The organism is Flavobacterium noncentrifugens, from assembly GCF_900100375.1.
Classification (GTDB): Bacteria; Bacteroidota; Bacteroidia; order Flavobacteriales; family Flavobacteriaceae; genus Flavobacterium; species Flavobacterium noncentrifugens.
Genome location: NZ_FNEZ01000002.1, coordinates 519,044 through 576,714, shown reverse-complemented (window position 1 = coordinate 576,714; position 57,671 = coordinate 519,044). Strand labels below are relative to the sequence as shown.

General features: G+C 40.7%; 53 protein-coding genes (2 of these 53 running past the window's edge). 23 read left to right on the top strand and 30 right to left on the bottom strand.

Translation table 11 applies throughout. The features are described 5' to 3' along the window. A protein-coding gene (locus BLS32_RS07265) for a lipopolysaccharide kinase InaA family protein (protein ID WP_091393440.1) crosses the window boundary here: on the bottom strand, positions 1-174 show its beginning. The gene continues 585 nt to the left of window position 1, outside the view; only the first 174 of its 759 coding nucleotides appear in the window; the start codon lies at positions 172-174; the stop codon falls past the left edge of the window. An 84-nt stretch (positions 175-258) separates the two neighbouring features. On the opposite strand from BLS32_RS07265, the gene BLS32_RS07260 reads away from it, so the two are divergent. The 11 genes from BLS32_RS07260 (at position 259) to BLS32_RS07210 (ending at position 10,402) form a co-directional block, all read left to right on the top strand. Beyond that, complete coding sequence (locus tag BLS32_RS07260) at positions 259-1,053, top strand: glycosyltransferase family 2 protein (protein ID WP_091393437.1); 795 nt, start codon at positions 259-261, stop codon at positions 1,051-1,053. Continuing rightward, positions 1,050-1,985, top strand: coding sequence for a glycosyltransferase family 2 protein (locus BLS32_RS07255; protein ID WP_091393434.1), 936 nt, complete (start codon positions 1,050-1,052; stop codon positions 1,983-1,985). The genes BLS32_RS07260 and BLS32_RS07255 overlap by 4 nt, the downstream gene beginning before the upstream one ends. Before the next feature lie 8 nt (positions 1,986-1,993). After that, positions 1,994-2,941 carry a WaaS/CpsH family glycosyltransferase gene (locus BLS32_RS07250; protein ID WP_091393432.1) on the top strand — a complete coding sequence of 316 codons (948 nt, stop codon included), beginning with the start codon at positions 1,994-1,996 and terminating at the stop codon, positions 2,939-2,941. Positions 2,942-2,961: 20 nt separating this feature from the next. Further along, positions 2,962-3,936: a glycosyltransferase gene (locus tag BLS32_RS07245; RefSeq protein WP_091393429.1), complete on the top strand. Its 975-nt coding sequence runs from the start codon at positions 2,962-2,964 to the stop codon at positions 3,934-3,936. 25 nt (positions 3,937-3,961) lie between these two features. Continuing rightward, positions 3,962-4,726 carry an FkbM family methyltransferase gene (locus tag BLS32_RS07240; RefSeq protein WP_091393426.1) on the top strand — a complete coding sequence of 255 codons (765 nt, stop codon included), beginning with the start codon at positions 3,962-3,964 and terminating at the stop codon, positions 4,724-4,726. A 64-nt stretch (positions 4,727-4,790) separates the two neighbouring features. Next, positions 4,791-5,627, top strand: coding sequence for a glycosyltransferase family 2 protein (locus tag BLS32_RS07235; protein WP_091393424.1), 837 nt, complete (start codon positions 4,791-4,793; stop codon positions 5,625-5,627). Beyond that, on the top strand, positions 5,624-6,772 hold the full coding sequence (locus tag BLS32_RS07230) for a glycosyltransferase family 4 protein (RefSeq protein ID WP_170227548.1): 1,149 nt from the start codon (positions 5,624-5,626) through the stop codon (positions 6,770-6,772). Before BLS32_RS07235 ends, BLS32_RS07230 begins: the two co-directional genes overlap by 4 nt. After that, entirely contained in the window at positions 6,769-7,341 is a 573-nt protein-coding gene (locus BLS32_RS07225) for an L-threonylcarbamoyladenylate synthase (RefSeq protein WP_091393418.1), read from the top strand. The genes BLS32_RS07230 and BLS32_RS07225 overlap by 4 nt, the downstream gene beginning before the upstream one ends. A gap of 20 nt (positions 7,342-7,361) precedes the next feature. Continuing rightward, positions 7,362-8,789, top strand: a complete 1,428-nt coding sequence (locus BLS32_RS07220) for a CCA tRNA nucleotidyltransferase (RefSeq protein ID WP_091393415.1) — start codon at positions 7,362-7,364, stop codon at positions 8,787-8,789. A gap of 187 nt (positions 8,790-8,976) precedes the next feature. After that, entirely contained in the window at positions 8,977-10,026 is a 1,050-nt protein-coding gene (locus BLS32_RS07215; RefSeq protein WP_091393413.1) for a COX15/CtaA family protein, read from the top strand. A 193-nt stretch (positions 10,027-10,219) separates the two neighbouring features. Then, positions 10,220-10,402 (top strand): CsbD family protein, encoded by a 183-nt coding sequence (locus BLS32_RS07210; RefSeq protein ID WP_091393410.1) that lies wholly within the window; start codon positions 10,220-10,222, stop codon positions 10,400-10,402. Positions 10,403-10,455: 53 nt separating this feature from the next. Here BLS32_RS07210 and BLS32_RS07205 read toward each other — a convergent pair whose 3' ends face one another. From BLS32_RS07205 to BLS32_RS07175, 7 genes are all read right to left on the bottom strand, one after another. Then, on the bottom strand, positions 10,456-11,211 hold the full coding sequence (locus tag BLS32_RS07205; RefSeq protein WP_091393407.1) for a LytR/AlgR family response regulator transcription factor: 756 nt from the start codon (positions 11,209-11,211) through the stop codon (positions 10,456-10,458). Positions 11,212-11,244: 33 nt separating this feature from the next. Continuing rightward, positions 11,245-11,562: a 2TM domain-containing protein gene (locus BLS32_RS07200; protein WP_091393405.1), complete on the bottom strand. Its 318-nt coding sequence runs from the start codon at positions 11,560-11,562 to the stop codon at positions 11,245-11,247. 13 nt (positions 11,563-11,575) lie between these two features. Next, positions 11,576-11,908: a 2TM domain-containing protein gene (locus BLS32_RS07195; protein WP_245699356.1), complete on the bottom strand. Its 333-nt coding sequence runs from the start codon at positions 11,906-11,908 to the stop codon at positions 11,576-11,578. After that, positions 11,899-13,242 (bottom strand): 2TM domain-containing protein, encoded by a 1,344-nt coding sequence (locus BLS32_RS07190; protein WP_091393403.1) that lies wholly within the window; start codon positions 13,240-13,242, stop codon positions 11,899-11,901. The genes BLS32_RS07195 and BLS32_RS07190 overlap by 10 nt, the downstream gene beginning before the upstream one ends. A 42-nt stretch (positions 13,243-13,284) precedes the next feature. Continuing rightward, positions 13,285-13,911 (bottom strand): tetratricopeptide repeat protein, encoded by a 627-nt coding sequence (locus BLS32_RS07185; protein ID WP_091393401.1) that lies wholly within the window; start codon positions 13,909-13,911, stop codon positions 13,285-13,287. A gap of 4 nt (positions 13,912-13,915) precedes the next feature. After that, positions 13,916-14,329, bottom strand: coding sequence for a DUF2141 domain-containing protein (locus BLS32_RS07180; protein ID WP_091393399.1), 414 nt, complete (start codon positions 14,327-14,329; stop codon positions 13,916-13,918). A gap of 214 nt (positions 14,330-14,543) precedes the next feature. Continuing rightward, positions 14,544-16,685 carry a TonB-dependent receptor gene (locus BLS32_RS07175; protein ID WP_091393397.1) on the bottom strand — a complete coding sequence of 714 codons (2,142 nt, stop codon included), beginning with the start codon at positions 16,683-16,685 and terminating at the stop codon, positions 14,544-14,546. A gap of 137 nt (positions 16,686-16,822) precedes the next feature. Between BLS32_RS07175 and BLS32_RS07170 the strand changes: the two genes are divergently transcribed. After that, positions 16,823-18,019: a hypothetical protein gene (locus BLS32_RS07170; RefSeq protein WP_139171707.1), complete on the top strand. Its 1,197-nt coding sequence runs from the start codon at positions 16,823-16,825 to the stop codon at positions 18,017-18,019. A gap of 1 nt (position 18,020) precedes the next feature. Here the strand turns inward: BLS32_RS07170 and corA are convergent, their stop codons facing one another. After that, entirely contained in the window at positions 18,021-19,103 is a 1,083-nt protein-coding gene (gene corA, locus BLS32_RS07165) for a magnesium/cobalt transporter CorA (RefSeq protein WP_091394665.1), read from the bottom strand. Between the two features lie 69 nt (positions 19,104-19,172). Here corA and hutI point away from each other — a divergent pair, with 69 nt between their 5' ends. After that, on the top strand, positions 19,173-20,408 hold the full coding sequence (gene hutI / locus BLS32_RS07160) for an imidazolonepropionase (protein ID WP_091393392.1): 1,236 nt from the start codon (positions 19,173-19,175) through the stop codon (positions 20,406-20,408). 139 nt (positions 20,409-20,547) lie between these two features. Here the strand turns inward: hutI and BLS32_RS07155 are convergent, their stop codons facing one another. Next, positions 20,548-21,432 carry a hypothetical protein gene (locus tag BLS32_RS07155; protein ID WP_091393389.1) on the bottom strand — a complete coding sequence of 295 codons (885 nt, stop codon included), beginning with the start codon at positions 21,430-21,432 and terminating at the stop codon, positions 20,548-20,550. 112 nt (positions 21,433-21,544) lie between these two features. Between BLS32_RS07155 and BLS32_RS07150 the strand changes: the two genes are divergently transcribed. Both BLS32_RS07150 and BLS32_RS07145 read left to right on the top strand, forming a co-directional pair. After that, entirely contained in the window at positions 21,545-22,579 is a 1,035-nt protein-coding gene (locus BLS32_RS07150; protein ID WP_091393386.1) for a formimidoylglutamase, read from the top strand. A gap of 101 nt (positions 22,580-22,680) precedes the next feature. Continuing rightward, positions 22,681-23,940 (top strand): DEAD/DEAH box helicase, encoded by a 1,260-nt coding sequence (locus tag BLS32_RS07145; RefSeq protein ID WP_091393383.1) that lies wholly within the window; start codon positions 22,681-22,683, stop codon positions 23,938-23,940. A 92-nt stretch (positions 23,941-24,032) separates the two neighbouring features. On the opposite strand, the gene BLS32_RS07140 is transcribed toward BLS32_RS07145, so the two are convergent. Beyond that, entirely contained in the window at positions 24,033-26,234 is a 2,202-nt protein-coding gene (locus BLS32_RS07140; protein WP_091393380.1) for a tetratricopeptide repeat-containing hybrid sensor histidine kinase/response regulator, read from the bottom strand. A gap of 79 nt (positions 26,235-26,313) precedes the next feature. Beyond that, complete coding sequence (ettA, locus tag BLS32_RS07135; RefSeq protein ID WP_091393378.1) at positions 26,314-28,008, bottom strand: energy-dependent translational throttle protein EttA; 1,695 nt, start codon at positions 28,006-28,008, stop codon at positions 26,314-26,316. 206 nt (positions 28,009-28,214) lie between these two features. Between ettA and BLS32_RS07130 the strand changes: the two genes are divergently transcribed. From BLS32_RS07130 to BLS32_RS07120, 3 genes are read left to right on the top strand one after another with little or no spacing between them, the layout of a single operon-like run. After that, on the top strand, positions 28,215-29,021 hold the full coding sequence (locus tag BLS32_RS07130) for an SDR family oxidoreductase (RefSeq protein ID WP_091393375.1): 807 nt from the start codon (positions 28,215-28,217) through the stop codon (positions 29,019-29,021). 27 nt (positions 29,022-29,048) lie between these two features. Further along, complete coding sequence (locus BLS32_RS07125; RefSeq protein ID WP_091393373.1) at positions 29,049-29,966, top strand: helix-turn-helix domain-containing protein; 918 nt, start codon at positions 29,049-29,051, stop codon at positions 29,964-29,966. 5 nt (positions 29,967-29,971) lie between these two features. Further along, positions 29,972-30,520, top strand: a complete 549-nt coding sequence (locus BLS32_RS07120; RefSeq protein ID WP_091393370.1) for a DNA-3-methyladenine glycosylase I — start codon at positions 29,972-29,974, stop codon at positions 30,518-30,520. A 70-nt stretch (positions 30,521-30,590) separates the two neighbouring features. On the opposite strand, the gene BLS32_RS07115 is transcribed toward BLS32_RS07120, so the two are convergent. The 13 genes from BLS32_RS07115 to BLS32_RS07055 form a co-directional block, all read right to left on the bottom strand. Next, the gene (locus BLS32_RS07115; RefSeq protein ID WP_091393368.1) at positions 30,591-32,003 is read right to left on the bottom strand and encodes a TolC family protein; all 1,413 of its coding nucleotides are present in this window, start codon (positions 32,001-32,003) and stop codon (positions 30,591-30,593) included. A 13-nt stretch (positions 32,004-32,016) separates the two neighbouring features. Then, positions 32,017-35,178, bottom strand: a complete 3,162-nt coding sequence (locus BLS32_RS07110) for an efflux RND transporter permease subunit (protein WP_091393366.1) — start codon at positions 35,176-35,178, stop codon at positions 32,017-32,019. Positions 35,179-35,201: 23 nt separating this feature from the next. Beyond that, positions 35,202-36,335, bottom strand: coding sequence for an efflux RND transporter periplasmic adaptor subunit (locus BLS32_RS07105; protein ID WP_091393364.1), 1,134 nt, complete (start codon positions 36,333-36,335; stop codon positions 35,202-35,204). Positions 36,336-36,558: 223 nt separating this feature from the next. Next, entirely contained in the window at positions 36,559-37,158 is a 600-nt protein-coding gene (locus tag BLS32_RS07100; protein ID WP_091393361.1) for a TetR/AcrR family transcriptional regulator, read from the bottom strand. 105 nt (positions 37,159-37,263) lie between these two features. After that, complete coding sequence (locus BLS32_RS07095; protein ID WP_091394662.1) at positions 37,264-37,440, bottom strand: CAL67264 family membrane protein; 177 nt, start codon at positions 37,438-37,440, stop codon at positions 37,264-37,266. Positions 37,441-37,563: 123 nt separating this feature from the next. Next, complete coding sequence (locus tag BLS32_RS07090) at positions 37,564-39,102, bottom strand: T9SS type A sorting domain-containing protein (RefSeq protein WP_091393358.1); 1,539 nt, start codon at positions 39,100-39,102, stop codon at positions 37,564-37,566. 150 nt (positions 39,103-39,252) lie between these two features. After that, positions 39,253-40,257 (bottom strand): DNA polymerase III subunit delta, encoded by a 1,005-nt coding sequence (gene holA / locus BLS32_RS07085; RefSeq protein WP_091394659.1) that lies wholly within the window; start codon positions 40,255-40,257, stop codon positions 39,253-39,255. Between the two features lie 223 nt (positions 40,258-40,480). Next, positions 40,481-41,233, bottom strand: coding sequence for a hypothetical protein (locus tag BLS32_RS07080; protein ID WP_091393355.1), 753 nt, complete (start codon positions 41,231-41,233; stop codon positions 40,481-40,483). Between the two features lie 159 nt (positions 41,234-41,392). After that, the gene (locus BLS32_RS07075) at positions 41,393-42,724 is read right to left on the bottom strand and encodes a cellulase family glycosylhydrolase (protein ID WP_091393352.1); all 1,332 of its coding nucleotides are present in this window, start codon (positions 42,722-42,724) and stop codon (positions 41,393-41,395) included. Between the two features lie 36 nt (positions 42,725-42,760). Then, positions 42,761-43,522: a hypothetical protein gene (locus tag BLS32_RS07070; protein ID WP_091393349.1), complete on the bottom strand. Its 762-nt coding sequence runs from the start codon at positions 43,520-43,522 to the stop codon at positions 42,761-42,763. Positions 43,523-43,536: 14 nt separating this feature from the next. Continuing rightward, on the bottom strand, positions 43,537-44,421 hold the full coding sequence (locus BLS32_RS07065) for an NHL repeat-containing protein (RefSeq protein WP_091393346.1): 885 nt from the start codon (positions 44,419-44,421) through the stop codon (positions 43,537-43,539). Positions 44,422-44,533: 112 nt separating this feature from the next. Next, the gene (locus tag BLS32_RS07060; protein WP_091393344.1) at positions 44,534-45,274 is read right to left on the bottom strand and encodes a LytR/AlgR family response regulator transcription factor; all 741 of its coding nucleotides are present in this window, start codon (positions 45,272-45,274) and stop codon (positions 44,534-44,536) included. Between the two features lie 3 nt (positions 45,275-45,277). After that, positions 45,278-48,250, bottom strand: coding sequence for a sensor histidine kinase (locus BLS32_RS07055; RefSeq protein ID WP_091393341.1), 2,973 nt, complete (start codon positions 48,248-48,250; stop codon positions 45,278-45,280). A gap of 176 nt (positions 48,251-48,426) precedes the next feature. Between BLS32_RS07055 and BLS32_RS07050 the strand changes: the two genes are divergently transcribed. Further along, entirely contained in the window at positions 48,427-48,621 is a 195-nt protein-coding gene (locus BLS32_RS07050) for a hypothetical protein (protein WP_091393338.1), read from the top strand. A 61-nt stretch (positions 48,622-48,682) separates the two neighbouring features. Here the strand turns inward: BLS32_RS07050 and BLS32_RS07045 are convergent, their stop codons facing one another. Next, the gene (locus tag BLS32_RS07045) at positions 48,683-49,405 is read right to left on the bottom strand and encodes a hypothetical protein (RefSeq protein WP_091393335.1); all 723 of its coding nucleotides are present in this window, start codon (positions 49,403-49,405) and stop codon (positions 48,683-48,685) included. A 16-nt stretch (positions 49,406-49,421) separates the two neighbouring features. Then, positions 49,422-50,138 carry a hypothetical protein gene (locus tag BLS32_RS07040; RefSeq protein WP_091393332.1) on the bottom strand — a complete coding sequence of 239 codons (717 nt, stop codon included), beginning with the start codon at positions 50,136-50,138 and terminating at the stop codon, positions 49,422-49,424. Positions 50,139-50,276: 138 nt separating this feature from the next. Here BLS32_RS07040 and BLS32_RS07035 point away from each other — a divergent pair, with 138 nt between their 5' ends. The 3 genes from BLS32_RS07035 (at position 50,277) to BLS32_RS07025 (ending at position 52,633) form a co-directional block, all read left to right on the top strand. Next, positions 50,277-50,732 carry a type I restriction enzyme HsdR N-terminal domain-containing protein gene (locus BLS32_RS07035; protein ID WP_091393328.1) on the top strand — a complete coding sequence of 152 codons (456 nt, stop codon included), beginning with the start codon at positions 50,277-50,279 and terminating at the stop codon, positions 50,730-50,732. Next, complete coding sequence (locus BLS32_RS07030; RefSeq protein WP_091393325.1) at positions 50,729-51,721, top strand: glycosyltransferase family 2 protein; 993 nt, start codon at positions 50,729-50,731, stop codon at positions 51,719-51,721. Before BLS32_RS07035 ends, BLS32_RS07030 begins: the two co-directional genes overlap by 4 nt. A 75-nt stretch (positions 51,722-51,796) precedes the next feature. After that, on the top strand, positions 51,797-52,633 hold the full coding sequence (locus BLS32_RS07025) for an OmpA/MotB family protein (RefSeq protein ID WP_091393322.1): 837 nt from the start codon (positions 51,797-51,799) through the stop codon (positions 52,631-52,633). A gap of 77 nt (positions 52,634-52,710) precedes the next feature. Here BLS32_RS07025 and BLS32_RS07020 read toward each other — a convergent pair whose 3' ends face one another. From BLS32_RS07020 to BLS32_RS07010, 3 genes are all read right to left on the bottom strand, one after another. Further along, positions 52,711-53,334, bottom strand: a complete 624-nt coding sequence (locus BLS32_RS07020; protein WP_091393320.1) for an L-threonylcarbamoyladenylate synthase — start codon at positions 53,332-53,334, stop codon at positions 52,711-52,713. A 91-nt stretch (positions 53,335-53,425) separates the two neighbouring features. Further along, entirely contained in the window at positions 53,426-55,759 is a 2,334-nt protein-coding gene (locus BLS32_RS07015) for an ATP-dependent helicase (protein ID WP_091393317.1), read from the bottom strand. A gap of 84 nt (positions 55,760-55,843) precedes the next feature. Then, positions 55,844-57,052 carry a carboxypeptidase-like regulatory domain-containing protein gene (locus tag BLS32_RS07010; protein WP_139171704.1) on the bottom strand — a complete coding sequence of 403 codons (1,209 nt, stop codon included), beginning with the start codon at positions 57,050-57,052 and terminating at the stop codon, positions 55,844-55,846. A 126-nt stretch (positions 57,053-57,178) separates the two neighbouring features. Here BLS32_RS07010 and BLS32_RS07005 point away from each other — a divergent pair, with 126 nt between their 5' ends. After that, positions 57,179-57,671: the 5' portion of a DUF7935 family protein gene (locus tag BLS32_RS07005; RefSeq protein WP_091393311.1), read on the top strand. The gene runs 29 nt beyond the window's last position; only the first 493 of its 522 coding nucleotides appear in the window; it begins with the start codon at positions 57,179-57,181; the stop codon falls past the right edge of the window.

Below are 57,671 nucleotides of genomic sequence, written 5' to 3'. Positions count from 1 at the left end.
CAGGTTTGGAACTTTGAACGATTTGATGTTTATTGGCCTTCCGCCAAGTTCAAAAAGCTTGATCTTATTGCGCTTTCCATCACCGAAAAGTATACCCGAAGTATCGAAATTTTCAATAAACCCTGACAAATCAGATTGGTATTTCGTGAACTCGGGATGTATGGTGATAGGCATCAAATAGATTTATGTATCAGCAAAAGTAGGTATTGGTTTTTATTTTTCCAATTTAAGCCCTACTTTTACTCAAATTTTCAACCTATGGGTTTTCACAAATGTTCGTTAGTCGCCTCCACTTACAATTGGCCGCAGGCTTTGGAACTGTTACTTTTAAGTGTTTTAAAGCAAACCCATTTGCCGGATGAAGTGATCATTGCTGATGACGGCTCAGCTGAAGACACTAAAATATTGATTAAAAAATTCCAGGAAACATTCCCCGTGCCATTAATCCACATCTGGCAGGAGGACGACGGAAACCGCAAGTCGGTGATCATGAACAAAGCCATTGCACAAGCGAAATACGATTACATCATTGAGATTGACGGCGACATTATCATAGCCGAAAATTTTATTGAAGACCATTTAAGATTTGCCGAAAAAGGACAATATTTGTATGGTTCAAGGGTTACGATCAAAGCATCGTTCCTATCGGAATTGTGGCAAAAAAAACAAATCCGATTTAACTTATTTTCAAACGGAATCAGCAAAAGAGGCCGAACGCTGCACTTTCCGTTCCTGACAAAATTCATCAAACCAATCAGCCACAGGTCTTCAAAATTCCGCGGCTGCAATGTATCGTTCTGGCGTGCCGATTTTATCAAGATCAACGGTTACAATGAGAATTTTAAAGGCTGGGGCATGGAAGATTCTGAGATGATCCAGCGTTTGCACAATATCGGAATCCTGGCCAAGCGCCTCAAATTCGCCGGAATCGCATTTCACATTTACCACAAAGAGCAGTCGAAAGACCGCGTTCCCGTAAATGTGGAGATCGAAAAGGAAACCACCGAAAAGAAAATCACTTTCACCGAAAAAGGCATCAGCCAATATCTATGAGCGAAGGTAAAAAACATGAAGTTGCGGTTATACTGATCAACTACAATTCGGGTGCGTATACGAAAAGCTGTATTGAGAGCATTCTTGTACATACGTCAAAAACGCTTGATTTTCAGATTGTTGTTATTGACAATGCTTCTGAAGATTCCGATTATCAGGCATTAAAAAGTTATTGTGGGCAACAAGATTTTGCAAACCTGAAACTAATCCGCAACGACATCAATGTAGGCTTTGGTGGAGGAAATATGCTGGGCGTTCATTATACCAATGCCAATTATTTGGCATTTATCAACAACGATTCTTTTTTTACGACCGATTGCCTCAGCATCATCTTAAACGCGATGAAAAGCGATCCGAAATTTGGCATCTGCGGACCATTGGCACACAATGAACACGGAAAATTATTGCCAACGCTCGATCATTTTGCGTCACCGGTCAAAGAAATCTTCGGAAGAAATTTTCTCGAAACCATTAATCCTGTTGTTTATCCAAAACGGAAAAAGCTTTATACAGCCCCGAAACGCGCGCAATTCATCTCCGGAAGCTTCATGATTGTTGCTGCTGCAGACTTCAACGCTGTGGGCGGATTTGACACCAATATTTTTTTATACTATGAAGAGACAGATTTATGCAAGCGATTGGCAAAAATTGATAAATTTGCCTATCTGATTCCGGATGCGAAATTCATTCATTATCACGGAATCAGTACCCCAAAATCGACTGACATTAAAATCGAGCTCAAAATATCGCTATTGTATGTAATCCGGAAGCATTATGGTTTTCTGGCTTATAAATTCATGGTCGTTTATCTTTCAGTACGCTATTTTTTCAGCAGCATTTTCAAGCCGAAATATTGGAAATTATTTTATATCTTGTTACTTGGCGCGCCATTGTCTAAATCACTCAAAACCCGCCAAAGAATTAAAGCGTAACCATTTTAATGAAAATTTTGTTCCTCTGTCCTGATTATTTCGGGATTTACCAGATTATTGAAGAAGGCATCCGAAAAAACACGGGTTGCGAGCTTACGTCGTTAATCTTCAAAGAATACAGGTATAAAAATATTTTTGGGAAAGTCATCAATTTTTTATCGAAGACTTTGCTCAATAAAAACCTCAAGAAAATCTGGGCGAGCAGGGAACGGATGGAACTGATGAAAGGACAAGACGGCCATTTTGATTACATTTTCGTGATTTGCCCCGATTTCATGCAAATCGACGACCTCAAAATCTTAATTGCCAAAGCCGATAAATCGATCGTATATTACTGGGACAGTTTTGCAATCATTCCGAGATACAAAGAAAGTTTTTCGCTTTTTGACAAACATTTTACGTTTGAGCCGAAAGATGCGATCGACTACAATATGAAATTCCTTCCAAACTTTTATTCCCAGACCATCAAAAATTCTGATCTGGACAATGATGTTTTTTACATCGGAACGCTTGATAAAAGATACCCGCTTTTGCTGAAGATTTTAAAAGCTGTTGAAGACCACAACCGATCGGCAAAAGTGTTTCTGCTGACGAAGAAAAAAATGGAAAGCAAATTCCCGGATAAGATCTCGTTTATCAGGGAAGCGATTCCGTTCAGTGAAAGTGAAAAAATTTATGCGAAATCACGGGTTTTGCTCGATGTGCAGAAAACCATTCAGGACGGACTCACTTTCAGGGTTTTTGAAGCGCTCGGACAGCATAAAAAACTCATCACAACCAATGCTGATGTGGTGAATTATGATTTTTATGATCCGCAAAACATCTTTATCTGGAAACCAAATACTACAGAAATTCCGGCTTCTTTCTTCGAATTGCCCTATAAAGAGCTGCCCGAAAATATTTACCAAAAATACAGCCTTGATTCTTGGGTAAATACTATTTTTGACTCCAAGTAAACGATAAAACAAAGATTCAGATGATTAAGAAGATTTCGGTCGCGATGTGCACGTATAACGGAGAACGTTTTCTTGCCGAGCAGATCGACAGCATACTTTCGCAAACTCACGCCGTTGATGAAATCATAGTTTGTGATGACGGTTCAACAGACCGTACGATAGCGATGCTGCGCGAATACGACCAAAAACATCCTGGGTTATTTTTCATCCATCAGAATGAAACGAATTTAAGAAGCGTCAAAAACTTCGAAAAAGCCATTGGTTTATGCACGGGAGATCTTATTTTCCTAGCAGATCAGGATGACAAATGGGCTGTGAATAAAGTAGCAGATTTTACCGAATTTCTTAGTAAAAATCCTGAAATTCAGGTTGTTGTATCAAATGGCTATTGCATGAACGACCAATCGGAAATCATGGAAAAACATACGATTTGGGATGGCCCGAAATTTTTAAGGGAAAAAAACATCGCTTTCAGCTACTACAAACTCATTTCTTACGTATCTAATATTGCGACGGGCGCGACGATGGCCATTAGAAGGGAAATTCTTCCGGAAATCCTCCCTTTTCCGGTTGTTAAAGATTTTCATCATGATGAATGGATTGCAATTGTTTCGTCACGCAAAAATGTTTTTGAAATGCTTGATGACAAATATTTATATTATCGGATCCATGAAAACCAACAGGTAGGCGGCATTTCATTCGACAAAACCGATCGCGTGAAGAATAAGATCCGGAACGTTTTCGATTTTGAAAACCGGGATTTGGGCTATAAATCGTATAAACGAAGGCTGGCTAATCTTGCCGATTCCTATAAAAAGAATAAAAAACTATACGAGAAAGCAGACCGCTACAATGAATATTTTAAAGAAAACCTTGAAAATATAGAAGCGGTTTACAATGAAACTAGGAAACTGATGAAAAAGCAATATTTTTTCACCTCGATTGTCCTGAACATTTCTGATCGGATTTTAGGCAAACGACAACTTCATGGGTAGCAAATGAACTAAAAAACCTTTAATTATGCTTACAAATCTTGTACGTTTCAAATTATTGAAAAAGCATTTTAAGTTCAGGGACGCCTATGCGCTTTTTGCAGGCCTAAAAAACAAAAAGGAAACCATTGTGCTTCCAAAACTAAACCGCAAGATTTACCTGCGTCCAAACAGCAAAGACGCAGAAACGTTTGAAGAAATATTCCTTAGCCATTTATATGACATCCGCTTGCCGATCATTCCGGAAACCATTGTTGATGCAGGTGCCAATGTTGGATTTGCGACTTTATTTTTTAAGATCAAATATCCCGACGCGTCGATTGTAGCGATCGAAATCGAAACCAAAAATGCCGATGCTTTTCGAAAAAACACTACAGGATTCGACAACGTCACACTTCACCAACAGGCGCTTTACAACAAAAAATCATACTTCAGTATTGCCGATCCCTATAAAGCCACGAACAGCTTCCAGATCAGGAAAGCAGATTCGCCTGAAAATTCAGATATCGATTCTGTAACGCTCGATGAAATTATTTCCGAAAAAAAATGGGATACGATCGACATTTTGAAGATTGACATAGAAGGCGCTGAAAAGCAGCTTTTTGAGAAAAATTACGAAAACTGGCTTCCGAAAATAAAAATCATCATGATTGAAACACACGACCGTATGGTTTCTGGCTGTTCATTTACTGTAATGCATACGATCAGCAAATACAATTTCATTTTGTATACAACTACTGAAGGCACCTTAATTTACTACAACTTAGACCTTATTGCCCTGCCTTCATTGTAAATCTTTAAAAAATACGGTTACTTCATTTCTATTTTTATAATTTTACGGCACCAATAAAAAAACTATGCCGACATTTTCTATCGTTGTACCTTGCTACAATCAGGAAGAATACCTGCAGGAATGCCTTGAATCGGTCATTTCGCAATCTTTTTCAGACTGGGAATGCCTTGTTGTAGATGATGGTTCTACCGATCTTTCTGTAGAGATTGCTGCAAAATATTCCGCTAAAGATTCAAGGATCATATATTTCCACCAGCAAAATGCCGGGCTTTCTGCCGCAAGAAACGCCGGAATTCGCAGGGCTTCAGGCACGTATATTTTGCCACTCGATGGTGATGATAAAATCGGAGCCGAATACCTGGAATTGGCACTAAAAGTATTTCAATCAAATCCTGAAACAAAACTGGTGTATTGCAAAGCTTGGTTATTTGGGGAAGTCGATCAATATTGGGCTTTACCCGAATATGATTACCTGAAATTGCTGTTTCAAAACTGTATTTTTTGTTCTTCTATTTACCGAAAAGAGGATTTTATAAAGACAAAAGGTTATGATGAAAATATGAAAATCGGCTACGAAGACTGGGATTTCCTGATACAGCTTTTGAATAAAGAAGACCGCGTTTTTCAAATCGACAGCATCCAGTTTTTCTACAGACAACGCCCAAAATCGATGATCACATTCATTTCTGATGAAGAGAAACACCAGAATGTCATCGGTTACATTTATAAAAAACACCAGCAAAAATATTTTGACGCGATCGGATTTGACAATTCGCTGGAAGGCGTAAAAGCGTTTCACCTCAAGACCGAAAATGTCAATAAATTCGCCCACACTTTCACTTATAAGACTTTTTTCAAAATTGAAAGAGAATGGGATCGCCTGATAAAAAAATTCAAATGAGGCTCAAGAAAATTTTCAGGCTTTTTACGGATGTCCTTCCGAAACTCAATAAAAAAGAGGTTTATTTCATATTCCCGTTTTACCATCTTGGCGGCGCTGAAACCGTACACCGTGATATCATGGAAGTTTTTTTCGACAGGAAAACAGCCTGCATCATTACAAACCAATCGGAGAACGAACTAAATAAGCCTGCCTTTTCGAAAATCACAAAGCTCGTGGAAATCGAAAACATCATTGTCCGCAAAAAGGAGAAAGATGTTGCACTGAAACTAATTGCACGAAAAATCAACCGAAATAAAAATGCCGTGGTTTTTGGCTGCAACTCGCATTTTTTTTATGATTTGATTCCGTTTTTAAATGCCGACATTAAAATCATAGATTTGATTCACGCTTTTTCTTATGAAGAGCTTTATGCCGCTGAAAAATACAGCCTGAATTATGTCAGCCGAATCCAAAACCGGATCATTTTAGGCGAAAATACCTATGCTGATTTTGCAAAATTGTATGAATCCAATGCGATTGACGAGCAATTTTTAAACCGATTGAAAATCATCCGGAATAAAGTAGAAATTCCGTCGGTTTATCCCGAAAAGCCAGCCAATCAGAAATTAAAAATACTTTTTGTTGGCCGAAACGGCTATGAAAAACGACCGGAATTATTCTTTGAAATTGCCCAAAAAACATTCGAACTTGGTTTATCCTGCGAATTTTTTGTCATCGGATTTTCAACAGACCGCACGCTTCCGGCCAATACAACAATTGTCGGTGCGCTTACCAAAACCGAACTCGATCAATATTACCTTCAGAGCGATTTACTTTTGATTACGTCGTCGCGAGAAGGATTTCCAATGGTCGTGCTTGAAGGCATGGGCTTTGGCGTTGTTCCGGTTTGTACTGCTGTAGGCGAAATTCCGTCGTTTATTAACGGGCAGCATTCCAATGGATTCACCATCCCAAATACAGAACCCGAGGCAATCGCAGCTGATTTTATTTCGCAGATCAAAATACTCGAAAGCAACCGGAAACTTCTCGAAGAAACCAGCAAAAATGCTTACAAATCAGTCAAAGAAACTTTTGGAAGCGAAACTTTTAACGAAAAATACCGGGAAACGTTCGGCCGGAAAAACCTAAAAAAGCAATTATGAATCAAGATATCAATACCGAAATCCACAATGCCTTTGAAGTGATTTCAAAAGGCGGAATCATCCTTTATCCAACTGATACCGTTTGGGGAATTGGCTGCGATGCCACAAATCCCGAGGCCGTAGCCAAAATTTACAAGCTGAAGCAACGCGCCGAAACTCAAAGCATGATCGTTTTGATGAATGCCGAAAAAATGATGTACAACGTTTTTAAAGACATTCCAGAAGTCGCGTGGCAGATCCTTGATGTTTCAGAAAAACCGACAACTTTGATCCTTGACAATCCCCGAAATGTAGCACCCAATATCATCGCTCCCGACAAATCTCTAGGAATCAGGCTTGTAAAAGAACCGTTTTGCTTTAAGTTGCTGGAGCGTATGAAAAAGCCGCTAGTTTCAACATCGGCAAATATTTCCGGACAGCCTACGCCAAAAAGTTTTAAAGAAATTAGCCCTGAAATTGTAAAAGGCGTTGACTATGTTGTAAATTTGCAGCACGATAAAATCGCCGGAAAACCTTCGACAATCATAAAGCTTACAAGCGATTCGCAGGTAAAAGTCATCCGGAAATAGTATAAAAAATCTGTTTATCCGTGGCCAAAACCAATTACAAAGAATCGCTCAGCAATAAAATCTTCGAAGTCATTTCACAGGCTTCAGCAGCTATAAATACCGAAAGTTATGTCATTGGCGGCTTCGTCCGTGATTTGCTTTTAAAACGCGATTTCAAGAAAGACATTGATATTGTTGCCGTCGGAAGCGGAATTGAGCTTGCCTTGAAAGTTTCGGAATTGCTTCCAAAAAAGCCAAAAGTACAGGTTTTCAAAAATTACGGCACCGCAATGCTGCGTTTTCAGGACATCGACATCGAATTTGTCGGTGCCCGAAAGGAATCTTACGAATTTACCAGCCGCAATCCGATTGTTGAAAACGGAACACTCGAAGACGACCAGAACCGCCGCGATTTTACGATCAACGCGTTGGCGCTTTCCCTGAATGAAGCCAATTTCGGGGATTTATCCGATCCTTTTAACGGATTGGCAGATCTGGAAAGCAAAACCATCAAAACACCTTTGAATCCTGACATTACCTATTCTGACGATCCTTTGCGGATGATGCGCGGAATCCGTTTTGCAGCGCAATTGGATTTTGAAATAGAAGAACATTCGCTAGGTTCGATCAAACGCAACGCCGAGAGAATCAAGATCATTTCAGGCGAACGAATCGTCGAAGAACTCAATAAAATTTTATCGACCGACAAACCTTCAACCGGATTTTTGTTGTTGTATAAAACCGGATTGCTCGACATCATTTTGCCCGAATTGACTGCGTTAAACAACGTCGAGGAAATTGAAGGCCATACACACAAAAATAATTTCTACCATACATTAGAAGTCGTTGACAACATTTGCCCAAATACAGACGACGTTTGGCTGCGCTGGTCGGCATTGCTGCATGACATTGGAAAAGCGCCAACGAAGCGATTTTATAAAAAACAAGGCTGGACATTTCACGGCCATGAATTCCTTGGCGGAAAAATGGTTAAGAAAATCTTCGAGCGTTTGCACATGCCGCTGAACCAGAAAATGAAATTCGTCCAGAAAATGGTGATGATGAGTTCGCGCCCAATCGTTCTCGCTGAAGATACCGTTACCGATTCTGCAGTACGCCGTTTGGTTTTTGATGCCGGCGAAGATGTCGAAAACCTGATGACGCTTTGCGAAGCCGATATTACCACGAAAAACCCGAACAAATTCAGGAAATACCACGATAACTTTAAAGTCGTAAGACAGAAGATCGTTGAAGTCGAAGAACGCGACCATGTGCGCAATTTCCAGCCACCGATTACCGGCGAGGAAATTATGGAAATCTTTAATTTGCAGCCTTCACGCGAAATTGGGATTTTGAAGGAAGCGATTAAGGAAGCGATTCTTGAAGGCGACATTCCAAACGAGTATCAGGCAGCTTATGATTTTATGATGCTTCGGGCTGGAAAACTTGGACTGATCGTAGCTAAATAGTTGCTCAGTGCCTGAGTCTCGAGTGCCTGAGTTTAGACAAATTGTCGTTATTGCCGAGTTGCCCCTAGCCCCGATTGCAGCGGAAATCCTTTTTGAGTTTGCTGCAGCGCAGCGGAAGCGAACTTGAAAAGATTGCAGCGAAAAGCGGGAAAAAGCTCCTAAAAAATAGTGTAAACAACTACTTGACATGAAAAAATATTTTACTACAATTGCTAAAACCGCCCTGGTTTTAGTCTATTTTGTTATTGTTGCCGGCGCATTGGTGCGAATGACAGGCTCCGGAATGGGATGTCCGGACTGGCCGAAATGCTTTGGTTATTACATTCCGCCAACTGACATTAAAGAACTGACTTGGGCGCCGAACCGCGCATTTGAATCGGGACAGGTGATCATTAAAGAGGAAGCACTTTTGGTTGCAGAAGATGATTTTACGACATCTGAAACGTTCGACCCGAGTCATTGGCGGCCATATACCAAGCACGATTACGCCATTTTTAACCCAACGCACACCTGGATTGAATATATCAACCGTTTGTGCGGCGCATTGGCCGGGGTTGTGGTTTTTGCGATGGCGGTTGCTTCTTTTGGATTTTGGAAGCAGCATAAAAGCATTACAGTTTTGTCGTGGCTGACAGTTTTTTTGATGGGATTTCAGGCGTGGCTTGGTGCGACAGTCGTTTATTCGGTATTGAACCCGATCAAGATTACGCTGCACATGATCGTAGCTTTGGTGATTGTTGGCGTGATTTTGTACATCATCCGAAAATCTGAAGTGAAAGTAGCGGTTTTTCAGAAAGACAGTTTGTTTAGGAACATATTGATCGGCGCTTTGGGATTAACATTAATACAAGTTGCTTTAGGAACGCAAGTGCGGCAATTTGTAGACATGCAGGTGAAAGTTGTTGGATATGACCAAATGCATTTGGTTTTGCAAAATCCGACGGTTGATTTTTACGTTCACCGTTCCCTGTCGGTTTTGATTTTTTTGGCAAATGTCTTTTTATTTTGGAGAAACAGGAAGCTGGATCTTGGATTTTCAAAGATGTACTGGGTGTTATTTTTAATCGGAATTGAGATCGCTTCGGGCATCGCGATGTATTATTTTGACTTTCCGTTTGGATCACAGACGACGCATTTGGTAATCGCTTCTTTATTGTTTGGAACACAGTTTTATCTGATCCTTGAGAGTTACAATTTAAATAGAAAAGTTCGAATTTCATCAGTAAATTCGTTATAGACTAAATCTATATGATATATTTAATCTTTTGTATTCTAATAACTTAAGATTCTTTATATAAACTAATTTATAATTGTTGAATTTAGCCAGATTAAAAACTATACGGATAAATCATACAAGCAAAACAAAAAATCCTGTAAGGCATTTAAGATTAAATGAACGAACTTGCATCTATAAATTTAAATATAGAGCCATGCCAAATTCAAAAGAAATTAAAGGAAACTGGAATGAGTTGAAAGGAAAACTCAAACAAAAATTTGCAGAATTAACTGATGACGATTTGTTATACGAAGAAGGAAAGGACGACGAGCTTTGGGGAAAATTGCAGCAGAAATTAGGAAAGACTGAAAAAGAAATAAAGTCCTTGCTGGATTAAGTTTGGTTACATCTAACCAGAAAATCCGCTTCTAACCGAAGCGGATTTTTATTTTAGCCGATCCACGTTTTGAAATCAGAAACTTTTTCGCGGCTTACAATGACATCATCGTCTTTGAATGTTGGTAAAATCACTTTTAAGCGCGAATTGCTGTATAAAACAATTTCTTTGATGGCGCGCATCGGAATGATAAATTTTCGGCTTACGCGAAAGAAATCTGAAGGATCGAGTTCGTTTTCGAGTAGCTCCAATGTGGATTCAATTAAATAATTGCGGTTGTCTGTTGTATGAATGTACGTGCCTTTATTCTCACTGAAAAAGCATTCGATTTCTTCGACCGCAATCACTTTCAAATGCTGCCCGATTTTAACCGTAAAACGTTTTTTAAAACTCTTTTCAAACGGATTGCTCAGCATTCTTTTGATCTGGTCGAAGTCGAGCTGGATGTTCTCTTGTTTTGGCATCCTTAATCTGAATTTACCGATCGCTAGTTCCAAATCATCTTCATCAATCGGTTTCAGTAAATAATCAATACTGTTTAATTTAAAGGCCTTTAACGCATATTCATCATAGGCAGTCGTAAAGATAATCGCGCTTTTGATATTGACTTTTTCAAAGATTTCGAATGACAATCCATCAGACAATTGAATGTCGAGAAAAATCAAATCAGGATGTTCGTTTTTAGAAAACCAGGCAATAGATTCTTCGACAGAATGCAGCATGATTTCAGCAGTAACATTTAATTTTTCGAGCTTTCTTTGAAGTAGGCGCGCTGCGGGCTTTTCATCTTCAATAATGATGGTTTTCATAAATTGGATTGTGATTGGCAATATGCGGTTAAATTATTCCCATTTGGTTTGCTGGTCGCGGTTCATATATTCCTTGATTTTCTTTTCTTCCCAGTCGTGTCCTAAAAACACATTCGGGCCAAATACACTAAGTGCATGAAACAGCAATCCGATGCCCCAGAAAAATGCCGTTGAAAATGTGCTGAATTCCCAGAATTTTTCACCCGGTTCGAGATTGAAATAGTTTGTTGCGATTAAAAACAAATTTACAATAATATAAATCGCAAAATGCCTGTAGAAACCTGCAATGGTTTTGACTCTTTTCTTGGCTCTTTCGAATTTTAATTGCTCCGGGTCGTTTATGATCTCCATGTTTTTTTTTATTTTATTGATTAGTGAATTGATTGCTTTTACTACTTTCTTTATCAAGTATTTGCTGTATTTTGTTTTTCTCCCATTCGCGCCCTAAAAACGGACTATAATTGAATGCTGCCAGTCCGTGAAAAGTCAATCCGATTCCCCAGCCCAAAGCCGAATATACAAACCAGATATGTTCCGGAGAATAGGTTAAATTGACATAGATCAAAATCGGTATCACGATTAAATAGCACGTCAAATTGATGTAAAAAGCTCTAATATTATGCGCTTGTTTTTTTGCCCTGCGATACAACATCGCTTCTGAAAGTTTTGAATTTTCCATGGTTGCTGTTATTTCCATTTGTTAGATTTGTATTGTTCCATGAGTCTGCTGATCTTTTTTTCTTCCCAGTCGCGCCCTAAAAACGGCACGAAATTAAAGACGTTCAATCCGTGAAAAAGCACCCCGATTCCCCAGCCGCCAGCCGGGAATAAAAACCATAAATATTGTGAGTAAGTCACCAGGTTTAAAATCGCCAAGCCGCCGATAACCACAATGTAGGAAGCCAGATTGCCATAAAAACCCTTGATGTCTTCTACCCTTTTCTGCGCTTTCCGGTAAGTATTTTGCTGATCGTTGTATGTGGCTTCCATGATTACCGAAACTTGTTTGGTCAGGATCGGGATCTTTACCGAAAATATTTTAGCAGTTTGCTCTACCAAAACCTTCCGCCTGGTGATAATTCCGTATCTGCTGACAATATTTTGCAAGCCAACACCCTGCCTGTCCTGGATCACCTCTTTTTTCTGAAGGTCGTTTTCAATGACCAGATAATCGTTTTCAACAAAAATCCTGATGTACAACGGACGCTGTTCACTTACCACATTGTGCTTTACCGTGTTTTCCAAGAGCAATTGCAATGACAGCGGAACCACCTTTGCTTCGGGATTTAAGACCGTTTGCGGAAGCTCATAAAACAAGCTGTTTTCGAAGCGCATCTTCAGCAAATTCATGTAGGTTTTCGCAAATGAAAGCTCTTCTTCTATTCCTATAAGTTCTTTATCTTTTTGTTCAAGTACATAACGGTAAACTTTTGAAAGTGAAGTTGTAAATCTTTGGGCATTTTCTGGATTTTCCTCGATAAGCGAACTGAGCACATTGAGGCTGTTGAATAAAAAATGTGGATCGATTTGATTCTTTAAACTCTCAAATTTTGCCGATGCTGTGCCCGCAATGATCTTTTGTTGCTGTACTTTATTTTCCTGATATGCTTTGTAAAAATTGAACGCATACAACGAAAGCGTGACGAAAAAAGTAATCACAATGGCAAACACATAATTCGCCGGATTCTCTTTTGAAAGGAATTCGGTAAATGAACGCCCTTCCATAATTACATCCTCAAAAATCCGAAGCAGGAAAATTACAAGCAATGACACTACAAACGAGGCAATAAATCCGATAACGACACGCTTCGCAGAAAACCTATCGGATTCAAAATACTTATCCAGCAGGTGAAAGATTCCGTAATTTGCGGCTCCAAGGCAAAATGTATACAAAATCGTATACATCAACATAAACAGCATATTATTATCAAAAATGATCTTGCTCCCAAAAATCCAATTCAGCAACTGAATCAGCAAAAAAATGCCAATTCCCATGATTAAGGTGTTCGATATGAGCTTTTTGAATTTCATTTTGCGTATTTATCTAATTTGGTGTAATTTTATATATAAACCTTATTTCTTACCGCATTCCTTCTGGATATCCAAAGCGCGATCCAATCCCCATTTTGGACTGAAAGGTGTTTCAGGTTTGAACTTTGCAAACAATGTTATTGCCCTGTCGATTTCCGCGCACATCGGTTTGGTGTCTGTTCCGAAAAATTTTGCGCCGCCAATCTCGAATTCGGCTTTTCCGTAAACTACTCTTGGGTTTTCAGGGGCGATCGCTTCGGCTTTTCCGTATAGCTCCATTACTTTTGGCGAATATTTCATACCATTTGTCATCGGATCAAAAGCAATCCAGCCCGTATAGGTCAATGCCTGCAATACTAACAATTCCGGATTGTTCGGGTCTTTTGCCATTTCAATGTCAAGCACATTCTGAGCCTTTGTAAGCAATGCATTTACTTTTTCCTTATCCTTTGTTTCGAAAGATGAAATCGTACTAATAAACGCCACGTAATAGTTCGGAAGCCAACTGTTTTTCTCCGCACCAGCGATTCTTTCAAATAAAGCAGTCGCTTCAGCCGGCTTACCTTCTTTCCACAAGCCGAAAGCCTGTCCCATTCCCTGTTCAAATTTGGTTTGTGCCTGAGACATACCTGTTACAAATATTGCGAAAACTAAAAGTAATTTTTTCATGATCTTAATTGTTAAGTGTGATTTTTATTTTTGAATTGGTATTGATCGTAAATTTTGCATCGGCATATTTTGGCGGGCCCATCACGCCTTTTGCATTGTTTGACGCGGCGTAGTCTTCACTTGGAATACCAAACATATTCTTGTCCATTACACCGTTTGTATTTTCATCATGGTAAACGCTGACCGCATATTCACCTTTCGGAAGATCTGTAAAAGTAACGGTTGCGGTTTCGTTTTTAATATCCGAAGCCAGGCTTTTGTATACCGTTTTCAGAAATGTGGATTCCGAATTGTACAAACCTACTTTCAATTTTCCATCATTGTTTTTAAAACCCGAAACTTTCACTTCAAGGCTCACTGTTTGCGCCTGCATCATGCCTGCAAATAAAATTACTAAAACTAAGATTGATTTTTTCATAATTGTTTTTGTTGGTATTGAATTACTGGACAAATCTACGTTTGCGATATTGCTTTTAAAATTTATTGTAACTGAACTGTTGAATTTTGAGGATGAGTTGTGTTTTAAGTCGAAAGTCTGAAAGTCTAAAGTCAAAAACCCTTGAAACCGGTAACAGTTCCTTTAAAAATTTCTTGTACTTTTTTACCTCGCCCAACTTCCGACTTTAGACCAATCAAAGATTATCCAGCTGATTGCTCTTTTTATCCTGGCTGATCGTCCAGAAGAAGCCTACGAAAAAGAACCTGTCGGCTGTTGGCGTAATGGCTTGTCGGGCATAAATACCATTGCTGTTTTTCTGGTTTGCATATTCATAACCATAAACATTTTGGCTTCCGAGTACGTTTGAAACTGAAAAATACAAGATTTTTTGCGCCGTTAACAAATAAGCCCAATTAAACGCAAGGTTGTTATAGCTTTTGGTTTTTCCGTTCATAAACTTGATTTCGTTCGGGTTGTTGTATGGACGGCCGCTGCTGAAGCTGTTTGTAAAGCCGATTTGCGACTTCCAATCCGGAATCCAGTATTTGGTTACCAATGACAAATTATGATCGGCAACAAAGCTCGGGGTGACTTTTTCAGGAAAGTTCTGATACATTCTTTTGGTATCAATGTACGAATATGAAACCCAGTATTCAAGGTTTTTTACCGATTTTCCGTCTCTCCAAAACACATCCAAACCTGCGGCATAACCGTTTCCGTTGTTGTTGAAATTCGAATTGTAAGCTACAGTTGGCGTATCGTAGCCAACCAAATTGCGGTAATCTTTGTAATAGGCTTCGAGTCTCAAAGTCTGGCGTTCTTTCGCATATTGGAAATTCAGGATGTAATGCGATGCCTTTTCGCTTTCAAAGAATTTGGAATATTTCAGGTATTCCTGTCTCGGTGCCTGTGTAAAATCGCCATAAGCGAATGAAAACTGGCTGTATTTTGCGATTTTGTAGGCCAATGAAATCCTCGGCGCCACATTCGTTTCGTTCAGCAAATCGTTGTTTGAAGCGCGGATGCCGACTTTTGCAGCGAATTTTTTCGAAAAGAAAACATCTGCTTCCGAATAAACTGCTGCAATATTGGCATTGTACCCAATTTGCGGAAATCCTGTATATTGTTCATCAAAATCCGTAATGAAATAATCGCCTCCAAAAGACAATTTTACCCGGTCTGAAAAGCTTTTTCGGAATTTTAGTTTCAGATGTGCCGCATTTTCGGCATTTTCGACTTCATCTTCATCCAAACCGATTTTATTGGCGCCATAGCCGTAGCTTACGCCCGATGTGATTTGCCAGTTTCCACTAAAATTTCCTTTATACGAAGCATTCAAATACAGATTATTATTCGATAGATCCACGCGCATTTTATGATCCAGATTGATATTCGATTGGTTTAGGTCGTATCTCGAAGCGTCGAAAGCCCCATAAACCTTGAGCAAACCGTTGTTGAATCCGTATCGGTAAACCGCTTCTCCAGACAACGACTGAAACGGCCTGTTCCAATCGATATTTTGCGGAATTGCTTTTTGGTATGGCGCCAGATCAATGTAAGCTGCATTGACACTTAACGAACTTTTTGCCCATTTCTGCGTATTTCCAATGCCGAGGCCAACGGTCATTAATGAAATATCGGTTTTATTCTGATCTGGTTCGTCCTGCGTATTCAAAAGAAGCACGCTCGAAAGCGCTTCGCCATATTCTGCTGAATATCCGCCTGTGGAAAATGAAATTCCGCTGAATAAAAATGGGGAAAAACGGCCGCGTGTCGGTAAATTCTGGGTTGTCGATCCGTAAGGTTGTGCCACGCGAATCCCATCCACGTAAGTCTGTGTTTCATCGGCTTCGCCACCGCGAACAAACAATCTGCCGCTTTCGCCAACGGTTTGTGTTCCGGGCAGCGTCTGCAAAGCTGCAACTATATCCCCGGCTGATCCGGCTGTTGTTACGATATCCAATGGCTTTAAGACCGAAACCCTGGCTTTATCGCCCGATTCCATGGTTCCGGCAGACACCACAACCGCGTCGAGCGAATTGACATTTTCGCGAAGTTTGATGGTTTTATCTTTAAAATTGGAAACATCAATCGTCGTCCTTGAAGTTTCATAAATCAGGAAACTCGCAACCAGCACCTGATTTCCGGTCGTATCAGTCGTAAAAGAAAAGTTTCCGTTTTCATCACTTGAGGTGCCGTCATAAGTCCCGTCGATAAAGAGATTTGCCCCCGGAACGCCTTTGCCTTTTTCATCGACCACTTTTCCTGAAACGATATTTTGGGAAAAAGCGGCTGTCGTGCATAAAAAGATTAAAAATGTAAAGATTGATTTCATGTTGTTCTATTTTGGTAAGGCAAATATCAGTCGGCTCACAAAACTATAAAACATTTAATTACCGAATTGTAGAATTTTCGGGATGAGTTGTGGATTTGTTAAAAAAGATTACTTTAGGGCCAGCAAACAAATACAAAATGAAAAGACTTTTTATGCTCCTGGTATTGTCTATGAACTTACAGGCATTCGCCCAGATTAATTTTGAACCCGGATATTTCATCAGCAACAACGGCGTTAAAACCAATTGCCTCATCCGCAACGTCGACTGGAAAAACAACCCCACGTCGATTGATTACAAAGCAGACGCAGCATCCGAAATCAAAAAAAAGGATATCGGTGCCATTAAAGAATTCGGAATTGAAAATGCGTCGAAATATGTGCGCTTTTCTGTAAAAATAGACCGCTCGCCAAGCGATATCAATAGACTGACCTCGAACCGCAATCCTGATTTTGAAAATGCAATTTTATTTTTGAAAGTACTTGCAGAAGGCCGTGCCAATTTATACAAATATGAAGATGGAAACCTCGTACGCTATTTCTTCAGCCGTGAAAACCAAGGAAATCCAGAACAGCTGGTGTACAAACAATACATATCTTCTCCGGGAAACCTTGGAGCAAATAATTACTTCAGACAGCAGCTTACGGTGTTAAAATCTGAAGCTGTAAACCAGAAAACACTTGAAAAACTGGAATACAAACAAAAAGACCTGACTTCCATTTTCTTAAAATACAATGGCGGTAATTCAGAAAACACCGCAGTTGGCCCGGCAAAACAATCGACAGCAAGCTTGAACCTAAAAGTAATTGCCGGCGCAGGATTTGCCAGCCTAAAAGTAGTAGATTCGTATCAAACTCGGGATTTTGGGCAAGATCCTTTATATAATGCAGGACTTGAAGTGGAATACATTTTCCCGTTTAACAAAAACAAATGGGCGATGTTTGCAGCTCCGGTTTATCAATCGTATAAAACCAATAATGCAAAAATCGGTACGGTTTCGGCCAACAACGCAAGCCTGAATACGATTGAAATCCCAGTTGGCGCGCGCCATTATATGTTTTTAGGCAAAACACCGAAAATTTTTCTGGAAGCCGGATACAATGCTTCTATTAATTTAGGTTCTAATTACATTCAGAAAAGCGGATTTTACGCACAAAGCGAAGGCCGGTTAGACACATCGACCTGCGGGAATTTTTTCATAGGAACCGGTTTCGACTACAAACGGTACAGCATTGGTTTCCGTTACAATTTCAAACGCAATCCATTAAAACATTACCAATACCAAGGTGCAGATCTTTCCACTTACGGAATTACGTTGGGCTTCAAAGTGCTGTAACCTAAAACCATTTCTTCTTTTTAAAATAACTGACCATTACCAAAACGAGCAAAAGCATCACAAATAGCACGGCAAAATAACCGTATTTGAAGCGCAATTCCGGCATGAAATCAAAGTTCATCCCGTAAACGCCAACGATAAACGTCAGCGGCATAAAGATCACAGAAACCGCCGTCAGGATTTTCATGACTTCATTCATCCTGTGGCCTTGCGCAGCAAAATAAAAGCTGGAAGCGCTGTCGAGCGCATTGTTGTCATATTCGATCTGCTCGAGCAATTCAAGTGTTTTCTGGTGAAGGCGCGCGAAAAAAGTATAATTGTTCTTTTCAATGCCGTCGTAATCGTCATCCTCGTGAACCGATTTTAAATTGAAAAGCGCATCGCGCAACGGCGAAATCGACCGTTTCAGGAAATTCAGGTTTTCGCCGGTTTTTTCAATGCGTTCCAAAACGTCAGGCTTGTCGCTGGTTTTGGCTTCGATCATTAAATCTTCGATGCAATTTTCGTAATATTCGATCGTAATGTAGAAATTTTCCATTACGGCTTCAAGCAGCAAATACAGCAAATAATCGTTTTTCTTTTTCCGGACGATGCCGCTATGGGTTTTAATGCGTTCGCGGATGTGCGTAAAAAAATCGCTTTTCTTTTCCTGGAACGACACCAATATATTGTCTTTCAAAATAAAACTGATCTGCTCCACACGCAAATGATCGTAATCCTTCTCTGGCAAAATCGATTTGATGCTAAAGTACAGCACCTGATCGAGTTCTTCCATCTTGCTGCGGCGGTTCGTATTCAGGATGTCTCCCACGATGAACGGTTCAATCGAAAGCATCTCGCCTATTTTTTTGATCAAATCGGTATCGTACAAACCGTGTACGTTCAGCCACTTTACATCATCGGCCTGCAGCGGGTCTTCGAGCTCTTTCTGAACCCTTTGCAACGACACTTTTTTATATTCTTCATAACCGGCATCGTCATATACAAACAATTGCATTTCGATCGGATCGGTATTGTGGATGCCCGTATATTCGTAAAAATTGGGCTGCACTTTCCTGACTTTTTTATATTTGACTCTTCTCACCACGCATTAATTTGGCTTAAAGATAGGCGTTTTTAAAATTCCATTTTTACCTTTACAGAAAAATCAGACATGCAAACGCTGCTCATCAATATCAAAGAACTGTTACAGGTTCGGAAAATTCCGGTTGACAAGCTTTCGGGCAAAGAAATGGCCGAACTTCCAACAATCAAAAATGCTTTTTTATTAATTGAAGATGATTTGATTGCAGATTTTGGCCCGATGGAAATTTGTCCGCCCACCGAAAATCTCCATCTGCTTGATGCCAATGGGAAAATGGTGCTTCCAGCCTGGTGCGACAGCCATACGCACATCGTTTACGCTGGAAACCGCGAGCAGGAATTTGTCGACCGCATCAACGGACTGACTTATGAAGAAATTGCCAACCGCGGCGGAGGCATTTTAAACTCTGCCAAAAAACTACATGAAACATCTGAAGAAGAAATTTACAACCAATCGAAATTGCGCCTTGAAGAAGTGATGAACCTCGGAACCGGCGCAGTCGAAATCAAATCAGGTTACGGACTTTCGGTTGCAGACGAACTCAAAATGCTGCGTGTCATCAAACGCTTAAAAGAAAATTATCCGATTGCGATTAAAGCGACTTTTCTCGGTGCGCACGCTTTTCCAACTGAATATAAAGACAATCACAAAGGGTATATCGATTTGATCATTAATGAAATGATCCCGGCTGTAGCCAATGAAAATCTGGCCGAATACATTGATGCTTTTTGTGAAACCGGCTACTTCTCGGTTGAAGAAACCCAAAAAATTATGGAAGCCGGACAAAAATCCGGATTGATCCCGAAAATCCACGTGAACCAATTCAACGCCATCGGCGGAATCGAAGCAGCTGTCAAATGCAACGCCCTTTCCGTTGACCATCTAGAAGTTATGAATCCCGAAGACATTGAAGCGTTGAAAAATTCGAACACGATGCCGGTCGCTTTGCCTTCGTGCTCCTATTTTCTGAGCATTCCGTACACGCCGGCAAGGGAAATGCTGAACGCCGGCCTGCCATTGGCTTTAGCCACCGATTTTAACCCGGGATCGACGCCATCGGGAAACATGAATTTTGTAGTCGCAACCGCTTGCATCAAAATGAAAATGACGCCTGAAGAAGCGATCAATGCCGCAACGATCAATGGCGCTTATGCAATGGGATTGTCTGAAACGCACGGCAGCATTACCATTGGCAAAAAAGCAAACCTGATTATTACCAAACCAATTGCTTCATTTTACCAATTGCCGTATGCTTTCGGAAGCAATTTGATCGACACTGTAATTCTTGAAGGAAAAATGATTTAAAACCAAGTCTTAATTTATCTTTATTCCTTAATGGTTTAAAAATTCAACATTAAGAAATTAAGGTTCATTAAGTGCTAAAATGGTACATAAAAAAACTCCCGACGCAAATCGGGAGTTTTTAATTTATAATACCATTCGGTTATCTTAAGCTGAAGCTTGATTTTGAAACCAATTCGCCTTTGTCAAAAACATTTACGAAATAAGTTCCTTTTTCAAAATCTTTACCTGGTAAATCCTGAGAAACCTGAACCGGTTTTCCTTCATAATTTACATTGCTCACAAAGCTGTAAGTCAAAGTCTGGTCGCCAAAAGTTTCTGTTTTTTTCTCGCCCAAAACATTGTTCTTAGCATCGATCACCTGAACATAATAAGATCTTTCTCCTGGTTTTGCAACCGCATTTTCAGAGATCGTAAAGCTGATTTTCAAGATGTCTGCTTTTCTTGCTTTCTCTGTAGAGATTTGTTTTCCCGAACTTCTTAATTTATAAGCTGCAGTCTGCAAGTTAGAAATCGTCAATTTTGAAGCTTTTTCAACTGTTTTTGATAATTCTTCGTTTTGTCCAACCAATACTTCATTGTATTTTTTAGCTTCCCCAAGAACCATTACCGTACTGTCGCGTTGCACTGTCAGGTTTGCATTGTCTTTTTTCAAAGTCTCATTTTCTGCAACCAAAGTTTTCATTTTAGATTGCAATGCAAAAAACTGGCTTTTGTATTTTGCCATCGAAGATGCATCGCCTTTTGATTTTTTCAAATCGGCCATTAAGTTGACTACTTTTTCCCTTTCAGCGATCAATTCGTCTGACATTGAAGTATTTTCAGCAATTGCTGCGTCGTAAGTGGCTTTCAGTTCTTCCAAATCTTTCATTACCGAAGCTTTGTCAGATTTTGTAGTGACCAATTCGGTTTCAACTGCCTTAGCATCTGAAGTTACTTTAAAAATATACACCAAACTTCCTACAAGAAGCACGGCTAATATGGCAATTATCGCTTTAAGATTCGAATTACTTTTTTGATTTTCCATAAAGAATAAGTTTTTATATGTTTTAACAAATTTAAATTATTAATATTTTACAACACTCAAATTAACGTAAATTTATCCGAAAAATTATAATTTTGGGACTTAAAATATTTTTATGGAAAAGTTAGTGCCGTTTTACATCAGCGATCTTGCGAAGATTACAAACCACAGAAGCGGCGAGATCAAATTCGGCGAAAAAATGCTTACAGTCCCGAAAAATACCGATATACTAACGTTCGTAAAAGAATGTGATGCGCAATATATTTTATTCGGAATTCCGGAAGACATAGGAATTCGCGCGAATTTTGGCCGCCCAGGAGCAGCTTCGGCCTGGGACAGCGCGATTAAAAGCATTGCCAATATCCAGCACAACCGTTTTTGCAAAGGCAGCCAGATCCTGGTCTTGGGCCAGCTAGATGTTGCCGCTGAAATGGAAGCTGCGAAAAACCTCGATTTTTACAACATCAACCACCGCCAGGAGTTCAGCAAGCTTGTAGAAAGTGTCGATAAAGAAGTCGCGCACATCATTTCGAATATCATCCTGGCAGGAAAAACGCCGATTGTCATTGGCGGCGGCCACAACAATGCTTACGGAAATATCAAAGGAACGGCCTTGGCCAAAGGCAAACCGATCAACGCTGTGAATTTTGACGCGCATTCCGATTTCAGGATTCTCGAAGGCAGGCACAGTGGAAATGGATTTTCGTATGCGTATGAAGAAGGTTTCCTCAAAAAATATTTCATCTTCGGATTGCACGAAAATTATACTTCAAAAAACGTACTCGACATCATCAAAAAAATCGAAGACCGTGTGCGTTTCAATACGTATGACGAGATTTCGATCCGAAAGGAAAAGAATTTTGAAAACGAACTTTCGGAAGCTTTCCACTTTATCAAAAACGACGCTTACGGCATTGAAATCGACCTTGATGCCATTCCGAATATCGCCAGCAGTGCGATGACTATGAGCGGATTTTCTATTGAGCAACTGCGCCAGTTTGTGCATCATTTCGGGAAAAATGAAAATGCGGCCTACATTCACATTTGCGAAGGCGCACCCGATTTGGGCGAAGAAAAAAACAACCATTTAATAGGGAAACTCATTGGATATTTAGTAACCGATTTTATCAAAGCGCAGGCTGAACTCTAAGTTTTTAAGCGAATTTTTTTCGCATTCCAACATCTGAATTAATAAACCTATCTTTGCAAAAAATTTTTGCCGACGATGGCAACTATTAATGCACTTATTTTATGTTATTTGAAGATTTATCGCTTTCTAAAAGCATCCAAAAAGCCGTATTTGAATTAGGCTATACCGAACCAACTCCAATCCAGGAACAAGCCATTCCGATTGTATTGGCAGGCCGCGACATGATTGGCTGCGCACAAACCGGGACCGGAAAAACGGCGGCTTTTGCCATTCCTATCATTCACCAATTGCACAGAATTGTTGGCTCGACAAAAAAAGCCAAGCAAATCCGCGCGCTTGTAGTTACGCCTACTCGTGAACTTGCTGTTCAAATCGGGCAGAATTTTGACGAATACGGAAAATATACAAATTTAACGCAACTGACTATTTTTGGCGGCGTTTCACAGGTTTCGCAGGTAGACCAACTCCGAAAAGGCGTTGATATCCTGATCGCAACTCCGGGACGTTTGCTCGACTTGAATAAACAAGGTTACATCGATCTTGATCATTTGCACGTTTTGGTTTTGGACGAAGCCGACCAGATGCTTGACATGGGTTTTGTAAATGATGTCAAAAAAATTGTAAAATTGACGCCAAACAACCGCCAGACTTTATTATTTTCTGCAACCATGCCGATTGCCATCCGCGAACTGGCTGAAATGTTTTTGAAAGATCCGGCAACGGTAACGGTTTCTCCGGTTTCATCAACAGCTGAAAAAGTAGAGCAACGCGTTTATTTTGTCGAAAAAGGCGAAAAAAGGAATTTGCTGTATCATTTGATCCGCAATGAAAAACTATCTGATCTTTTGGTATTTTCACGTACTAAACACGGTGCAGACAATATTGTAAAAGCGCTCCGCAAAAAAGGCGTTCCCGCTGAAGCGATTCATGGCGACAAATCACAGGCTGCGAGGCAGCGCGTTCTTGATGCTTTTAAAGCAAAGGAAGTTGGCGTTTTGGTTGCCACCGATATTGCCGCGCGCGGAATCGATATTGACCAATTGCCGTTTGTAGTAAATTTTGATTTGCCGAATATTCCCGAAACTTATGTGCATAGAATCGGAAGAACCGGACGTGCAGGAAATGGTGGAATCGCGATTTCTTTCTGCGGAAAAGACGAACATCCATATTGGAAAGACATACAGAAACTGATTAAAGTTGATGTGGAAACGATCACGGATCATCCTTATCCCTGGCATGCCGGAAGTCCGGAAGATGCTGTCGTTGTTTCTGCTCCTGAAAAAAATTCAAACCAAAGCGGTGGCGCACACAAATCGCGCAAATCTGCCCAGTCAAAACAGAATAAAAAACGCTGGTATTAAGAAATAAGTTTTATAAAAAGTTAGCCACAAATTCACGAATTGATTTACAAAAATTCATGAATTTGTGGCTTCTCTTTTTTAGACTGAATTTTTTAATTTAGATTTTTGCTTTTATGAATCTGGCTGTGGATGATCTGAAACATTTTGACCGGTTCGAACGGCTTGATAATGATGTCGTTTATTCCGGATGAAATCGATTCTTCGGTGATTTCTTCTTTATCAAATGCTGTTAATGCAATCACCGGAGTCGTAATTCCTTTCGCACGAAGCCTGCGCGTGGTTTCAAATCCGTTGATGATCGGCATATTGATATCCATCAAAATGGCATCATACGATTTTTTATCGAGCATGTCAAGCGCCAACAATCCGTCCTCGACCACATCACATTTAAAGTTGTTTTTCTCAAGGATTTTCTTGGTCACCATCTGGTTGATCTTATTGTCTTCTACAACCAAAATCGTAAAGATCTGGCTTGACGTTAAATCGACCTCTATGTTATTGATGATCTCGCGGCGCTTTTGTTCATCGGCTTCAAAGCCAATGGTAAACGAAAATGTAGTGCCTTCATTAAGCTTGCTTTCCAGATGGATTTCGCTTTTGAAGAGTTCGATAAGGCGTTTTACAATGGACAACCCAAGCCCGGTTCCCTGATAATCGTCGTCTCGGCGGCCAATTTGTACAAATTTTTCAAATATTTTTTCTTGGTCTTTCGGAGCAATTCCCAAACCGTTGTCGCTGATCTTGAATTCGATGTAATGACAAGTAACATCAATCCGAACCTGGTTTGCCGAAATTTTCACTTCCCCATTTTTGGTAAATTTCAAGGCATTGCTTGCCAAATTCATCAAAATCTGTGAAAGTCTGAGTTTGTCACCAATCAGAAATTCGGGAATCTGATCATCAGTATCAATCGTAACTTTATTGTGGTTTTTATTGGCAATAAACTGAAGCGAGCTCGTTACGATATTGATTTCATCCGAAATATTAAATGCCAAAGTTTCCAAAACAATTCTTTTCTCTTCAATTTTGTTGATCTGCAGAATGTCATTTACCAGCGACAACAAATAACGCGCAGAAAATTTAAGCGAATTCAGGTGCGGACTTTCGGCCAATTCTTTGTGTTCGTCCAGAATCATGTTCGTAATTCCGACCACACCATACAAAGGCGTTCGCAGCTCATGGCTGATCGTGGAAACAAACTGCGTTTTGAGGCGCGAGGCTTCTTCTGCCCTTTCATTGGCAACGACCAATTCTTCGTTGGCCAGCATCAATTCAGCGTTTGCTTTTTTCTTAAAATTGTTGTTCTTATACAAAGTGTAAAGCAGCAGCAGCAATACAAAAACAGCCACCACAAAGAGAAAAACAATGATTCTTGATTTTTTAAGGCTTAACGATTGAGCAGTTTTTTCATTCTCGATCTTGTCTAGGGCGCGTTTGTATTCGTCAATTTCGAGGTTTACGCCTTCCACATCTGCTTTCTTGAGTTTTTCAGAATCGTAAATCTCATCTTTAAGTTCGTCGTAAAGTGCGAGGTAACGATAAGCACGTTTGTAATCCCCGATTTTAAGTAAAAACTTTGAATATTCCTGATAAGTATAAGCGAGATCGGCTTTTTCATTGTTCTTTTTGGCAATGCCTATGGCTTTTGCAAAGAAAAATTCGGCCTTTTCATTCTGTCCTTTATATCCAAAATAGGAACCGTTGAGCATGTTTAAAAAAACAACGGTATCCTTATCGCCATGCTTAGAATGGTGCGTATTAATGTATTGCAAGTGCGGATAACCCTGCTCGAATTTCCCGATTTCAAAATAACCGAGCGCGATATTTAAATTTGTAAGTACGAGTTTGGATGTATCTTTTGTTTTTTCGGCGTATTCTATCGCTTTGCGGTAATAATCGATGCCTTTCTCATAGTCCTTTTTTTCAAAGAAATACATATTGCCAAGGTTGTTGTTGAGCCAGCCTTTTATCGAATCATTATCGGTTCGCGAAGCATAATACAACGCTTTTTGATAATTGAAGATCGCTTTATCCGATTCAGACAATTCGTCAAAATTTCCTGCAATGGTATTGTAAGCTGTTGCAATCAGGTAATCATCTTTAATATAAATCGCCTGTTTGAGTGCTTCACGCGAATACAATAACGATTCTTTGAATTTATATTCATTAAGGTAATCGTTGGCTTTTGTGGCCAATGCAGCGATGTCTTTTTTATTGTATTCTGTTGACTGTGCCACACCATCATGCGCACAATAAAAAGCAATCAGTAGTAAGATTATTCTGATTTGGGACATAGAAATCTTATTGATTTGGTCAAATATACAGTTATTACTAAAACAAAATCCCGACAGCAGCCGGGATTTGTAGTTTTTTTTAGTTTCGTATGAGTTTTCTGTATTTTATTCGTTTAGGTGTCAAATCTCCTCCGAGGCGTTTCTTTTTGTTTTCTTCGTAATCAGAAAAACCGCCTTCAAAATAATACACTTCCGAGTTCCCCTCGAATGCAAGAATGTGCGTACAAATCCTGTCCAGAAACCAACGGTCATGCGAAATCACAACAGCACAGCCTGCAAAATTTTCCAAACCTTCTTCAAGCGCACGAAGCGTATTGATGTCGAGATCATTTGTTGGCTCATCCAGTAAAAGCACGTTTCCTTCTTCTTTTAAGGTCATCGCCAAGTGCAATCTGTTGCGCTCTCCACCCGAAAGCGTGGCTACCTTTTTATTCTGGTCGCTTCCGCCGAAGTTGAAACGGCTTAAATAAGCGCGTGAATTGACTTGTCGTCCGCCCATCATGATCAGTTCCTGTCCGTCGCAGAAATTTTCCCAGATCGATTTATCGGGATTGATGTTCGAATGCGCCTGGTCTACATAAGCGATTTTTACCGTTTCACCTATTGTAAATTCCCCGGCATCAGGCTTTTCTTCGCCCATGATCATCCTGAAAATGGTTGATTTACCGGCACCATTCGGCCCGATGATGCCAACGATTCCGGCTTGCGGCAATGTAAAATTCAGGTTGTCGTATAATAATTTTTCTCCGAAAGCTTTTGATACTCCTTTTGCCTCGATTACATTCGTACCCAAACGCGGCCCGTTCGGAATGTAAATCTCAAGGTTTTCGTCAAGCTGTTTCTGGTCTTCATTTAACAATTTGTCATAATTCTGCAAACGCGCTTTTTGTTTAGTCTGGCGTCCTTTTGCGCCCTGGCGAACCCAGTCCAGCTCGCGTTCTAAAGTCTTTCTCCTTTTGGAAGCCACCTTTTCCTCAAGCGCCATCCTGCTCGATTTTTGATCCAGCCACGAAGAATAGTTTCCTTTCCACGGAATGCCTTCGCCCCTGTCGAGTTCCAAAATCCATCCGGCAACATTGTCAAGGAAATAACGGTCGTGCGTGACGGCAATTACAGTTCCGGCATATTGCGATAAATGCTGCTCCAACCAAAGTACGCTTTCCGCATCAAGGTGGTTCGTTGGCTCATCCAATAACAATACGTCAGGTTGCTGCAATAGCAAACGGCACAAAGCCACACGTCTTTTTTCTCCGCCAGACAGCACTTTGATTGGCGTATCGCCTTCGGGAGTGCGCAATGCATCCATCGCGATTTCGAGTTTGGTGTCGAGTTCCCACGCGCCTGAAGCGTCGATTTTATCCTGTAAATCTGCTTGTCTGTCCATGAGTTGCTGCATTTTATCTGCATCTTCATACACTTCCGGCAAACCGAACATGTCGTTGATTTTATTGAATTCGTCGAGAATTGCAACCGTTTCAGCTACACCTTCGCGAACAACTTCAATGACCGTTTTGTTTTCGTCTAATTTTGGCTCCTGTTCTAAATAGCCAACAGTGTAACCGGGCGCAAAAACCACGTCGCCCTGGTAATTTTTATCTTCCCCGGCGATGATTTTCAAAAGCGATGATTTTCCAGAACCGTTCAATCCGAGGATTCCGATTTTGGCGCCGTAAAAAAAGCTCAGGTAAATGTCTTTCAAAACCTGTTTGTTCGTACTCGAATAGGTTTTGCTGACGCGTGACATCGAAAAAATAACCTTTTTATCGTCTGACATATATTTTTAAAATTTGGTTGTTTTGGTGAAATTTTTCTTGATTGTGACAAATATATTACAAATTCCCTATCGAATAAAATCAAGCTTCATAAACATCTGATGAAAATCTTCAAATGGGGCGTTTTGGCTTCAACATTTGCCGTTTTGGCTTTCCCTTAAATAGGTTATTGACGGAATTTTGCCTTGTAAAATTTAACACTATTTATATGAAAACTATTTTTATTACAGGCGCATCATCAGGTTTGGGAAAAAGCACGGCGAAATTATTTCTTTCAAAAGGCTGGCATGTCATTGCGACGATGCGAAATCCGGAAAAGGAAACCGAATTATCCGAATTCAAAAACGTCACTTTACTACCATTGGATATTACCAATCCGAAACAAATAGAAGAAACCGTTTTAAAAGCGATGGCACTTCATGATATAGATGTTGTTTTTAACAATGCCGGTTACGGATTGATCGGTGCATTGGAATCTTATTCAGACGTACAAATCACCGATCAGATCGCTACGAATTTCACAGGCGTACTGCGCGTCACCAAAGCATTCATTCCGTATTTTAAAAAACAGAAAAAAGGACTTTTCATAACAACGACTTCGGTTTGCGGCTTTTCTTCAAATCCGCTTTCAAGCGTGTACAATGCAACAAAATGGGCGTTAGAAGGCTGGAGCGAAAGCATTTATTATGATCTTGCACAGTTCAATATTGGCATCAAAACCGTTGCACCGGGCGGAATCAAAAGCAATTTCATGAATGTGATGCAGGTTTCCATGGGAAGTGAATATGACGTATTGAACAAACGCTTGTCCGAATTGTTTTCAGATGGAACTTTGATGGATTTTACCGAAGCTGAAAACATTGCTGAAGTCGTTTTCGAAGCTGCAACCGACGGAAAAGACCAATTGCGTTACCTTGCCGGAAATGATGCCAAAAGAATCGCGGCGCAGCGCATTGAAATGGGTTCAGAAAATTTCCGAATCCACTTAAATAACTTATTAAATAAGCGGGCGTAACTACAGATATTGCTAAATTTACAGCTTATGAAAAATTCAGCAAAACTGCCGTCAACGTTCCATTCCATTTCGGAACTGCACCGCGCTTTGGGCTTGCCGAAACCATTTCATCCTTTGGTAAGCCTTGTGAATTATGGAGATATTTCGGTTGCGCCTTCAGCATTGCCAACATCGTTGATCCTGGATTTTTATAAGATTTCATACAAGATCAACCTGCACGGAAAAATTAAATACGGACAGCATCATTATGATTTTGATGAAGGCGGATTGTCGTTTATTTCGCCAAATCAAATCATTGCTGCAAGCGAAGACGAGAAAGATTATTCAGGTTACACCTTGCTTTTTCATCCTGATTTTATCCGAAGCTATGCGCTTGGAAAAAGCATCAAGAATTTTGGGTTTTTCTCGTATTCAGCGAACGAAGCTTTGCATTTGTCTGAATCTGAAAAAACGATCATTGTTGGAATTTTTGAAAATATCATCAGGGAACTTTCGGCATCGATCGATCATTTTAGCCAGGACCTGATCGCTTCACAAATCGAGTTGCTTTTAAAATACAGCGACCGTTTTTACAACCGGCAGTTTATCACGCGTAAAATAGGAAACCACGACCTGCTTTCAAATCTTGAACAAGTGCTTTTGGATTATTTTGCGGATGAAAAACCTTTGACTTCCGGATTGCCGACGGTGCAGTATTTGTCTGACGAATTGCGCGTTTCCCCGAGATATTTGAGCGACATGCTGCGTTCGTTGACCGGACAAAATGCCCAGCAGCACATTCACAGCAAAGTCATTGAAAAAGCCAAAGACTATTTAAGCACCGGGAATTTATCGGTTTCAGAAATTGCATACCAACTCGGGTTTGAGCATCCGCAGTCCTTCAGTAAGATCTTTAAACGAAAAACCAGCCTGACTCCTGTCGAATTCAAACAATCCTTTAATTAAAATATATGTCTTACTGCACCGCCATTGAAAACATGCCAGAACCCAGAAAATCATTGCACAAGGCTTATCACGACAAGCTTTACGGTTTCCCGATCCACGATGATAATGAACTGTTCTGCCGACTCGTACTCGAAATCAACCAGGCCGGATTGAGCTGGGAAACGATCTTGAAAAAAGAAGAATTCTTCCGCAAAGCGTACAGCAATTTCGACATCAAAAAAGTTGCAGCTTATACTGAAACCGAACGTGAAAGATTGATGAATGATGCCGGAATTATCCGAAATCGCCTCAAAATTAACGCTGCGATCGAAAACGCAAAAACCATTCTCGCGATGCAAAAGGAATTAGGCTCATTCGAAAAATGGCTCGAAAGCCAGCATCCGAAAACAAAAGAAGAATGGGTAAAATTATTTAAGAAAACCTTCAAATTCACGGGCGGCGAAATCGTCAACGAATTTTTAATGAGCATCGGATATTTGCCCGGAGCACACGATTCCAATTGTAAAATCCACACGGAAATATTGAAAACAAAACCGATGTGGCAAACTGTTTAGCAAGCAAAATAAAAACCCATAAAAAAAGGCAAACCATTACAGTTTGCCTTTTTCATTTTAGTTGAAATTCTTATTTCCAGCCGCCGCCCAAAGCGCGGTACAATTCTACGTCGGCGTCAAGCCTGGCCTTTTTAATGTAAGCCAATTCGAGTTCGCTTTGCAGCAAATTTCCCTGTGCTGTAATGACTTCAAGGTAATTGGCCATGCCGTTTTTAAACAACATATCGGCATTTTTGACTGCGGTTTTTAAGATTGAAACGCGAGTGTTTACAATCGTTTGCTGTTCTTTGAGTTTTTCGGTGCTTACCAAGGCATTCGAAACTTCGCCCACCGCAACCAAAACCGATTGCCTGAAATTGATCACCGCTTTCTCGCGTTCGATCTTTGAGATTTCATACTGCGATTTCAGTTTCCTGCTATTCAATAATGGTTGTGTCAGACTTCCGGCAACGGTTCCAAAAAGCGAAGCCGGCATCGTGAACCAATTGCTGATCTCGAACGAATTGAGTCCGCCAGCAGCCGTGATGTTCAACGCCGGATACAACGATGCTTTTGCAATTCCGGTTCGTGCATTTGCGGCTTTTAAACCAAGTTCTGCACTTTGCACATCGGGCCTTCTTGCGATCAATGACGACGGAATTCCGGCAACTGCGTCTTCGTGCAAAGCCATCGAATTGATTGTTGCCGCACGTTTTTTTGATCCGGGAAAATTTCCGGCGAGTATGCTCAGTGCATTTTCCTGGATCGTGATTTCCTGTTCGATTTGCGGAACCAGTTGTGCTGCGACCGAACGTTGTGCTTCAGCTTGTTGTGTTGCCAATGATGTCACTTGCCCCGAATCAAACTGGAGTTTAATGACAAATAATGTACTGTCGTTCAATGTCAGGTTTCGTTTGGCGATTCCGAGTTGTGCATCCAACATTAATAAGTTGTAATAACCGTTTGACACGGACGAAACGATGGCGGTTTGCAGCACTTTTTTAGCCTCTTCAGTTTGTAAATATTCTGCCAAAGCTTCTTTTTTCCGGCTTCGGATTTTTCCCCAGATGTCAGCTTCCCATGAAAGCGATAACGCAGCATTGTAATCGTCAATGTGTTTCTGGCCTGAAAGTGCCGCTAAGTTTTGTCCGTTAAAGCTGTTGTCTGATGGATTGCTTGACGACGCGGCAACCTGTAAATTCAGTTGCGGTACATTATTCCATTTGGATTGTCTTAATTGCCACTGCGCTGCTTCGATATTTTTTTGTGCAATTTGCAGATTATTGTTTCTGGTAACTGCACTGTCAATCAGTTGTACCAAGGTTTCTTCGGTAAAGAATTTCTTCCATTCAAGATCACCGATGCTGGTGGTATCTGTTGCAGAAACATTTCTGAACCCAACAGGAACCGCATCTTTTGGCGCTTCGATATCTTTTGAAACTTTACAGGCTGCAAAAAATGCCAGCAAAACCATTAAAGCGATAAATTTATGTAGTGTTTTCATTTTGAATTTTAAATTAAGCTGCGATTTTTTCAGGAATGACCTCGAGTGATTTCCTGCTCACTTTTTCATGCAGGAACTGGAAGATGATGAACAACACCGGAATGATAAACAATCCGAGGATGACACCAGAAACCATTCCGCCTGCCGCGCCAATACTGATCGAATGGTTTCCCATAGCCGATGGTCCTTTGGCGTTCATCATTGGCACAAGCCCAACAATAAATGCGAGTGAAGTCATGATAATTGGGCGCAATCGCAGTTTTGCAGCTTCCATTGCGGCAGCGAGAATTGTTTTTCCGGCGCGTCGTCGCTGAGAAGCGTATTCTACAATCAGGATCGCATTTTTCGCGAGCAATCCGATGAGCATGATCAGGGCAACCTGAACGTAAATGTTGTTTTCAATTCCGGTCAGGCCGATGGCAAGAAATACCCCGAAAACTCCAGTTGGAATTGATAAAATGACCGCCCATGGAAGAATGTAACTTTCGTATTGTGCCGATAATAAGAAGTAAATGAACAGTAATGAAAGGATGAAAATCACCGTCGATTGTCCACCAGACGACAATTCTTCCCTGGTCATTCCTGAGAATTCATACGCAAATCCTGATGGCAAATGTTGCGCTGCGACTTCTTCCACTGCTCGGATCGCATCTCCAGAACTGTAGCCTGGTTTTGCCATTGCCGTAACGCTCATCGAATTAAATAAGTTATATCTCGATGCGGTTTCCGGACCGTAAACGCGTTTGAGTTTAACCAATGTATTGATCGGAACCATTTCGCCAAGGCGGTTTTTGACGAAAATCCCGTCCATGGAAGCGGCATTCGTTCTTGAAGATTGCTCTGCCTGAACCATAACACGGTAATATTTCCCGAAACGGTTAAAATCCGAAGCCTGCGCGCTGCCGAAGTATGCTTGCATCGTTTGCAAAACATCTTTAACATTGACGCTCAATTGTTCGGCTTTGACATCGTCGACTTCCATATCATATTGTGGATAATCGGCTTTGAAAGGTGTGAACGCAAATGCAATTTCGGGACGTTTCATCAATTCTCCGATGAATTTATTTCCAACTTCACTAAACTTGCCGAGGTTTCCACCGGTTTTGTCCTGAAGCACGATGTCGAGCCCGTCGACGTTGCTGAATCCGGGAACGGTCGGGAACGTAAATACGAAGAAATTAGCGCCTTTGATTGCCGATAGTTTTCCGCGAACCTCATCCATAATGGCATTGATGTCTTTGATCTTTCCGCGTTCTTTTGCAGGTTTCAATAAGATGAATGTCACTCCGGATGACGGACTTGACGATTGGGTAAGCAGGTTAAATCCGGATAATCCCATCAACGTTTTTTTAGATTCCATTCCGGACAACGCCGTTTCTGCTTCTTTAATCACTTGTGTTGTTCTTTGCAATGAAGCACCAGCTGGCATTGATAAGGAAATTGCGATAAACCCCTGGTCTTCAGACGGAATAAATCCTGTCGGCGTGGTTTTTACCATATAAATGGTAGCAACAACAACGACTGCCAATCCGCTCAGGCCAACCCATTTGTGGCGTACGAGGAAACGCAAACTTCCCATATATTGGTTTGTCATTTTATCAAAACCTTTGTTGAAGCCGACGAAGAATTTTTGTTTGAAAGTCTGTTTTTCGGCTTCAGCCAAAGGATGGGTATGGTTTTCCTTGAGGAATAATGCAGCAAGCGCCGGACTCAATGTCAATGCATTCACTGCCGAAATTACGATTGCAATCGCCAGTGTGAAAGCAAATTGTCTGTAGAAAACACCAGTCGATCCGTCCATAAATCCGACCGGTAAAAATACCGCTGCCATGACCAATGTAATCGAAATAATGGCTCCGGTGATCTCGCTCATGGCAGATGTTGTGGCCGCTTTTGGCGAAAGCCCGCGGTGTTCCATCTTGGAATGCACGGCCTCAACGACGACAATCGCATCATCTACGACAATTCCGATCGCAAGTACGAGTGCAAATAATGTTAAAAGATTGATCGAAAATCCGAACAAGGACATAAAAAAGAACGTTCCTAAAATCGCCACTGGAACTGCGATGGCCGGAATTAAAGTCGAACGGAAATCCTGCAAGAATAAAAATACGACGATAAAAACCAGGATAAATGCTTCGATTAAGGTCGAAACGACTTGTTCAATCGATTGGTCGAGCGAATCTTTCGTATTGTAAAGGATCAGGTATTTTACGCCTTTAGGGAAATCTTTTGAGGCTTTTGCCATTAGTTTTGCAACAGCGATCTGGATTTCATTTGCATTCGAACCTGCCAACTGCATCGTGGCAATGTTGACTCCGGGCTTGCCGTTTGTACGCGTGTAATTTCCATAAGTATAAGCACCGAATTCAATTTTAGCGACATCTTTCAGGCGTAGAACCGAACCGTCATTGTTAGAACGGATCACGATATTCTCATATTCTGAAGGCTTGTTCAGTTTCCCTTTATATTTGATCACATATTCGAAAGATTCCTGGCTGCTTTCCCCGAATTTTCCCGGAGCTGCTTCAAGATTTTTATCCTGGATCGCGGCCATGACTTCTTTCGGTGTCAGATTGTAGGAAGCCATTTGCGACGGATTGAGCCAGACGCGCATCGAATAATCTTTATTTCCACCGAAAATTAATGATTGTCCAACACCCTGAATCCTTTTGATTTCGGGGATGATGTTGATCTGGGCATAATTGGCGAGAAAAGTCTGGTCGTATGCTTTTTCATCTTCTGAATACATATCGACAACCATCAATAAACTATTTTGTTGTTTGGCTGTTGTGATTCCGGCCTGAACAACTTCGGCAGGCAACTGGCTGGTTGCTTGAGAAACGCGGTTTTGGACGTTTACGGCAGCTTGGTCCGGATCTGTTCCTAGTTTGAAATAAACAGTGATTACGAGTGAACCATCATTACTTGCAGTCGAGCTCATGTAGCTCATATTTTCGACTCCGTTGATCGATTCTTCGAGTGAAGGCGCGACAGAACGCAGCACGGTTTCGGCATTTGCGCCCGGATACATCGCCATGACCTGAACGGCTGGCGGTGCAATATCGGGAAACATCTGCAAAGGCAATTTGTACAATCCGAGGATTCCGACGATGACCAGTAAAATCGAGATTACCGTGGCCAGAACCGGCCGGTCAATAAATTTTTTAAACATTTCTTTGTATCTTAAATTCTGAATTAATTTTTAGCCAGGGCTTTCGGGCTTTCTTTTTCAGGAACGATCACTGTACCTTCCTGTAGGTTTTCGAAACCTTTGAATACGATGCGGTCGCCGGTTTTTAATCCGTCCTGAACGAGATAATCTGTACCACTTTTTCCTGAAATAATGATGGGTTGTTTGGTCACTTTGTTGTCTTTACCGACTGTGAATACGAAAATCTTATCCTGGATTTCTACAGTGGCTTCCTGTGGTACGACAACAGCATTTGCGTGTGATAAGCTCAATTTGATGCGGCCTGTATTTCCGGAACGCAACAATCCTTTTGCATTTGGAAACGTGGCGCGCAATGTGATCGCTCCGGTATTTTTGTCGAATTGGCCGTCGACCATATCAATGCGGCCTTTTTGGGTGTAAATGTTGTTGTCGGCGAGTTCAAGGGAAACCGGCGGCAGGTTTTTGATCTTGTCGTTGATGCTGTTTCCTGCGTATTGATTTTTGAAGTTGATAAAATCGGTTTCACTTAAAGAAAAATACGTATATACTTCATGTACGTCGGATAAAGTGGTCAAAGCTTCAGGATCGGTTGCGCTGATGAGGCTTCCTTGTTTTTTTGGCAGACGGCCGATATATCCGCTGACAGGCGCAGTGATCAAAGTATATCCGACGTTGATTTTTGCTGACGCTGCCATGGCTTTCGCCTGATCAAGATTGGCTGCAGCCACTTTATATGCTGCTTTTGCCGACTTCAACTGGAAATCGGAAACCACTTTATTTTGCACTAGCGGCGTAAGTTTGTCAATTTCTAGTTGAGCGTTAATGAGCACTGCTTCGGCCGAATGCTGGCTTGCGAGTGCATTATTGAGCTGCTCGCGGTACGGATTTTCATTGATCTTGAAAAGCGGTGTGCCTTTGCTGACATACGCACCTTCATCGACATAAATCTTTTCGAGATTCCCGTTGACTTGCGGACGGATTTCAATATCAACAGTTCCCTGGATCGAAACCGGATAGGATGCATCAGTAGCAACGGTACCGCCAGAGATCGTAAGTACTGGCAATTGCGGTGCTGCAGCAGCCATTGGCGCATTTTGTGGATTTGAGCACGAATACAACGTGATCAGAAGGAAACTCAGGAGAATTAATCTCTTCATGGAATTGGATTTAAAAATATTTGACATTATTGCTGGTTTAAATGATTGTTATTTAATCGTGTTATTTTTTCTAACATTGTTAAGTAATTTCGCGAAAAATCGCTATTAAAACTTGTCTTAAGAAATATTGATTTTTAGATAATTATTGATATTAAACTACTTAACAGCGTTAAGTGAATTGTTTTAAAAAAAAGGCTTACGCCTCATATAAAACTTGTATGATCTAAACTGGAACCTGTATCGAGCGGATAATGCCTCCGATGGCGTCTTTAAGAATCTGGTTGTTGATACTTGCCGAAAGTCCGTTGTTGATAATATTAATCGAAATTAATCCATGAATGACCGAAAAAAAAGTAAAATATTTTTGCTTTACGATCTCTTCTGTCGGGTTGCTTTCTGCCATAATTTCTGAAATTACAGATATAAACAATTTAAAAGGCCCTTCTGCTTCGTTGCATTTTTGCGTACAACAGGTCATTTCTACCCCGAACATTACCTGGTACATTTCTTTATCCTGAAATGCAAAAGTCCAATATGCCATCCACATGGCTTCTAATTGTTCAGCTGGATCGTTAAATTGCGCTTTTGCTTTTTCGAGTTCTTTGGTTAAAGTCAGAAAACCAATTTTTGTCATTTCCTGGATAATGGCTTCTTTGTTGGCAAAGTATTCATAAATGATTGGCGCCGTATATTCGATTTTATCAGCAATTTTTCTCATGCTCAGGCCTTGCCAGCCTTCTTCTTTGACAATGGCACAGGCAGCATCCAGAATATTTTTTCTGGTTTCTTCTTTCTGTCTTAAAATCCTGTCTTTGCTTGCCATAATTTTTAAGCATTAAATAACTTAACACCGTTAGGCAAATGTAAGCCTAAAAAATATATTGATGGAAATTTTTTGAATTGTTTTTCTCTATTGAGGTATAGCCTATTAAACCCTTCCCTTTAACGAACTGAAAACCCAGGCATTAGCAAAAAAACCTACACCTACTGCACCAAAACCCCAGCCCGCTACATCGTTATACCGAAAAGCGCCTAGTCCGATTAACAGCAATCCCATCACAATCATTATAAAGGTTGCCCATCCAAGGACTGTATTTTTATTCATCATCTTCATCGAGTTATGTTGTGGCAAATATCGCTTTTTTAATGATACTTTTTATAGTTCTTCAGTTAAAGGCATAAAAAAATGCCCGCTTCCGGGCATCTTTATTCAATAAATCCAATGCTATTATTGTTTTATAACTTTAATTGTTTTTACCATATCGCCTGAATAAACTTTTACCATATAACTTCCGGCAGAAAGTGCAGACATATCGATTTGTTTTTGATTTGCATTTGCATTTTCAGAAACCACTTTTTGTCCCAACATATTGTAAACTTCCACTGAACTCATTGGCTGGCTGTAGGACAAATTCAATACGTCTTTGACAGGATTTGGAAAGAAATCAAATTGTGAAGCATTAAATTGTTTGGTGCCCAAAGCAACATCAAGAGTGATGTCATCAACAAACAGGTAGAAACGGTCTGCGATCGAATATGCATTAAATCCGATATTGTATGCTCCAGTTGTATCCGGGGTAAACGTCACAGAATTTGTGTTTGGCGTGCTATTGTTAACCGTTGGATGGTCTACTAATGGCGTTACATTCATTGCAGCTGCATTTGCGCCCATACCCATGCTAACTTTCAGACTCTCTACAAAGGTTGTTCCTGTACCACCGTATTTGTAAGTTAATGTGTAAGATTGTCCTGCAGTTAAATTTACCGATTTCGTAAAAAACCAAGTATCCGCAGCACTGGTTGAATTCCATCTGTAGCGTAAAGCCTTCGTTGTAAATCCATATCCATTGGTTGCTGAAACCGTCCAATCATTACCTGTCCCAACATTTTGTGTACTGCTACATGCGGGAAGTGCCGGAGCAACAGCCGATTCAAAATCTTCTGTCATTGGTACTTCAGCAGCGCCTTCACAAACGGTCGTAAAGGCAATCGGCCCCAACCATTCGCTTTGAGAATTCTCTGAACAAATACTTCTTACATAATACTGATAAGCTGTTGAAGGCTCTAAGTTTGAAAATTCATATCCACCTGAAGTTAACGGCACTACTGTTCCAGAACCTTGTGTAAATCCAGAAACCCCATACTCTAATTCATAATTAGCGCTGGTACCAGCCCATGTAACGCTTGCAGAAGTTGAAGTGGTTGCTACCAATGTCGGACTTGTTGGCGAGAGACAAGTAACGATGCTAACATTGTCAATTACCCAATCCGCGCCATCATTTCCTACATAGTGAAAAGCAATTTTTACATCTGGATTTCCTGCATAAGCTGAAAGATCAACTGCTACAGGGATGGCTACAAAACTTGTAAAAACACCAAGATCGATTTCAGACCATACCTGATTCCAAGTAAAACCACCGTCTGTAGAAACTTCTACAAACGTGTCGTAATTGTTATTTGGAGTTATAGACCAATAATAACTTTCTGAAGTTGTAAATTTCAAGGAAACTGTCGTAAAGCCTGTTAAGTCAATCGATGGGGTCATCAATCGTTCATTCTGATCTGCTAAGGCAGGATCATAACTTACAGTTGCTGATCCGGCTCCGGTAAGTGGTGTTAGAGCAGGCTTCCAGGTTTCGTCGGCGTTTGTTTGTTCAAACGACCAACCATCCGGTGGTACAACGCCATCGTCGAAATTTGCGCTTAAGGATTGTCCAAAATTGGCTAATGGCATTAACAATGCTAAATAAAGTAGTTTTTTCATCATATAATTTGTTTGATTTATATAGTGGCAATTTATTCAATTCCAAACAACAACACAACATTTTAAGCAAAAAAAAGATAAAAACCCTTATCCTTTTAACAAATTAGATGATTTTTTACTGATACAAAAAAGTTTTTTGAATAAAGAATTTAATTAAAGAAAAATCCTGACCAGCATTTCTTTCAGCAAATCATGTTGCGATAAAGCATTGGCACCAACGCCTTTGCTTTTCACGTCAATTTCACGAAGCGTCGCCACGATCTGGCTGACTTTTTTCATCGGATAATTGCGTAAAGCCACATCATAATCTTTAAGAAAATAGGGGTTGACTTTTAAAACTGATGCAACATTTTTAGGGTTTTTATCTTTCAATCCGTGGTATTGCAGCAATTGCAGAAAAAACCCAAAAACAAGGCTTGTCGTTACCACCATTGGATTGTCTTTCGGATTTTCAGCAAAATATTGCGCGATCTGATATGCTTTCAATTGGTTTCGCTCGCCAAGTGCTTTCCGAAGTTCAAACACATTGTAATCTTTGCTAAAGCCAATGTTTTCTTCAATATGCTTCGCAGAAATCGTACTGCCTTTTGGCAAAACAATCTGCAATTTCTCGAGTTCGTTATTGATCTTGCTCAAATCTGTACCTAAAAACTCTACCAGCATTGCCGAAGCTTTCGGTTCGATCGTAAAGCCTTTCCCAGACAAAACCCGCTTGATCCACTCGCCTACCTGATTGTCGTAAAGCTTTTTGCTTTCATAGACCAATCCGTTTTTTTCAAGAAGTTTGCTGACTTTTTTACGTTTGTCGAGCGTTTTGTATTTGTAACAGATGACCAAAACGGTAGTCGGCATAGGATTTTCGGCATAACTTTCGATTTTATCGATGGTTTTCGACAAATCCTGTGCTTCGCGAACAATCACGACCTGCCTTTCGGCCATCATCGGATAGCGTTTGCATGTAGAAATTACTTCTTCAATCGAGACATCACGACCATACAAAATCGTTTGGTTGAACCCTTTTTCTTCTTCCGAAAGCAAATTCTGATCGATATAATCAGACAGCCGGTCAATATAATAAGGTTCTTCGCCCATCAGGAAATAAATGGGTTTGATGTTGCCGTTCTTGATGTCGTTTACAATTTTTAGTACTTCGTCCACAGTTTCGGAATTCGGGTTTAAGGATTCCAAAAATAAGACATTAATCCCACAATTTTTAAAATAAAAAAGCCCCGGACTACCACGACCGGAGCTTTTTCTCACTCAAAAAAAATAAAACACTATAAACTTAATTATCGTTGCTCTTGTTCAGGCAAATGTGCACATAATCTGCTTGCCGGAAAACCTTCAATATACCAAAGGCGTTTTAAATCGACCAATGCCTTTAAAGTTGTGTGTATTGATATTCGGTGACCTGATTTTCGCCAAATAAAACTTCTGTTCCTGAAACAATAAAGCCGTCTGCATCAAAAACATTGGCATACGCACTTGTACTCATCGTATTCATTTGGGTTTCCATGTATTTATTTGTTTTGATGGCTTTCTTCGACAGAAACGCTGCAAGACCGGTATCATTTTGCGGGTAAGCAATCGCCAGTGCAGTACTGATCCTATTGGCATTCAACATACAGCCTTTTCCGCTTTCATGAGTAAAAGTTTGCTCTATCGTGACCTGATTGTTGTTGTAAAAAGTCGCTTTCGTAATGTCGTCATCACTGTCGAGGTACAGTCGATATTTTAAATTCGTCCCTACATCTGTAATATAATACGAATTGTCTCCGGCAGTGTAAACTACATTTTTCTGCAAATTGTCAACCACGACTTTGTTGATTTTCCCGTTGCCGTCATACGAAAATGTAAAAAGCTTGGGCGCAATCGGATTAAACTCTGAATTGGAGGTAAACAACAAAGTTGCAATCTGTTCGCCGTCATACGTAAAAACGTAACTTCCATCCGATAAAAAAGTCATATTCCGTACTTTTTTCCCGGCATCGTATTCGACCGAACCATAAGCGTCGCCGTTGTATGTGATGGTTTGTACCAATTTTACTTTTTGCGGTTCCTGCGTATTGTTATCGTCATCAGAGCACGAAAGGACTGAAAATGCGATCGCCAGGATAAAGAATAATTTTTTCATGAGTGTTGTTTTTAAATTGTTTACCAAATTTACGCAGCGATTCCCATGGCCTTTTACAGGATTATACCAACGGCCGGATTTGCTAAACGAACTGCAGGAACAAAAAAAATCCCAAACCAAACAGCCTGGGATTTCTCACTTATCTAACAAAAATTAACCTTATTTTTTGAGCAGTTTTTGCGAAAGCACGCGGTTTCCATTCATTTGAATCTGGACGATGTAACTGCCGCTCTTGAGGAAAGCCACATCGATGGTTTCAAAATTCGAAGTCACGCTTTTTAACAACCTCCCGGATATATCGAAAATCTTCGCGCTTTCTATTTCGCTTCCGCGGATGGAAATGTGGTTCGCCGCCGGATTTGGGGAAATCGTTAATTTGCTGTCTGCCTTAAATCCGCTTGACGCCAATAAGGAAGCGCCACAGCCACCAGCTGATTTGAGTCCGTAAACGCTGTTGTTCACAAGATCGTTTCCGTAAGTTGTAAGTGAATTGAACTCGCCGTTGGTCGTCATTTCACGTGGCGAACTGCAATCCAAAGTATACGTCCAGCCCAGCCAGCCGATATTTCGAGAACAGGCTTCATTTAAAACGATCGGATACAAAGCCGCCAGCGAATATTGCCCGCAATCTGCCGGGGTTTCGCCGTCCTGCGTACTTGCCACTTCCCCTAAAACATAACACACATTCATATTCTGTGCTTCATTAAGTTTTGCCTGCACCAAAGCCTGGTTTTGTGCATAACCGATCCAGTACGCATGCGAAGAAAAGATCAGGTTGTGCTGCGGATCGCTGGTCACCATACTTTCAGCCACCGATAGCATTTCTGTAGAAGACTGTGCACAATCCGGCGCATCGATCATAATCGGCACATTGACATTCAAAGTACGCAATTGGGAAATCGCAGCATTGTAATTCGTTTTAAAAACGTTCATTCCGGCAGTAGTATTTCCCGTCCAGCGCGCTTGTCCGAATTCATTTGCCAGATTGATTACCAAATAGGCTTTGTGCGTTTCAATCAGGTTTAGGATCACCGGCGATTTCCACCACGGCATGACCACAGTATTAAAAGCATTCCAGTCGTTCGAACAAGTAACATTGTGGATTTCGAGGATCGGGATCATGCCTTTGCTTCGGATGTATCCGATTAAATTGCTCAGATGGCCGTTGTTGACATAGCCCATGACCGTTCCCGGCGTGCCGAAAGATGGCGATCCCGGAATGTCGCGCCAATGTGCGCCGTCGGTGTACCACGGAATCCGGATGGCATTCGCACCGGTTTTGGCCGCTTCATCGATTTTATGCTGGTATTGCGCCGCATTCGTCAGGCTGATGCTTCCGTCATCAATGATCGGGTAATTGATGCCGCGAAGCACGACCGTTTGTCCCGATGTTGTGGTTAGGTTTTTCCCAACAACTTTTAGTGTTTGCTGCTGCTGTTGCGAATTACAGGCAAAGACCGTTAATAAGGCTAAAAGATAAATATTTTTCATAATATTGATTTTTAATTTTTAGTTGTGTTGTGAAAATTACAATCGGAAAGAAACACCGATCCTGAAAATGCTGTATGAACCTTCGCCTACTTCGGCCATTGCACTGAAAGCTTCGGTAAAATAATAACGTGCGCCTACCAGTCCGGCCGGATTGATCTCAAGATCAGAAGTATCGGAATTGTTGTAGTACGGATCGTCATACGAATAATTGCTAAGATCGATCGACGCGCCAACAGCGGCATACACATCGAGTTTGGTTATCGGAATCAGCTTATTAAAATGGTAAAACCCGAGCGGGCTGATGGAAATTCCGGTGATCTTTGTCGTGTAACCTCCATAATAATCCCACTTTTTGGTCGCTCCGGAAACGCTTAATCCAACTCCGGCTTCCTCCCGGATCGGAAATTCATACCTAACAGTTACCGGCCCGATCCCGGATTCGTTTGCCGAATAAAAATAGCCGTTGTAATCGAGCGTATTCGGAAAACCGTAAGTCAGGCTGATCAGGTGGGTCGATTTGTCGAAACTTCCGCTGTTTCTCGTGGCATACGGCGTTTTGTAAAAAGCGGATCTCGTTGTAGGCTTTGTCGTTGCCGCCTCTTTTGTTGTTGTTGTTGTCGTTTCTATTTTTGTTGCCACTGTTGCTGATTTTGGTGCAATTACCATATTTTTTGCTGTCGTTTTTGTTGCTGTCGTTTTTGTCGTTGCTTGCTTTTTCGGAGCCGGTTTTTTCTTTTGGGCAAAAGCCACACAGCCAATCATCAAAAGAAATACGATTAAAATGGATCTTGTTTTCATAAGATATGATTTGATTATTTCAGGTCGAATGTTTTTACCCGATCGGTATCAAGATTTGCCGTCAGCAGTACATTTGGCATTACAAATGCAGTTCCCAAAACTTTTCCGGTATACGTATTTTTGCTTGCATCCGAAAAATTGCAGTTGGAAAATACCGTAACCGAATTGTTTTCATACGACGTAATCACAACCGTATTTCCATTTACACTCACATCAGTCGCTTTCGGAATATTAACCGCAGCATCGATTGTATCTAAAGTACCGTCGGCTTTGAGAATGTTGCGGCCAACAGAATTCGTGTTGTAATTCGTCACATACATAATATTCCCGTTGATCGCCAAACCTTTTATTCCGGCATCCCAATTCCCGATGGTTGTATGTGCATCATTATTGAACGGATCGTTAAAACGGATGATTCTCCCGGTTCCGTCATCAGCAAGATACAACCTGTTTTGCCCGTCAAATGCCAATCCGCGCGGATTGTTAAAATCGTCCTGGATCACTTTTTTATACGCATAAGCGCCGTCGCCAATATGGTCATATACTTTAATTCCGGCCACCTGTTCCGTTTCAGAAATGTATAAATTATTGTCTTTGTCGAAAGCCATGGCTTCCGGTGCAATTGCCGTCAGCTCCTGTTTTACAGTTCCGTTTTTGAAATTGTCATACGAAATGTAAATCCTGATTTTTGCCGATGTGCCGTAACCGCCATTGAATTCGCTTACCGCAATATATCCGGCCGGGGAAACCGCAATCGCGCATGGATTGTTTTGTACGGTCGCTGTGTTTTCTGTCATCCCTAAAAGTGCGCAGGCATCTGCAACGGGGCTGCTGTCGTCGTCATCGGAACACGAAACCGTAAATGCGCCCAGGATCAAAAAGTAAATGAGATTTTTCATAATCGTTGTTTTTGTCGGTTAATAATGTTTAACGGGACAATATTAGGACATGATGCTGCATCCTTTTTATTGCGATATATGAAACGCCGGTTTTGGTAAACCAACTGCAATCTTATACTTTATTGAACAATCCGAGAAATTCCTGTTTTTTGTTTCTGCTTAGCGTAATGCTCGAATTGTTCTGCATGATGAGCTCGCCACCTTCACCACGAATGTATTGCTTGATGCATTTTAAATTGATGATATGCGATTTGTGCGGACGGAAATAAATCGGGTTGTCTTTAAGCACTTCTTCGAAAATCGCAAGGTTTTTACTGACCAGGTGTTTGGTGTTGTTGTTCATGAAAATGTAGGTATAACAGCCGCTGGCTTCAAGATACATGATGTCATCGGTTTTAACGAAATGCAAACCTTCCTGAGTTGAAAGTGCCAAAGTATCAGTGATTTTTCCCGAATTAAAACGGCTCAATTGCTGGATTTGCTCGCTGCTGCTGGCCATTTCATTGTTCACAAACATGTCGAGCGCGGCGCGCAATTCATCCGAATCAATCGGTTTTAAAAGGTAATCAAGCGCATTCATCCGGATCGCTTTGATCGCATATTGGTTGTAAGCGGTCGTAAAAACGACTTTGAAATCGATGTTTTCAAATTGTTCGAGTACTTCAAATCCGTTCATGAACGGCATTTCAATATCGATGAAAATCAGGTCTGGTTTGTGCTGCTCGATCAGCGCTTTTGCGTCCTGGCTTTTTTGGGTCGTTGCGAGCACCTGCACATCAGCAAACTTCTCGAGTTCGTGCTGCAAGGTGACAATCGCATGTTTTTCGTCGTCAATAATAATAACTTTTATCATGTCTTAAAGTGTTAGGATTATTTCTACGGCAGTGCCCAAACTGTTGCCCTGCGCGTTTGTTAAATCAATGATTTGTACCGAATTTTTCGGATCGAGCATTTCCAAACGTTGGATTGTAATGTCAATTCCGTAAGATTTATGGTGCGTTTGGTTTTTCTTCATTTCGCCTGCAGCTTTGCGCCCGATGCCGTCGTCTTCAATCCTGATCTTCAAATATTGATCGGATATTTTACTGAAATGCACAAACAAATTGCCTTGCTCCTGCTTGTGCCGCAAGCCGTGCCAGATCGAATTTTCAACGAACGGCTGCAAAATCAATGGCGGAATCCGGATAATCTCATCTTTCAGGTCTTTATCGACTTTAATGGTATAATCGAACGAATGCTCGAGGCGAACGGCTTCGAGTTCGAGGTACAAACCCAAAGTCTTGATCTCATCGTCAAGTGAAATGAATTCTTCTTTTGAAAAATCGAGTATGCTGCGCATCAGCTTTGAAAACGTCGTTAAATACCCGCTGGCGGCTTCGCGTTTGTTTTCGATAATAAAACTATTGATCGAATTCAGCGTGTTGAACATGAAATGCGGGTTCATCTGCGTGCGCAGCGTTAGCATTTCGGCTTCTTTGAGTTTTTGCTGGTAATCGGCTTCTTTTCGTTGGCGCAAAAGCAAATACCTGTTGATCAGAATTACGATTGCAATCAGTAAAATACCAATCAGTATATAAAACCAGTTCGATTTGTAAAACGGCGGATGGGCGACGATATTAAATTCCAAAGGTTTTGAGTGCCATTGCCCGAGATGGTTTCCGGCCTGGACAATCAAGTCGTAATTTCCTGGTGCAATGTGATTTAAAGACAGCTCGGGATTGTTGCCGAGATTGTTCCAATGGTTGTCGCCTTTGAATTGGTAGCGGTAAAAAATCTTCTGCTTATCGGTAAACGACAAAGTCGAAAAATTCAGTACCAGATCGTTTTCATCTTCTGACAATTCGATATTTTTTCCGTGGATATTCCTGAGGTTTCCATCGATTTTTATACTGCACAATTCAAGTTTATGGCCGCCTTTAGGATCGAGCAGTTTTTTGATGTCGACGATCGTAAAACCGTTGTCGGTTCCGATGGCAAAAGTACCGTCGGCAAGTTTTTTAAATCCGTAAATCAAATCGTCCGAAGGCAAACCGTCGATCTGTGAAATGCGAATGATCTTGTCGTTTGCAGTCGAATAAATATGCAAACCGTCGGCTGTAGCAAAAACGACGTTTCCCGAATGGTCCTGCGCGATTCCTTCGATCCTGCCGTTTGCGATCGGGTAATTGTTGATGTCGATTTTCTTTGAAATGTTGCCGTTTCCTTCGACGCGATTGAATCCGCCATAGCCTGAAAAAAGCAAACCGTTGTGCCCGGCAAGCGCAATGCGGTTGTTGTAGTCTCCAAAGAATTTATCACGCTCTTTGTTGAACGCCAAATCAGCAATATCAATGAATTTATCTTTTGCTGCATCGTGGTATTGCATGCCGTAATTTTTTGGCGCCCAGCCGGCAATCCAGATTTTTCCATCGGTATTTTCAATGATATCGTTCCATGAATTTGCGGTCCAATACAAAGGATCATTGGCAAACGTCCGATCGATTTTTGCCAGATCCGGCCAATGAAATCTTTGTATCGGGATTCCGGCACAAAGCAGCCAAAGTTCATCTTTCGAAGTCAAAATGCATTTCCTGATAGTCGCAGTTTCGGGCAGTTTCAATTTAATTTTAGAAACCGATTCCTTCTGAATATCAAAAAGGCCTTTATCCGAAGCGACGAAAATATGTGTTTTAAAAGCGGTAACTGTATTAATAGCGACCGGAATTTTGAACTGCTTCCATCTCTTATCTGAATCATAACGCCAAACCGAATTGTTCTTATCCGAAATCCAGATTGCTTTTTCAGCATCCTGTGCAATTGAAACCGCCGGATTGTGCATTTCCGATTTTTGCGGAAATTCTACATTCGTGATCGCATCAATCGGTGACAGCTTGATCAGGCCTTTTGTCGACGCAATCCACAACATGCGGGAAAGCGAATCAGTGTGAACTTCGTTGATCTGCGATTTTTCAATTTTATACAAAATACGCCACGAAGTTTTGGAGTCATTTGCTGTGAAAATTTTCTGGTTGCTGTACACAAAAAAGACCGGTTTTTTCCCATCGTAATATTTTCCGGCACCGATGATCGGTTCGTTTTCGGGAATTTCCGCCCATGCTGAAAATTGGTTTTCACCGATGTTGAACTGCCCAATTTTCCCGCTCGAAGTCACCATCAAAACATTGGATGCATCCAATTGGAAAGCCGTTTGATACGATTCACGCCCGATCAGATCATTCGGATGCGGTTTTAGTTGCTTCGTTTTTTCATCCCAGACAAACAAGCCTTTTTTCGTAAATGCCCAGATTTGCCCGGGAATTGGTTCCATGAAAACAATCTGCTCGCTTTCGGATTTATTGTTGGAGTGAATCCGGAACTTCTGCGTTGGCACCGAATCTTCAGAAAAATATTTAATGCAATTGAAATCGGAACACCAGACTCGATTTTTATGATCCACAAAAAGATTGTTGAAATGATCGTTATCGGGATCAATATCCTGGTAATTGTTCCTGGCGATAATCTTGATCTGATGATCAAATCCGTTCATTACAAAAAGTCCTGTCGCCGCGTCGTGAATGTAAAATTTATCTTTTCTGATAAAAAAACTATACACCGGAGACTGTATTTTTGGATGGTTGATGATGTGGTAACCGTCGTAACGCGAAAGCCCTTTTTGGGTCGAAATGTATAAAAACCCTTTGCTGTCGGTATCGGTTTTAATGATGATATCCGATGGCAATCCGTCATAAAATTTAATCGTTTCATCCTGCCACGCTTTTTGGGAAAATCCCGGAAAAGCACAGAAAACCAAAAAGGCAATCGTAAAACAAAGGCGCGAAAAAATTTTCATATTGCTTTTAAAAGGTTAAACCTACGGTTTGCTGACGGAAATTTACGAATTAAATAAATGAATTGTGGGTATGGGCAATTGAAATGCGGCAATCTGAATGTTGCAACCTAAAACAGAAATGCTGTAATGCTAAGAAGCTTGCAAAAGCAGAATTTTACAGCCTAAAACCAACTGTCATGAACATCAAAAGAATCTTTGGCGCATTGCTGACTGTGCTCGGAATCATCGGGCTGATTTACACTGCTTATGTTTTTTCAAATACCGGCGGCGCAAACCGCGATCTTAAAGCGATAGCGATTTACGGAATTTTGGGATTGATCTTTTTTATATCTGGAATCGGATTGATCAAAGCGACTAAAGACGAAGCATAAAAAAACCTGCATCGGTATGATGCAGGCAATCCTAACTCATTCTAAAATTAAAATCTACTAACTATTTATTGGTGTAATCGTATGTCACGTCAAAAAAAGCGGCCGCATTGTTGTTGTCCCTTAATTTGAAAGTTTTGGCGTAACCTGCATCATCATAAGTATTGGTCAATGTATAATCCAATCCTGTGTAATTTAACCCGGAAACCGGTTTTTTTGAACATACATACATAAAAAGTGGATCGGCTACAGCCATAAATGCCTGATAATGCGCATTTACGTTTGCGAAGGCGCCTGATTTTGAGTCATCATACGTAAAGAAAATGCCATTGTAAAGATTGATGTCGTTTGCACTGTTGAATGAGAATTTATTGTCTCCGTAAGTGTAAATCTGTGTTCCACTGTCATAAGTAACCGGACCTGGCGTTCCGTTTTTAGAAATGCCCGTTAATTTCCCCGTACTGTCATAAGTCATTGAAAATGTAGCGGCATCAGTTCCTGTAGTGACAAGGCCGATCATTTTTCCCTGCTCGTTGTAAGTAAACAAATACGCTTTTGAAATGTCTCCGGTACAAACCATCTGGCTTACCCTTTTGTTGCTGTCATATTCTAATGTATAAACCCTGTTCGCCGAAACATCTGTTCCTGTCATCGTAATTTTTGTAACAAACGGAACTGTCGCAACTGGTACCGCAGGAGCTTCGCTATCATCATCTGAGCAGGAAAAAACCAACAATGAAAAGGTGATGATTGTGAGTATTCTTGAAATAGTTTTAAAAGTTTTCATCAGTAAATTATCGAAATTAAAGTGTTTGATATTCGTATGAAATCGTGAAACTTTTTAACGGATTGTTATTGTCTGAAACATCAAAAAGCTTGATATGGCCGTCCTCCGTATACGTATTTTCAATATCCACATTTTGACCCGTAACCGAAATTGTGTTAATCGGCTTGGTTGGCATAATGTAAATCAAAGTCGCATCTGCAATGATTGACAACACATAATAATTGATATTCGTACTTGTAAAAGCGCCTTGTTTAGAATTGTCATAACCAATAAATGAAGGCCCGAGAACATCTATATCGCCAGCGGCATTTAGTGAAAACGGATTTGCAGCGCCTTCATACATTTGTGTTGCCGAATTGTAGGTAACAATCGTTGCACTGCCATTATTTGTAAATGAGGTTAATTTTCCATCTGAATTGTAAGTTGCCGTGACTGTTTTTGCATCGTCACCTGTAATCGCGATGGCTGAAACCTGGTTTTTCGTATTGTAAGTCATGGTATAAACCCGGTTTAATTTTCCTGTAGAAACAATTTTTCCAATGCGTTTTTCAGAGTCATAAATGATATTGTACACTTCGTCATAGGAATCGTCCTGCGTATCTATCGTAATTTTATTCGCAAATGTCGGCAAAGCTTCCGGTATTGGTGTTGGCGAGCTGTCATCATCAGAGCAGGAAACTGCAAGTGAAGTGACCATTAAAAGCAACAGCATTTTTTTTAAATTTGTTTTCATGATTTTGAGTGTTTAAGTTTTATGCTGCAAATGTGTTGCAATCACAAACGCTAAAAAACCGCCAATAGACCAACGCCGGTTTAAATAGACAGACAACATATTTTACGGCATTCTTAAACAAATTTTGTTTCTTTGCGTATGCAGAAACTGAATTTTAGCGGTTATGATTTCCGGTTTCGAAATTCCGATGAACGGATTTCGGTATTTGATGAAATTAGGAAGAAATTTGTGGTTTTGACGCCCGAAGAATGGGTTCGCCAGCATGTCGTGCAGTTTTTGATGCAGGAAAAAAAATATCCGAAATCACTGATTAATGTCGAGAAATTGCTGACAATCAACGGTTTGACCAAAAGATATGATGTCGTGGTTTTCAACAATGATGGTTCGATTTTCATCCTGGTCGAATGCAAAGCACCGCAAATCAAGATCTCACAGATGGTTTTCGACCAAATCGCGCGTTACAACATGACGATGCAATCTGAATTTTTGATGGTGACCAACGGATTGAACCATTTTTTCTGCCAGATGGATTACCAAAACGAAAAATACCAGTTCCTGCGCGACTTGCCAGATTATCAAATACCAGTCAAATGAAAATTGCCGTTGTCATATTAAACTGGAATGGCGCGGCGCTGCTGCAAAAATTCCTGCATTCAGTTGTTGAATTTTCGGCTGAAGCGGATATTTATGTAGCCGATAATGCTTCGACAGATGATTCTATTTCCCTTATAAAATCTAAATTCCCATCAGTAAAAATCATTGAAAATAAAGCCAATTTCGGCTTTGCCCAAGGTTACAATGAAGCGTTGAAATTTGTCGATGCCGAAGTTTTTGCTTTGGTCAATTCAGATATTGAAGTGACGCAAAACTGGCTGCAGCCGATCATCGAAACCTTCAAAAACGAACCAGAAACAGCAATCATCCAACCGAAAATCCTCGATTATAAAAACAAAGCATATTTTGAATACGCCGGAGCTGCCGGAGGTTTTATAGACAAATATGGTTATCCGTTTTGCCGTGGGCGCATTTTTGACACGCTTGAAAAAGATCTCGGGCAATACGATGACAATCGCGAAATATTCTGGGCTTCTGGCGCCTGCTTTTTCATCCGCAGCAGCGTTTTTAAAAATTTAAATGGCTTTGATGCCGATTTTTTTGCACATCAGGAAGAGATCGATTTGTGCTGGCGTGCATTCAATAAAGGACATCAAATAAAATATATTTCGGCTTCGAAAGTTTATCATGTTGGCGGTGCGACTTTACAGCAGGGAAATCCGCAAAAAACTTTTTTAAATTTCCGGAATTCATTGTTGATGCTCGTTAAAAATCTTCCGAAAAAGCGATTATTTCCAGTGCTTTTTACAAGAATGATCCTTGATGGAGTCGCTGCTTTCCAATTTTTATTTAAAGGAAAGGTTTCGCACTTTGCTGCCATTGCCAAAGCACATTTGTTATTTTACATTTTGCTATTTGCCAACTTTAAGAAGCGTGACAGTCTGCAGAAAAATGATTATTTTACCATTAAAAGTATTGTTTACAGTCATTTTATTCAACGAAAAAATAAGTTTACAGACTTATTTTAACAATAGTTTAAGGCTTCTACACAGTCGTTAAAACTTATAAATGTTAAATTTGTATTCAACCAAAATATTAGATTTATGAAAAAATTCATTTTAGCACTTTCGGCTGTCGCCATGTTATCGGCTTCGTGCGGAACGAAAAAGAAACTCGCCGAATGCGAATCAAAAAATAAGGAAATACAGGATTTGCTGAATTCAGCAACCGTAAAATTAAATTCTTGCCTTTCAGATAAAGAAACCTTGGCAGCTCAGATTGAATACCTCAAAAAGAACAATTCTGACCTGATCAACAATATGGGAAATATGACGACTTTGTCTACAAAAGGCGCGCAAAACATCGAAAAAGCATTGGAGTCAATGAAAGAAAAAGATGTTAAAATCAACCGTTTGCAAGATGCTTTGACCAAAAAAGACAGTGTCACTTTTGCATTGGTTTCGAGCCTGAAAAAAGAAGTTGGAATTACCGATCCTGACATTCAGGTGAATGTTGAAAAAGGAGTCGTTTTCATCTCCATTGCTGATAAGTTGCTTTTCAAAAGCGGAAGTTACGTTGTAAGCGACCGTGCTAAAGAAGTTTTGGCTAAAGTTGCAAAAGTGGTAAACAGCAAACCCGATTTCGAATGCATGGTTGAAGGACACACCGATAACGTTCCGTACAAATCTAACGGCGTGTTGCTTGACAACTGGGATTTAAGTGTCAAACGTTCAACATCAATTGTTCGCGTTTTAACCGAATTGGGCGTACAGCCAAAACAATTAATTGCAGCCGGACGCAGCGAATATGTGCCGTTAGTTGACAACAACACCTCTGAAAACCGTGCAATCAACAGAAGAACGCGAATTGTAGTCCTTCCTAAAATCGACCAGTTTTACGACATGATCGAAAAAGAAATGAAAAACCTGAGTGCGAAATAATCGTTTCAGCAATGATAAAAAAATCCCGATCGGAAATTCTGATCGGGATTTTTTATTGTTCTTATTTTTGATTCGGATTAATCAATAATCGAAATATCACCTTTTCCTTCACGGATCAAAACCGGCTCATGGCCTGAAAGATCGATGATCGTTGACGGTTGGTTGTCGCCGTATCCGCCATCAATGACAACATCCACAAGGTTTTGCCATTTCTCGAAAATCAATTCCGGATCGGTAGAATATTCCAAAACGGCATCTTCATCATAAATCGATGTCGATACGATCGGATTGCCGAGCATTTTTACCAGGCAAAGCGCGATATTGTTATCGGGAACCCGGATTCCGACCGTCGTTTTCTTTTTAAATTCTTTCGGAAGATTATTATTTCCAGGCAAAATAAAAGTGTAAGCGCCCGGCAAAGCACGTTTGAGCAATTTAAAAGTCGACGTGTCAATTTGTTTCACATAATCTGAAAGGTTGCTCAAATCGGAACAAACAAACGAAAAATTTGCTTTTTCAAGCTTTATTCCTTTGATTTTTGCAATCCGTTCCAATGCTTTGGTATTCGTAATGTCGCAGCCCAAACCATAAACGGTATCGGTCGGATAAATGACAAGCCCGCCGTCGCGAAGCACTTTTACCACTTTTGCAAGTGCAGCTTCTGATGGTTTGTCTTCGTATATTTTGATGAATTCGGCCATGTTTTTTAATTGATAATGGATAATTGACAATGAACAATGAACAATGTAAGTTACGGATTTCTTAAGATAATTATCTATTCTCTAATGTCCATTAATTAATGATGTCTAATTTGGCAAACCGCAACAACAATTTTTTAATGCCGCCCACTTCAAATTTAATCTCGGCTTTTCGGTCTGCGCCGACGCCTTCAAGGCTTACGATCTGCCCTTTTCCGAAACGCTCGTGCATGACAGTGCTTCCGGCAGTCAAGTTTCCGTCAAATAAATTCGCTCCTGCAGCTGCCGGCGCGTTGCCCATCGGTTTAAGCTTTCTGACGCTTAGGTTCGACTTCGGCTCGTTGTCGGTTACATATTTTGGTGGTGCACCTCCAACAGGTTTTGACAAGCGTAATTTCGATTTATCGACATCGCCAAAAATATCGGCATCGATCATCGGCTTGTAACGGTAATTGGTTTCTTCACCTGATAAATATTCGATGTACTGGCTGTCAATCTCGTTGATGAAACGCGAAGGCTCGCTGTCGGTTAATTTCCCCCAGCGGTAGCGCGATTGTGCATACGTTAGATAGGCCTGATGTTCGGCGCGCGTTAAGGCGACGTAAAACAAACGGCGCTCTTCTTCGAGTTCGCTTCTCGTACTCATACTCATTGCACTCGGAAATAAATCTTCTTCCATACCAACGATAAAAACGTATGGAAATTCAAGTCCTTTTGCAAGGTGGATCGTCATCAACGCCACACGGTCGTCGTCGCCGGTATCTTTATCCAAATCGGTTGCAAGTGCGACATCTTCGAGAAATTCAGACAAAGCACCGCGCGCGCCGTCGACTTCTTTTTGGCCTTCGGTAAAATCCTTGATCCCGTTTAGCAATTCTTCGATATTTTCGATGCGCTGAATGCCTTCGGGCGTTGCATCTTTTTTAAGTTCCTGAACCAATCCTGTTTTTTTAGCGACATGATCGGCCATAATAAACGCATCCTGATTTTCATTGATGACCTGAAAACTCTGGATCATCGTGACGAAATCCTGCAAACGCTGTTTCGTTGGGCCATTGAGTTTGAGGTCGATCTTGTCGATATTCTGCATGACTTCAAAGATCGAACGCTTGTAATGGTTCGCGGCAACGGTCAGTTTTTCAACAGTCGTATCGCCGATGCCACGCGCCGGATAATTGATCACGCGGATTAGTGCTTCTTCGTCTTTCGGATTGATCACCAACCTTAAATAACACAAAACATCTTTAATTTCTTTTCTTTGGTAGAATGACAAGCCGCCGTAAATCCGATACGGAATGTCGCGTTTGCGAAGCGCATCTTCCATTGCACGCGACTGTGCATTCGTTCTGTACAAAATGGCAAACTGCCCGTTAATCATTTGCTTGTTCATCTTTTCGTCCCAGATCGTACTGGCAACAAAACGGCCTTCTTCGGCATCAGTCATGCTGCGGTGCACTTTAATTTTCGGGCCGAAATCATTTGCTGTCCATACGATTTTATCGAGTTTGGTTTTGTTCTTGTCAATGATCGTATTGGCTGCTTCTACGATATTTTTGGTCGAACGGTAATTCTGCTCCAGGCGGAAGGTTTTTACATTGTCGTAATCTTTCTGGAAATTTAAAATGTTGTTGATATTCGCGCCGCGGAAAGCGTAAATACTCTGTGCATCGTCGCCAACGACACAGATATTCTGAAAACGGTCGGATAAAGCGCGAACAATTAGGTATTGCGAGTGGTTTGTATCCTGGTACTCATCGACTAAAATATATCTGAAACGATCCTGGTATTTTGCCAGAACATCGGGAAAACGATTCAGCAATTCATTGGTTTTCAACAGCAAATCGTCAAAATCCATGGCTCCGGCTTTGAAACAACGCTCGACGTAATTTTGGTAAATTTCACCCAGACGCGGTTTTTTTGACATGGCGTCGGCTTCCTGCAGTTCGGGGTTGTTGAAATAGGCTTTTACAGTAATTAAACTGTTTTTATAAGATGAAATCCGGCCCAAGACCTGTTTCGGTTTGTATACGTCGCGGTCGAGCTGCATTTCTTTGATGATCGCTGAAATGAGCCGCACGGAATCCTGTGTATCGTAAATGGTAAAGTTTGATGGATATCCTAATTTATCCGCCTCCGAGCGTAAAATCCGTGCAAAAACCGAGTGAAATGTTCCCATCCAGAGGTTTTTGGCTTCGCTGCTCCCGACAATGTCGGAAATCCGTTTTTTCATTTCCTTTGCCGCTTTGTTTGTGAACGTCAAAGCCAGGATGTTAAAAGCATCTACGCCCTGCGCCATCAGATAAGCGATGCGAATGGTTAATACGCGTGTTTTTCCGGAACCAGCACCGGCAATAATGATCATTGGCCCGTCTTTCTGCAACACCGGTTCGCGCTGGGCTTCATTAAGCTGGTCTATATATTTTTGCATAGTATTTTTGAAAGGACAAAAATAAGCATTTCAAGTTGAAAATAATTGTGCACCAATTGTTAATGATTGGCTTTTATATCAACTTTATTTTGATCCGGCAGTAGCGGCTTTTTCAAGCTCGTTGATGATTTGTTGTTCCCCAGTTGTTAAAACCAGTGAATTGTTTTCGAGCCAGAATTTATCGGTATATTTATTTCCTCTGGCGTATAAATCTTTTTCCTTGTAGATTTCTTTTTTATTGTAAGTCAGGTCGTCAACGTGCAGATCGGTTACAATAATATCGCTTTTGGATTCGATCGTTTTATCATATTTGCGTTTCTTCATGGTAATCCGAAGCTTGTTAAAACGGCTGCTGTATGACAAAATATAATTATTTCCGACCAATTTATAGCCCGCTTTAATAGTATTTCCCATAAAAGTGACGCGTGCTACAAGAATATTGCGCTCCTTAAATTTGAGATTTTCGGAAATAAGGTCAATATCGATATCAAAAATCAGTTTGGCTTCTGGATCGAAAACAATTGACCCTTTGTAAATTGCGCCAGAATCGGTTTTTGGTTCAAAATTAATTGCGAACAATTCCTTTCCATCTTTGCTTTTTTTAGACTTGAGTTCGAGGTCATAATTTTCATAGCGGTCTCCGTCAAGCAATATTTTCTTTATAAAAGTAAAATCATAATTGTAAGTCACGCCATGCTGCACATTCACGAAAGAATCAAAATCGATCATTTCATCTTCTTTCAATTCGTCATTGGTGAACAGTTGCGCGGTCCGGCTTTGTTTTACAATCAGATCGGATTTATTTCTTTTGACAGATCCGCTGATGTGGTAATCGAGCAAACCATCCGAAAATTTAGAATATTTGCCGTTGATCTTTACAAATTCACGGTAATAAGTATTTAGGATAATAGGCTTATTAAAACGCGCCATCGAAGTTACAATGAGGTTTTCGAGCATTTTTTCGATCGGGATTTTCGAAATCACGACTTCTTCTAAGATTTGCTCATCGATTTGAAGTGCGATTGTTTTGACATCCAATCCAAAATCAGCTGCCGGAATTGCGATAGGTTTATATCCGAGAAAAGAAATCACAACCTCAGCATTTTCCGGCAAAGACAATTGAAAATTTCCTTCTTCATTTGAAATGGTCCCGATCGCCGAATTTTTGACACCAACCGAAGCGCTGATTACAGGTTGATTGGTTGTGGCATCTTTCAAAAAACCTCTAACAGTAACGGTTTGGGCAGGTGCGGCAAAACTTAAAAAAACAAAGAGCAGGCAGATTTTTTTCATCGGTATGGATTTTATTTCCCGAATATAGCCAACCTGACGATAGTTTTCAAAAAAAGTTACCAAAACAAATTCTTTTTGTTGGAACAACTCAACTAAATTCTATTTTTGCTTTCAAAATCAAAAAACATGGATACCAATAAAATCATCGAACTCTTATTTTATACGTTACCGGCTTTAATTACTGGCGGCGTCGCTTATTATTTCTTTCAGATGTTTGTTCAGAACGAAGACAAAAAACGCCATTTTTTACTGATGCGCCAAAACCAAAAAGGTTCGCTTCCGCTGAAATTACAGGCTTATGAGCGCATGACTTTGTTTATGGAACGCATCGATCCGTCGAAATTGCTGATCAGGATTACGCCGGTTTCAACTGATAAAAATGACTATTCAAATTTTGTGATCGCTCAGGTCGAACAGGAATTCGAACACAATTTAACGCAGCAGATTTACATTTCGGATGAATGCTGGGCGATTATTCAAACTGCAAAAAATTCTACCATACAAATGCTCCGCAAAGCAGCCTCAAACCCTGAAGTTGCCGATGCCGATAAACTTCGCGAACTGATTTTAAGCACTTTGCTTGATAAGAATACACCGAGTAGCGCGGCTCTTTCGTATA

Excerpts from the sequence above, each read along its gene's own strand:
- BLS32_RS07050 (WP_091393338.1), top strand. The coding sequence starts at position 48,427 with ATGAACATCAAAAGAATCTTTGGCGCATTGCTGACTGTGCTCGGAATC.
- BLS32_RS07105 (WP_091393364.1), bottom strand. The coding sequence starts at position 36,335 with ATGAAGAGATTAATTCTCCTGAGTTTCCTTCTGATCACGTTGTATTCG.
- BLS32_RS07190 (WP_091393403.1), bottom strand. The coding sequence starts at position 13,242 with ATGAAATTCAAAAAGCTCATATCGAACACCTTAATCATGGGAATTGGC.
- BLS32_RS07120 (WP_091393370.1), top strand. The coding sequence starts at position 29,972 with ATGTCTTACTGCACCGCCATTGAAAACATGCCAGAACCCAGAAAATCA.
- BLS32_RS07130 (WP_091393375.1), top strand. The coding sequence starts at position 28,215 with ATGAAAACTATTTTTATTACAGGCGCATCATCAGGTTTGGGAAAAAGC.
- BLS32_RS07225 (WP_091393418.1), top strand. The coding sequence starts at position 6,769 with ATGAATCAAGATATCAATACCGAAATCCACAATGCCTTTGAAGTGATT.
- BLS32_RS07030 (WP_091393325.1), top strand. The coding sequence starts at position 50,729 with ATGAAAATTGCCGTTGTCATATTAAACTGGAATGGCGCGGCGCTGCTG.
- ettA (WP_091393378.1), bottom strand. The coding sequence starts at position 28,008 with ATGTCAGACGATAAAAAGGTTATTTTTTCGATGTCACGCGTCAGCAAA.
- BLS32_RS07100 (WP_091393361.1), bottom strand. The coding sequence starts at position 37,158 with ATGGCAAGCAAAGACAGGATTTTAAGACAGAAAGAAGAAACCAGAAAA.
- BLS32_RS07110 (WP_091393366.1), bottom strand. The coding sequence starts at position 35,178 with ATGTTTAAAAAATTTATTGACCGGCCGGTTCTGGCCACGGTAATCTCG.
- BLS32_RS07045 (WP_091393335.1), bottom strand. The coding sequence starts at position 49,405 with ATGAAAACTTTTAAAACTATTTCAAGAATACTCACAATCATCACCTTT.
- BLS32_RS07245 (WP_091393429.1), top strand. The coding sequence starts at position 2,962 with ATGATTAAGAAGATTTCGGTCGCGATGTGCACGTATAACGGAGAACGT.
- BLS32_RS07040 (WP_091393332.1), bottom strand. The coding sequence starts at position 50,138 with ATGAAAACAAATTTAAAAAAAATGCTGTTGCTTTTAATGGTCACTTCA.
- BLS32_RS07240 (WP_091393426.1), top strand. The coding sequence starts at position 3,962 with ATGCTTACAAATCTTGTACGTTTCAAATTATTGAAAAAGCATTTTAAG.
- BLS32_RS07075 (WP_091393352.1), bottom strand. The coding sequence starts at position 42,724 with ATGAAAAATATTTATCTTTTAGCCTTATTAACGGTCTTTGCCTGTAAT.
- BLS32_RS07180 (WP_091393399.1), bottom strand. The coding sequence starts at position 14,329 with ATGAAAAAATCAATCTTAGTTTTAGTAATTTTATTTGCAGGCATGATG.
- BLS32_RS07080 (WP_091393355.1), bottom strand. The coding sequence starts at position 41,233 with ATGAAAAAATTATTCTTTATCCTGGCGATCGCATTTTCAGTCCTTTCG.
- BLS32_RS07125 (WP_091393373.1), top strand. The coding sequence starts at position 29,049 with ATGAAAAATTCAGCAAAACTGCCGTCAACGTTCCATTCCATTTCGGAA.
- BLS32_RS07020 (WP_091393320.1), bottom strand. The coding sequence starts at position 53,334 with ATGGCCGAATTCATCAAAATATACGAAGACAAACCATCAGAAGCTGCA.
- BLS32_RS07185 (WP_091393401.1), bottom strand. The coding sequence starts at position 13,911 with ATGAAAAAATTACTTTTAGTTTTCGCAATATTTGTAACAGGTATGTCT.
- BLS32_RS07140 (WP_091393380.1), bottom strand. The coding sequence starts at position 26,234 with ATGTCCCAAATCAGAATAATCTTACTACTGATTGCTTTTTATTGTGCG.
- BLS32_RS07170 (WP_139171707.1), top strand. The coding sequence starts at position 16,823 with ATGAAAAGACTTTTTATGCTCCTGGTATTGTCTATGAACTTACAGGCA.
- BLS32_RS07235 (WP_091393424.1), top strand. The coding sequence starts at position 4,791 with ATGCCGACATTTTCTATCGTTGTACCTTGCTACAATCAGGAAGAATAC.
- BLS32_RS07010 (WP_139171704.1), bottom strand. The coding sequence starts at position 57,052 with ATGAAAAAAATCTGCCTGCTCTTTGTTTTTTTAAGTTTTGCCGCACCT.
- BLS32_RS07025 (WP_091393322.1), top strand. The coding sequence starts at position 51,797 with ATGAAAAAATTCATTTTAGCACTTTCGGCTGTCGCCATGTTATCGGCT.
- BLS32_RS07230 (WP_170227548.1), top strand. The coding sequence starts at position 5,624 with ATGAGGCTCAAGAAAATTTTCAGGCTTTTTACGGATGTCCTTCCGAAA.
- BLS32_RS07035 (WP_091393328.1), top strand. The coding sequence starts at position 50,277 with ATGCAGAAACTGAATTTTAGCGGTTATGATTTCCGGTTTCGAAATTCC.
- BLS32_RS07115 (WP_091393368.1), bottom strand. The coding sequence starts at position 32,003 with ATGAAAACACTACATAAATTTATCGCTTTAATGGTTTTGCTGGCATTT.
- BLS32_RS07255 (WP_091393434.1), top strand. The coding sequence starts at position 1,050 with ATGAGCGAAGGTAAAAAACATGAAGTTGCGGTTATACTGATCAACTAC.
- BLS32_RS07150 (WP_091393386.1), top strand. The coding sequence starts at position 21,545 with ATGGAAAAGTTAGTGCCGTTTTACATCAGCGATCTTGCGAAGATTACA.
- BLS32_RS07210 (WP_091393410.1), top strand. The coding sequence starts at position 10,220 with ATGCCAAATTCAAAAGAAATTAAAGGAAACTGGAATGAGTTGAAAGGA.
- BLS32_RS07155 (WP_091393389.1), bottom strand. The coding sequence starts at position 21,432 with ATGGAAAATCAAAAAAGTAATTCGAATCTTAAAGCGATAATTGCCATA.
- BLS32_RS07055 (WP_091393341.1), bottom strand. The coding sequence starts at position 48,250 with ATGAAAATTTTTTCGCGCCTTTGTTTTACGATTGCCTTTTTGGTTTTC.
- BLS32_RS07095 (WP_091394662.1), bottom strand. The coding sequence starts at position 37,440 with ATGAATAAAAATACAGTCCTTGGATGGGCAACCTTTATAATGATTGTG.
- BLS32_RS07065 (WP_091393346.1), bottom strand. The coding sequence starts at position 44,421 with ATGAAAAATCTCATTTACTTTTTGATCCTGGGCGCATTTACGGTTTCG.
- BLS32_RS07015 (WP_091393317.1), bottom strand. The coding sequence starts at position 55,759 with ATGCAAAAATATATAGACCAGCTTAATGAAGCCCAGCGCGAACCGGTG.
- BLS32_RS07260 (WP_091393437.1), top strand. The coding sequence starts at position 259 with ATGGGTTTTCACAAATGTTCGTTAGTCGCCTCCACTTACAATTGGCCG.
- hutI (WP_091393392.1), top strand. The coding sequence starts at position 19,173 with ATGCAAACGCTGCTCATCAATATCAAAGAACTGTTACAGGTTCGGAAA.
- BLS32_RS07070 (WP_091393349.1), bottom strand. The coding sequence starts at position 43,522 with ATGAAAACAAGATCCATTTTAATCGTATTTCTTTTGATGATTGGCTGT.
- BLS32_RS07145 (WP_091393383.1), top strand. The coding sequence starts at position 22,681 with ATGTTATTTGAAGATTTATCGCTTTCTAAAAGCATCCAAAAAGCCGTA.
- BLS32_RS07175 (WP_091393397.1), bottom strand. The coding sequence starts at position 16,685 with ATGAAATCAATCTTTACATTTTTAATCTTTTTATGCACGACAGCCGCT.
- BLS32_RS07200 (WP_091393405.1), bottom strand. The coding sequence starts at position 11,562 with ATGGAGATCATAAACGACCCGGAGCAATTAAAATTCGAAAGAGCCAAG.
- BLS32_RS07215 (WP_091393413.1), top strand. The coding sequence starts at position 8,977 with ATGAAAAAATATTTTACTACAATTGCTAAAACCGCCCTGGTTTTAGTC.
- BLS32_RS07060 (WP_091393344.1), bottom strand. The coding sequence starts at position 45,274 with ATGATAAAAGTTATTATTATTGACGACGAAAAACATGCGATTGTCACC.
- BLS32_RS07250 (WP_091393432.1), top strand. The coding sequence starts at position 1,994 with ATGAAAATTTTGTTCCTCTGTCCTGATTATTTCGGGATTTACCAGATT.
- BLS32_RS07090 (WP_091393358.1), bottom strand. The coding sequence starts at position 39,102 with ATGATGAAAAAACTACTTTATTTAGCATTGTTAATGCCATTAGCCAAT.
- BLS32_RS07205 (WP_091393407.1), bottom strand. The coding sequence starts at position 11,211 with ATGAAAACCATCATTATTGAAGATGAAAAGCCCGCAGCGCGCCTACTT.
- BLS32_RS07195 (WP_245699356.1), bottom strand. The coding sequence starts at position 11,908 with ATGGAAATAACAGCAACCATGGAAAATTCAAAACTTTCAGAAGCGATG.